Source organism: Arthrobacter sp. CJL-S3 (assembly GCF_056711635.1).
Genome location: NZ_CM160046.1, coordinates 1,020,476 through 1,078,146 on the forward strand (window position 1 = coordinate 1,020,476; position 57,671 = coordinate 1,078,146).

Below are 57,671 nucleotides of genomic sequence, written 5' to 3' on the forward strand. Positions count from 1 at the left end.
TTGACTTCAACTGAAGGCGCAGGGCAATTCCTTGGATCTACTGGGCAGCATGAGCCGCGACGAACTCCGAACCTATTCGTGGGTTGCAGCCATCGTGTTCGCGCTTGGGGCCGCTGTCTGGCGTCCGCGCAGGCTTCATTGGACCGCCTTGGGGTCCGTCCTGCTCTTTGCGGCTCTCAATGCCGGTGCCGGGATCTACGTCCTGAACCATTTCGCTGATTCGCGCTGGTCAGCCGGGGGAGAACCGCCGCTGAGCGCTCCGTCATTTTCCGGAACACCCCTCGTGGGGCAGTTCCTGGGCCCCCTGGACTCCGCCCTGAATGGAGTGGTCGGTGGGGTGAACGAGTTCCTGGCATTCAAGCAGGCGCTCCCCATCGCGCTGGACTTCCTTGCCGTGTCCGGCGGGGCCCTGCTGGTGTCCTTCCCGATTGCCATTCTCGCCGCCGGCATCAGTTTCGCCGTGGCCAGGCGCCGAGCTGCAGAGTTCGACAAATACCGTGCCACGGTTGACCTGCTCAAGGATGAGCTTGAGCAGGTCAAGCGGCAGGTCTCATCAGGGAATTCCGTTGACAAGGCACTCCTCGCTGAGGAGTGAGGCCACTGCTGTTCGGCCCGGGCTCAGGCCTGGTTGAAGCGCCGCGGGCCCCGCGCCCCCAAACGCTTCAGTAAGCCCCGGCCCCGGCCTCGGCGACCTCCTGGTCCTGCTCGATGGTCCCCGTGGACACCCCGATCGCGCCCATGATCCGGCCGTCGCGCACCAGCGGAATGCCGCCGGGGAACACCACCAGCCGGCCGCCGTGCGCGTCGCTCAGCCCGTGGATCGGCCCGTGCGGACGGGTGGCTTCCTGCAGGCCGCCGGTCTCGCACTGGAAGGCGATGGACGTGTACGCCTTGTTGATCGCGATGGTGATGGAGCCGATGTTGGCCCCGTCCATCCGGGCGTGCGCCTTGAGGTTCCCGCCGGCGTCCACCACGGCGATGTCCATCGGCTGGCCGATCTCCGCGGCTTTCTTGGCGGCGGCGTCGATGACTTGCTGGGCTTCCTCGAGGGTGATGCTTTCCAGTACGGTTCCGTCGGCCATGGCGCTGATCCTTTTCGCTGGGGGATAGTGGGCCCACTCAAACACGGGACTGTCCCGCCCGACAGGTGGGGATGACCCCCAACTCCACATACGGGTTTCCCCCCGTACCCGCGGCGGCGAGGCTCCCCTAGCGTGGGAGGCAGCCAACCTAGGAGGTTCCCGTGGGTGTTGTGCCCCTCAAGGACATCGTTGATCCGGCCTTCCGTGACCGCTACGGGGTGCCAGCGATCAACATTTTCAACGACCTGACCATGGAGGGGGTCCTCGCCGCCGCCGAGGAGGCGAACTCCCCGGTCATCCTGCAGACCTCGGTCAAGACGGTCCGTAGCATCGGCTCCCGCCAACTGTTCGACATGTGGCAGTCCCTGACCCGCGGCATCCAGGTCCCGGTCACCCTGCACCTGGACCACTGCCCGGACCGGGACGTAGTGACCGAATGCCTCAAGGCCGGCTGGAACTCCGTGCTCTTTGACGCCTCCAACCTGCCCGTGGCGGAAAACCAGCGCCAGACCATCGAGGTCGTCGCCGAGGCCCGCCAGTACGGCGCCCAGGTGGAAGGCGAGATCGAGGCGATCACCGGCGTCGAGGACGACCACGGCTCGGACACCGTCGCCCCGCAGCAGAGCCTGGAAACGGCCCTGAACTTCATCGACGCCACCGGCATCGACGTCTTCGCTCCCTCGATCGGCAACGCGCACGGCTCCTACAAGGCAGCCCCCGTGCTCGACGTCGGCCGCGTCACCGAAATCGTGCAGGCCCGGAACATCCCCATCGCCCTCCACGGCGGATCCGGCCTGAGCCCGGAGCAGTTCGCGGACCTGATCGCCCGGGGCTGCGCGAAGGTCAACATCTCCACCGCCCTGAAGGAAACCTTCATGAAGTCCTCACTGGCCTTCCTCAAAGGCGCCGAACAGAACAACAAGTGGGACCCGCCGTCGCTGTTCAAACACACCCGAGCGGACGTCATGACCATGGTCAGGGACCTCACCGAGCAGTTCGGCAGCGCCGGCAAGGGCGGCCGCTGATGCCAGCGCTCATCTTCGACTGCGACGGCGTCCTCGCCGACACCGAACAGCACGGCCACCTGCCCGCGTTCAACCAGACCTTCGCCGAATTCAACGTCCCGGTGCAGTGGAGCGTGGAGGAGTACGGGGAGAAGGTCAAGATCGGCGGCGGCAAGGAACGCATGCGCAGCATCCTCACCACGGACCTCACCGCACGCCTCGGCCTCAGGGACGACGCCGCCGTCGACGGGGCCATACTGGCCTGGCACCAGCGCAAGACCGCCATCTACAAGGAACTGGTGGCCTCCGGCGTGATGCCCGCCCGGCCCGGCATCGCCCGGCTCGCCCAGGAAGCGCACGACGCCGGGTGGACCCTTGCGGTGGCCTCCACCTCCGCGGAGCCGGCCGTCCGCGCCGTCCTCACCCACGCCGTCGGCGAGGACCTCGCGAAGCACTTCGCCATGTTCGCCGGCGACATCGTCCCGCAGAAAAAGCCCGCCCCGGACATCTACCTGCTGGCGCTGCGGGAACTGCAGCTGGACCCCGACGACGCGGTGGTGGTCGAGGACAGCGCCAATGGCCTGCGCGCAGCCCTCGCCGCCGGACTCCGCACCCTGGTCACCGTCAGCGGCTACACCCGGGACGAGGATTTTACCGGCGCCTCGCTGGTGGTCAGCTCCCTCGGTGACCCCGGCGAGGCTGCGGAGATCCTCGACAACCCGGCCGGCGTCGACGTCCCCGGCGCCGTCACGCTGGCGACGCTGCAGGAGATCCTGGACCGGCCGCTGCCCCAGCCGACGTCGCAGCCCAGGCCCGGCGCCTCCACCGCCCCTTCGACCCCGACGGAGACCCCATGACCGCCACCGACCTGGCCGACGTCGAGTACGTCGTCCGCACCATTGCGCAGACCGCCGTCGACAAGGAAAAGGAGTTCGGCGACCTGGACGCCGTCGTCGGTGACGGCGACCTCGGCTATTCTTTGGCCCGCGGCTTCGAGAAGGTCCTGCAGGACTGGGACACACTCAAGCGGGACGACGTCGCCACCTTCCTGCAGCAGATCGCCCTGGCCATCTCCTCCCGGATCGGCGGGACCTCCGGCCCGTTGTGGGGCACCGCGTTCCTGCGCGCGTCCGCTGCCGCCAAGACCGTGGATAAGATCGACGGCGCCGCCGCCGTCGCGATGCTGCGTGCCGCCGCCGAGGGCATCATGGCCCGGGGCAACGCCAGCCTGGGGGACAAGACGCTGCTGGACGCGTTGGTCCCGGCCACCGACGAACTGGAACGCCAGCTCGCGGCCGGCGCCGGACCGGCCGAATGCCGCGCCGCGTTCGCCAAGACCGTCCGGGAATGCGCGGATGCCACCAGCACCCTGGAGGCCAGGCGCGGGCGGGCCAGCTACAGCGGGGAACGCAGCATCGGCTCCCCGGACGCGGGCGCCGTCGCGATCGCCATCATCATCGAACGCATCACCGAGGGCTGGGTCCAGCGCCAGCCTTAAGTTGTCCCTGTTCCATTTCAACCTGACCATCACAACGACGTGGAGACCCTTATGAAAAAGTTCGTCAACGACCCCAAGCAGTTCGTCCCCGACATGCTCGAAGGCCTGGCCCTGGCCAACCCGGACACCCTGAAGTACGTCCCGGAATACAACCTGATCATGCGCGCGGACGGCCCGGACCAGAACAAGGTCTCGATCGTCCAGGGTTCCGGCTCCGGCCACGAACCGGCGCACGTCATGATCGTGGGCAAAGGCATGCTCGACGCCGCCTGCCCGGGCGACGTCTTCGCCGCCCCGCCGTTCGACTACGTCTTCGAGACCACCAAGATGATGGCCTCACCCAAGGGTGTCCTGCTGCTGGTGAACAACTACACCGGCGACAAGATGGTCTTCGACATGGCCCAGGAGATGTCCTCCGCCGAGGGCATCAACGTCCGGACCCTCTTCATCAACGACGACGTGTCCGTGGAGGACTCCACCTACACGATCGGCCGCCGCGGCGTGGCCGGGAACTTCTTTGTCATCAAGGCCGTCGCGGCCGCGGCCGAGCGCGGCGCGGACCTGGACGAGGTCATCCGGATCGGCGAGAAGGTCAACTCCGTCACCCGCAGCATGGGCGTCGCGCTGACCGCCTGCACCCCGCCGGCCAAAGGCAGCCCGCTGTTCGAACTCGGCCCGGACGAGATCGAGATCGGCGTCGGCATCCACGGCGAGCCGGGCCGGCGCCGGGCCCAGATGATGAGCGCGGACGAGATCATCGAGGAGATGCTCACCCCAATCGTCGGTGACCTGCCGTTCGGCGACGGCGACCGCGTGGCCCTGATGGTCAACGGCCTCGGCGGCACCCCCATCAGCGAGCTGTACCTGCTCTACGGCCTGGCCCACAAGCGCCTCGCCGGGCAGGGCATCAGCGTGGGCCGCAGCTACGTGGGCGAGTACTGCACGTCCCTGGACATGGCCGGGGCGTCCATCACCCTGGTCAAGCTCGACGACGAGATCGAGTCGCTGCTGATGGACCCGGCCGAGATCCCGATCCGGGTCTTCTAGGCCTGTATACCCGGTTTCCCTGGATTCCCGGGGAGCGCAGTACGACGGCGGAGCCGGTCACCTTTCGGTGGCCGGCTCCGCTGTTCTTGGCTTGCGCACGGGTCAGGGGTGTTCGATCCAGCAGGCCAGGATCGTCGTGGAAAGCTGGTAGGCCAAGGCATTCCGGGTGATGCTTTCCGGTCCCAGCACCGCCGGCAGGTCGGAAGCATCCACCTGAAGTACGAAGTTGTCCTTCAGGAACACTGCCGACCCGTCAGCCGTCTCGTAGGCCGGGAAGCCCAGATTCGCCAGGCCCTCAACGGGTTTGGCGTCCTTCGCCAGGGCCTGCATGGCGTCGAAGTATGTCCGTGCCGACGCCTCGTCCCCAGCCTCCCTGACGGAGATTTCCAGGGCGCCTTCCTCCAGGTGGTACGTGCAGGTGAAGGTGCTGTCGGCCCAGTTATCGACCGTGTGCGGTTTCGAATCCAGATCCAGGATGGAGGTGAGCCTGTCCATGGGCTGGTCCCCGCACACCATCCGGGCAGCGTCGCTGGGGCCCACGGCCTGCGGCGCGCCCGGGGAGGTGGAAGACCCGTGGCCGTGCCCGCCGGCATGCCCTGGTTCGGCGGCAGCGGAGGATGACGAGGGAACGACGGCGGTGCTGCCCGGCCCTGCGGCTCCGGCGGCTGTTGCGCAGCCGGAGAGCAGCAGGGAGGCGGCGGCCAGCGCAGCCAGCGCATGCTTTCGGTGTCTCATTGTCCAGTCCATTCGCGCCTTGTATCACTTCCGTTAGGAACGGCATTTACGTGGGTCAAACTTTGAGTTTCGCGTAAATGACGTAGTTGTCGTCGAAGAGCCCGGTGGCGGGGTCGTAACCGTCGCACGTGATCAGCCGGAGCTCGGCTCCAGGGGTGTTGCCGTAGACCTCGAGGGTGGGGAAGTTGTTTTTGCTGTACTGGGCGCCGCGGTCAACGGTGAATACCGCCGTCGTGCCGTCGGCCCGGGTGACGTTGATCTCGGTGCCCGGGGTCAGTTTGCGAAGGTCAGCGAAGACTCCGCGGCCGCCGCCGAGTGCGTTGACGTGGCCCAGCATGACGGAGGGTCCGCGTTCCCCGGGGGTGGGAGAGTCGTTGTACCAGCTGGCAGGCGCGCTGCTGTCGGTGGGAGGTACCTCCAGGGAGCCGTTCTCCCGGAGTCCAAGTTTCAGGAGGTCGGTCCGCACGCCGACCGCCGGGATTGCCAGGGTCACCGGCTCGGATCGGGGCAGCACCGTGGGTTGTGAGACCGCGGGCGCGGCAGGAGGACTCGATGCCGGACCTGCCTGTGCGGCGGAACCGGGGGCCGTGGTGGTGGCCGCCGCGGAGGGTGCGGCGGAAGCTGACGGCGAGGAGCCGGCGTCGGGCTCACTGCTGGTCCCTGCACCGCAGCCGGTCAGAACCGCCAGGAGCAGAACCCCGGCCGCCGTGGCGGCACGGAGGCCCGCCTGGCGGCCGGGATTCCTGGTTCTCACAGTAGTGATCCGGTCAGCCGGTGCTTAGGCCGCGGCGCTGGCGGTGCGGCGGCGGACAACGTAGGCTCCACCGGCGAGGGCGACCAGGGCGAGGCCACCGCCGACGGCGAGGGCACCGGTGTCGGTGCCGGTTTCCTGGGTGACGCCAGTGTCAGCGCCGCCCACCGGCATATTCATCTGGCTTGCCGCCAGGGTTCCGCACAGTGCGGGGGAGGTGGCGGCCAGCGGAAGGGTGGGTGCCAGGTCGCTCTTGGCGGCCTGCCCTGCCGCACTCAATGTGGCCGGGTCAAGGCCGTGAACGACGACCACTGCGGTGCCCGCGTCCAGGGCGGCCTTGGTCTCGGCATTCAGTTCGAACGTGCGGTCAACGGTGTAAGCCGCGCCCTGGCCGGCGACCTTGAGGTCAAGGCCGGCTGCCGGGCTGGTGTCGCCGCTGGTGGACAAAGTGGTGACGATTCCGCCGTAGGACGGTGCGCCTTCGGTGGTGGAGATGACCTGGTCGCCGTCCTTGTCCGCCGAGAGGACCGGGCAGGTGCCCTGGGCCCCGCCATGGATGTGCTGAACGTGCGGGTACGGGGCGTCCATGAAGGTTGCGGGCATGCCCGAGACCTTCAGGACGACGTGGGCCTGGTTGCCCGTGACGTCGACCGTGACGGTGCCGGAGCCTGCGCTGCCGTTGATCTGGCCGAGAGTGGACTGGTACGAATGGTCCGCTCCGTCGTGGGCCATAGCGGGGGAACCTGAAACGGCCAGGGCGGCCAGGGCGGCCAGAGCCAGGGTGGGGACCGCCATAAGGCGAAGGGACTTCTTCATGTTTGATCTCCTCGTACACGCATGTGATGTTAGCGCCCCAAAGGGGCCATGGGTACTTCGGAGCGTGGCCTGAGAAGGATGGGTAGGGATGTGGCCGGGCCCACATCCCTACCGCCGTCGGACGCGGCCGCCTAGCCGAACATGTACGTCGCCTCGTCGCCGACACCGATTCCTATCGGAACCAAACTGATCCTGGTGCGGGCACCGTCTGGAGCGCTGACGCACTCCAGACGGTGCCCGCCAGGGACAGTTAACGGAAACCTACTCCGAGGTGCGGTTCGTCTGCTCCGCGAGGGTGTCCCAGAACGAGGTGTCGGCTGTGGCGATCGAACCGTCGGCGATGGCCCGTGCCGTGGCGTCCAGGGTGACGACGGTCTGCCTGATCAGGTAACCGTTGCTCTTCTGGCCGAGCACTGCGGATTCCCTGGTGTTGTCCGACATGCCGCGCATTTCGAACAGGATGGTCGAAATGCCGTATTCCACTGCGATGCCGTTGCGGCTGATGGTCTCGGCGTCTCCTCCGACGTACTTGCCAAGGTGGCCCCACCCGGTGGAGTCGACGGCGTCGAACACCACGGCACCCAGGCGCTTGGATCCTTCCAGCACAGCCGGGTCGACGTTGGGGGTAGTGGGGTAGAGGATCGAGCCCGACACCAGCTCCCCGTCCCGTTCGCTCTGCGTTCCCTGGTGATGGAGATCAATCATGTAATCGACGTCGTAGGCACGCATCACGTTCTCGTGCAGCGCCTGCGTCTCGGGCTCGAGCTTGTTCACATGGTCACGGTTGAGGTCCACATTGTTCGCATTGGTCCGCGTCAGGGTCCTGCCGCCGTCGGCGATGTATCCGTCCAGCGGGAAGTCGACGTCACCCATGGCACCGTCGGGATTGAGCATGGGGACCACCAGGATGTTCACGCCGTCGAGCACTCCCTGGGCCTTGGCTGTTCCCAGATGCTTGACGAACTCCAGTGCCCCCTCCGTGGTCAGCTGTTCGTTGCCGTGCTGCTGCGTCAGGTAGAGGATGGTCGGGTTGTCCGGGTTGGTCAGGTACTTGGCCAGGTACAGGTCGCGGCCCTTGACCGACTGTCCGATCACTTCCAGCTCCAGCGCGGACTGGCGGGCGTCCTGCTTCTGCAGTTCAGCGACCACCTCGTCATAGGAGCGCAGGATCGAGGTGTTGATGGTCTCGTTGCCCCCGTAATTGGGGCCCTCACCCACGGCAAAGGCCGGAGCGGCGGCGGTGGCACCGGTCGTCAGCACAACGGCCAGCGAGAGTGCAGCGAATTTCCTGGATGCGTTCAACATGTTCCTCCAAAAAGTAAATATGACAACTTGAGTCAAATGCCACAGCCTGGTTGTGTCAAGCAATTGTTTCGGATGTCATGAAGCGGCGTAGCAGCGACGAGGCTCCCGCCGGCGGGTCCGCCGTCGGACGCGGCCGCCTAGCCGAACAGGTACGTCGCCTCGTCGTACCGGTGCTGCGGCACGGTCTTGAGCTTGCCCACGGCCTCCGCCAGGCTCACCCGGACGATCTCGTCCCCGCGCGTGGCGACCATCTTCCCCCAGGCCCGGTCATGGATCCCGTCGACGGCGGCGAGGCCCAGCCGGGTGGCCAGGACCCGGTCCGTGGCGCTCGGGGCGCCTCCCCGCTGGATGTGACCGAGGGTCGTAGACCGGGTCTCGATGCCGGTCCGCTCCTCGATCACGGGGGCGAGGCGCTCGCCGATCCCGCCGAGCCGCGGCCGGTTGAAGCCGTCCAGGCCGCGTTCGGCGAGCGGTTCGGTCATGCCGGCGGAGATGAAACCCTCGGCCACGACCACCAGCGGGGTGCGGCCGCGCCGGAACGGGCCTTCCACCCACTCGCAGATCTCCTCCAGGCTGGCCGTCTGCTCCGGGATGAGGATGGCATGGGCGCTGGTGGCCATGCCGGCGTAGAGCGCGATCCAGCCCGCGTGCCGGCCCATCACCTCGGCAATCATGCACCGGTGGTGGGACTGCCCGGTGGTTTTGAGCCGGTCGATCGCTTCCGTGGCGATCTCCACGGCGGTGTGGAAGCCGAAGGAGAAGTCGGTCGCGGACAGGTCGTTGTCCACGGTCTTGGGCACCCCGACGATGGGGATGCCGGCGTCGCTGAGGATCTTCGCCGCCGCCATGGTGCCCTCGCCGCCGATCACGATCAGCGCATCCACCCCCTCGGACCTCAGGTTCGCCTGGATCCGGTCGATGCCGCCGCCCTCCCCAAGCGGGCTCACCCGCGACGTGCCGAGGATGGTCCCGCCGAGGTTGGCGATGCCGCGCACGCTCATCCAGTCCAGGTTGATGGTGCTGCCCTCCACGAGGCCGCGCCAGCCGTCCGTGAATCCCACGAACTCGTCCCCGTGGACGCGGATGCCGCGCAGCACACAGGAGCGGATGACGGCGTTCAGGCCGGGGCAGTCGCCGCCGCTGGTCAGGATCCCGATGCGGGCCATGAGTCCCTCCCTGGGGGAACTGGTGCTGGCGTAACCTTCTGTGCTTCCACCCAACCACCGGCCCGACGCGGGCGGTATAAGGACTTCCCCACCTCCGCGGGGCGGGATAACCCGCACCCGCGCGGGGTGTCCGAACGTCCGGTTGTGGTGGTAGATTCCGTGCAGACCGGCATCCCTTGGGGGCTGCGTTTCGTCAAGGAGGACGAACCATGTCAGAAGCCGAGCCGCAATTCGACACGCTGGTCCGGAGCCTGCGCGACGTCGAGGGGGCCCAGCACAAACTCGACTCCGTCGCCGCACTGGCCTTTGACCTCGCCGGGCGGTTCGAGCTGCAGCCGCTGCTGGGCCGGGTCCTGGGCCATGCCACCTCCCTGCTGGGCTGCGAGTCCGGCTCCATTGCCCTGGTCAACGAAACCAACGGCACCTACACGAAGAAAGTGGACATCGGCGTCGGATGCCAGGAGGGCCAGACCTTCTCGTTGAAGGAAGGCTTCACCGGCCAGATCGTGCGCAGCCGCTCCACTGTGATCCTGGACGCCTACAGCGCCATCGAACGCGGGCACATCCCGGCGACGGATCCGCGCTGGAACTGCGCCGTGATAGGGGTTCCCATCCGGTGGGGCGAGCAGATCATCGGGGCCTTCATCGTGTTCAGTCCGGAGGAGGGCAGGGTGTTCACCGCAGAGGAAGCCCGGCTGGCCGAACTCTTCGCCAGCCACGCTGCCATCGCCCTGGCCAACTCCGAACTACATGCCACCGCGTCCATCCGGGAACGCGAGGCCGCTGTCGCCGCCGAACGTGAACGGGCCGTCCGGGATGTCCATGAAACCGTGGGCCGTTCCCTGGCCACCCTGCTGCTGAGCCTCGACGAAGCCGAAAAAGCCAGCCGGCTCGACGGCGGCGAGCACACGGTGACGCCACACCTGCGCAAGGCCCGGACCATGGCCCACGACGCGCTCACCGAGACACGCCGGACGGTCCTGGGCATGGGGCCGGCGGCGCTCGCCGGCCGGACCCTGGATGAGGCGATCGCCGGCGAACTGGCCTGGGTTGAGGCGATGTCCGGCGCCGCGACCCAGTTGACGGTGATCGGGGACGCGCGCCCGCTCGCCCCGGAGATCGCGCACCAGGCGTTCAAAATCGTCCAGGAAGCGCTGAACAACGTGGTGACCCACGCGCGGGCCACGGCGGTGCGCACGGGGCTGATCTACGACGCCGGGACGTTCGCCGTCGTCGTCGAGGACAACGGTCAGGGCTTTGACCTCGCGGCGGCCCACGGCGACCACGCGACCCTGCCCGCGGGCTGCCTGGGACTGCACGGCATGAGCTCCCGGGCCATCCACCTGGGCGGGGAGCTGCACATCGACACGACCCCCGGCTGGGGCACCACGGTCCGCGCCACCCTGCCGGACCGGGCACCGGAGCCGGAGGCGTCCGGGCGGCCGCAGTGGAAGATCCTCATCGCTAATGACCACCCCGTCATCAGCGCCGGCCTGGTTCGGCTGCTCAGCATCGCCGAACCCGCCATCCAGGTGACCGCCGAGGTCCGGTCCGCCGAGCAGCTGTGCGACGCGTTCGAACTGCTGCGCCCCGACGTCGTCCTGGTGGATCTGGACATGGTCCATCAGAACACCACCGGCGTGCTGGCCAGGATCCGGGAGGTGGACCCCGGCGTCGCGATTGTGGTGCTGACCGACAACCCCACCGTGGAGCAGGTGCGTTCGGCGCGGCAGGCCGGGGTGCGCGGCTTTATCAACCGGCGGGCAAGCGGGGACACGATCGCGCGCATCCTGGTCGCGGCCGGCCAGGGCCAGGCCCTCGTGGAGGGCGCCATCTTCGACCACCTCCTGGGCGCCTCCTCCCCGGAGTCCGAGGGTGCGGCCGATGCGTTCACCGCCCGCGAGAAGGAGGTCCACGACATGGTGGTCCGCGGCATGGCGGACAAGCAGATTGCGCGGGAACTCGGCATCTCGGTCAAGACGGTGGAAAAGCACGTCGGTTCGATCCTGCGCAAAACCGGGGCGCGGAACCGGACGATGCTCGCCGGCATGACCGGGGGAGACGCCGTCCCCGCGCACCCCTGGGGCTAGGCGGCCTGGTTGAAGCGGACCATGTTGCCGGACGGGTCGCGGAACGCGCAGTCCCGCGGGCCCCAGGGCTGGGTGATGGGTTCCTGGAGGACCTCCGCGCCGGAGGCCCGGACCGCCTCGAACGTGGCGTCGAGATCGTCGGTGCGGAAGACGAGGATGGGGAGGGCGCCCTTGACGAGCAGCTGCTGGAGGGCGTCGCCGTCGTCCTGGGAGCGGCCGGCGTGCGGTTTGGAGAGGACGAGCTCCAGGTCGGGCTGGGCCTTGCTGCCGAGGGTGACCCAGCGCTGCCCGTCGGAGCCGACGTCGTTGCGGACCTCCAGTCCGAGCACGTCCCGGTAGAAGGCGAGCGACTCGTCGAGGTCGTTGACGGTGATCTGTGCGTACTGCAGTGAAATGTTCATGTCCCTCACGCTATTACTGCGGTCGCGGGGGCGCTTCTTCAATCCTGCTCGGTTTGCGGGCGGGCCGCGTGCGCAGCCGGGCAATGCACGGCGGCATGGCCTGCACCGCGGAGTGCTCCCGGGCCCGGTACGCACTGGGCGTCATGCCGACGATCTCGGTGAACCGCGAGCTGAACGACCCCAACGAGGTACAGCCGACCTCCATGCAGGCATCGGTGACGCTGGCGCCGGCCCGCAGCAGCGCCATGGCGCGTTCGATCCGGCGGGTCATCAGGTAGTTGTAGGGCGTCTCGCCGTAGGCCGCCTTGAACTGACGGGAGAAGTGCGCCGGGGACATCAGGGCACCGGCGGCCATGGTGGGCACATCAAGGGGCTTTGCGTAGTTGCGGTCGATCAGGTCCCGGGCCCGGCGCAGGTGCGCCAGGTTGGCCAACTCCTGCGGTGTCATGCGGCCATTCTAAGTCCGCTGAGGTCCCGGCGGAGGGACGCAAATAGAGGCGCCGGAGGCGCCGCCCCGGCCCCGGTGGTAATCCGCCCGGGATTTCTCCTGTAGTGTTGATCCTGTTGTTGTGTTTATGCAGTTCGTAGTTCAGGCAGTACGCAAGGTTGCAAGACCTTGTTCTTCTGAAGCAGCGGTTTTGAGCACCCCACACAGGAGGACCCGAAAGTCGGGACTTTTCCTCCACCTTCACGAAGGACAAAAAATAATGGCTACTGGTACCGTCAAATGGTTTAACGCTGAAAAGGGCTTCGGCTTCATTTCCCCCGATGACTCCTCACAGGACGTCTTCGCACACTACTCCGCGATCGCCTCTTCCGGCTTCCGCTCCCTCGAAGAGAACCAGAAGGTCTCCTTCGAAACCGAGCAGGGCCCCAAGGGTCCCCAGGCCGTAAACATCCAGGCTCTCTAAGACTTAGCTTCCAGCTAACTCTTCTGAGTCCGGAACCTTACAGGTTTCGAGCAGGGTCCGTCTTTGACGGGCCCTGCTTTTGTTTAACCCGACTGTGCGGTGTCCCAAGTAGCTGGCAGCAGGGGCCGTTCTGAGCCTTCAGGACGGCCCCTGCTGCCAGTCAGTTGGGGCGGGCAAGCGCTCAGCCGGCGGCGCGGTAGTCGAGGAACAGCGTGGCCGGGATAGGCCCCATCAGCATCTCCTTACTCATCCCGTGCACGTTCGCCAGATGCTCTTTGAACCAGATGTCGTAGGGATCCTCCGACGCGGCAAGCGTCTGGTAGGCCCTGGCGAGATCCTCGGCCTCGTGGAAGAGGCAGGTGAAGTCACCCTGCGGAGTCTGCATCAGGCTGGCAACTTCCCGCACCAGGCCCATGCGGGCCCGCGAGGCTTCGTGCTCTTCCCGCCGGGGGCCTGTCAACGCCTCGATGCCAGCCTTCCACTCCTCCAGTTTCCCGGGCAAAATCGGCGCGAACCACGTAATGCATTCCATGACGGATGTCCTTCCACGCAGTGGTGAGCACGGCGGCAATCCCACCGGCACAGCTGCATGGTAGTCCCGCGGACGACGGCGGGACAGGGCTTCCGGAGTCGGCTGCGGGCCTGCTTGACCCGGCGCTAGGCCGCACTGCCGGCGGCGCGGTATTCGAAGAACACCTCGGCCGGGATTGGCCCCTGCAGCATTTCCGCCGTCATCCCGTGCACGCTCTCCAGATGCCCCCGGAACCAGACGGCGACGGGCTCTTGCGACGTCGCGATCGTCTGGAACGCTTTCGCGAGGTCCTCAGACTCATGGAACAGGCAGACGAAATCCCCCTGCGGCGTGTGCATCAGGCTGGCGACCTCCCGGGCGACGCCTGCGCTCTGATATAGACGGTCAATCTCCTCCCGGCGCGGGCCGTTGACCTCCTCCACCATCGCCTGCCACTCCTCCAGTTTCCCGGGCAGGATCGGCGTGAACCACGTGATGCTTTGCATGACAACGTTCCTTCCACACAGCAGGGAGCGCGACGGTAATCCCATCGGCAACTGAATGTTAGTCCTGCGGACGACGGCGGGACAGGGCTTCCGGAATCGACTGCGGACCCGCTCGGCTCCGGACCCGCTCACCCGCGGAACGCTCAGAGGGAGACGCTGTGGCGCCGGGCCAGGAACGCCGTCAGCGCGGGGTTGTCGATCTCCTTCGCCAGCCAGGGCACGGCCTGGGCGGCCGCCTCGTCGCCGAGCGCCGCGCGGTGCGACTGCGCCCGGACCACGAACTCGCGCATGCCGCTCTTACTGGCCAGCGCGGCCAGCCGTTCCACGAACTGTGACGCCCGCGGCGAGCCCGTGGCGATGGTGACTTCCGCCGCGACATCCAGCAGCCGGGCGGTGTACCAGAGGTACCAGGGCTTCGGTTCCAGGCCCCGGTCGATCCAGTGCTCGGCGGCGGCGAGGTCGCCGTGCGCCAGGAACAGCCGGGCCTCGGCGCCGGCGGCCAGCGCCATGTAGCAGTGGTCGCCGGCGAGCTCGGCCATCACCCAGGACCGGTCGATCAGGTCCGCCGCCGCGTCTAGCCGGCCGGCGGCAAGGTAGGTTTCGCCGCGGACTCCGTCGACAAACGGCTCGAACGCCGTCCAGTGCTCCGCCGCCACACCGTCGAGCGCCCGGTCCAGGGCGGCGGCCGCAAGCTCCAGGTCCCCGCGCAGCAGATGCACGCGCCCCAGCAGGGCCTCGCTGAACGCCTGCTGCCGGCGGTTCCGGACCGTCCGGGCCAGTCTCCGGGATTCCGCGAAAGCAGCCACCGCATCCCCGTAATGCGCGGTGTCCGAGGCCAGCATGCCCTGGATCGCGAGAATCCTGGCCTGCTCGTCGGGGATGCCCCGCGCCGCCTGCATCGCCCGCTCCAGCCAGCCGGCCGCGCGGTCCGGGACTCCGCGCTGCACGGACAGGTAGCCCAGCTCGCGGAAGGCGGCGGCGGCAGTGCGGGAGACGCCGTCGGGCGCTTCCGCCGACAGCGCACGGTGCAGGAAATCGGCGACCTCGGCGCCGCGGCCTCCGGCCTGGTGGATCAGCGCCCCGGCCAGTGTCACCAGCGACTCGGCCACCAGGTGGCGGTCAGTGGTGCGCTGGGCCAGGACGACGGCGAGCCGCAGCTGGTCGAGCCCGCGGTCCACGGCCCCCGCCGACAGGGAGGCGCTGCCGGCGTCGAGGTAAGACCGGACCGTGGCCGCGGTGGCGTGGAGCTCGGGGTCGGCGGTTGGCGCCGAATCGGACAGGGCACGCCGGACTTCCGCCGGCAGCGGCAGGCCAAGCTCCCGGTGGTAGAGCTCCGCGCATTTGCTGACCTCCTCCCGGGCCCGCCGGTGCTCGCCCAGGGCCACGAGCGCCTTGACCAGGACGGCGGTGCAGTCCGCGTGGAACGGGTCCCGGCGCAGCGCCAGCGAGGCCAGCTCGACCGCCTCCGCGGGCGTGCCCGCGGCGAGGGCGGCCAGCGACGCCTCGTACAGCAGCGACTGGATGCAGTTCTCCAGCCGGTACCGCTGCTCCGCCAGCCAGGAGTCAAAGACCGGGCTGTCCGCGAAGGAGAGGCCTTCCAGCAGCTGGCCGTCGAACCGCCGCGGGTCCAGCCCGTTGCCGGGGGCCGAGCCGACCAGCTCCAGGGCATCGCAGCGCCAGGACTGCAGGAGGGTCAGCCGCAGCGGGTCCCCGGTGATGGCGACTCCGTCCAGGGTCCGGCGCAGCTCGGAGAGGTTCCAGCGCAGGGCGCCGAGGGGATCCGCGGCGTCCGGGAACAGCAGGGTGGCGGTCCGGGAGCGGCTGACGCCGTCCGGCTGCAGGGCGAGGTAGGCCAGCACAGCCCAGGCTTTGCGGCCCTTGGGCTGTGGGGGAGTGGTGCCTGGCGACTCGATCTTTGGCGGACCGAGGAGGCGGATCCACGTCTCGGCCATAGGAGTAATTTTACGCCGCGGGGCCCTCCGGCGTGCCGGGGAATTCAGTCCCGGGGGCTTCACACGGTTGCTCACACGGCGGCTGCGGACACTGGAGTCATCCAATCCGCCCCACCCCGAGGAATCAAAAATGGAACTGCTCGTAGTCCTGCTGTTTGGACTCGTGATTATTGCCGGAACCGCCACGGTCCGCGCCATGCTCAAGGACGGTCACGGCCACACGCCTGTGGTGCGGTCCACGGAGTCCTGGAGCGCCGGGAGCCTGCCCAGCGAACCCTTCACGTCGGCCCTGGCCTGGTACCTGCCGGGCTCGCGGGTCCAGTAGGCGGTGATCCAGGCAATTTTTAGGCAGTCCACATCGCCGGTGCGGCGAACATGTTGCGGGGCGGTGGGCCGGTGGCCCACCGCCCCGCACTGTGCCGGCTTGTGGAGTTCAGTGCGCGCTCAAAGTGCTTGCCATCTGCTGCCGCTCACCTGTTTGTGGGGCCGCACCCGCGCGTCTGTTCGACCGATCTACATCAGGACCAGCCTTCGAACGCCATGGAGAAGATAGCGTACAAAAACGCCGCGGACGTGACCACCAAAGCGATGGTCCCCGGGATCCTTCCTTGCTTCCCGGTGATCGAGAGGATCCCCAGGAAGACGGCGTACAGGGTCAGAGGAAAGGTGAAGAACGCGTAGAGGCCGGCCAAGGCCAGCCCTTGGGGCCCGTTTCCTACTGCAAGGGACGCGAGGACCGTGACGACGCCGTTCACGATGACCAGGATCAGGGCAAGCAAACCGACCGTGAACTTCCCTTTTCGCGGCGGCGCAGGCTGGATACGGTAGCGGTCTTCCGGTCCTGTCCCCATAAGGGTGACGGTACCTCATGCCCTTCTTATACCCAGCCATTGGAGGACGAATATGCACAACCTGAACCACCCGAATCTGGCAAAACCATACGACAGCACATCGGGTCAGGTGACGGCGGCATCGTGAATGCCTTCCGCACGGTCCCAGTGCTCCCGCAGCAGCCCGCCCAGCCGTTCGGGCTCCACCCGGTGCGGGGGATCGAAGTGGTAGCGGTCCTGGAACACTTCGAGCCGGAAGTCGGGAAAGACCGAGGATAGGCGCTCGCCAATGTCACCGAACAGGTCCGGGTTGCTCCGGCCGCCCAGAACGAACAGCACCGGGGCGTCGAAAGCAGCCAGCCGGCCGCGGTCCAGGTCGTAGCTCCGGAATGTGTGCAGGAAGGCCTCGATGCCGGCCGGGCGCCTGGCCATCCACGGCGGAGGATCCCCGGGAGCCGGCGGCGGAAAGACCACGTCGGGCTTGACCTGCAGCCGCATAAACTCCGGCATGAACTGCCCGGGCGGCAGGGCTGTCAGCCGGTCGAAGGCCTGCCACAGCTCTGCGTGGGCCGGGCTCCAGCCCCAGCTTCCGGCCCAGGCCGGCTCCACTAGGGCCAGGCTCAGCAGGCGCTCCGGGTGTTTGGCGGCAAACGCCAGGGCGGCCGAGCCGCCGCCGGAATACCCGGCGAGATGGAAGAACTCCCAGCCCCGGGCGTCGGCGTCGCGCAGCACCCCGTCAATCTCCGTGTCGAGGCTCCAGCCCGGCGGCGGCTCGTCGCCCGCGTAGAGTTCCAGGTCCTTGGCGACAGCCTGCACATCCGGTCCAAGGGCCTCGATGAGCGAGCTGTACGCCGGCTGCGCGGGAAGAACAGCACCCGGAAGCAGCATGACCCGAATCGGTCCCATGGCAAAACGATACGCGCGGCCGGGCCGGTTTCAAGGGGAGCTTGCCCGCACCCGGCCAGCAACCGCGGACGAACCCGGCCGCCGTCGTCGAACCTGGCGGTTACGGGCCCTTGGGCATGATGACCCACAGCACGATATAAACGAGTTCCCCGACGCCGAACAGCCCGAAGAACACGAAGCCGATGCGGACCAGCGTCCGGGAGATGCCGAAGCGGTCGGCGAGGCCTGCGCACACGCCGGCGATGATCTTGCCATTCCTGGGCCTAACCAAAGATCGTTCCATCCCGCCAACGTAGCAGTGTGGGCGCGTCAGGAGAACAGGCAAATGGGTGCCCATGAGGACTTCACTCCAGCTGCAGCTGCGCCACGCCTGTCGGACGGCGGGGCTCTGGCAGGATAGCCAGCATGGAGTCCGTCCCTTCCCTTCCCGCGTCCGTCCCCGCCTACGACGGCGTCTAACTTCACCCGGGAATTGACTCGGGGCGGGATCAAGAGAGGCCGAGGTCAAGAGGGGCCAAGGACGCTCAGCCGGCACTCGCCACGAGCGCCGCGCTCCGGATCCGGATCTCCGCAAGGCTGTCCGCCAGCCCGCAGAGGACGATGCCGGCGTCGGCCGCCTGCAGCGGGGACTCCGGCGTGGACAGCCCGTCGGCGCGGAGGCTCACCAGGGACTCGACGAGCCGGAAGGCCAGATCCCCGTTCTGGCTGGTGCTGGACCAGCCGTTCCCCGGCAGTTCCGCCCCCAGACGCTGGTATAGCCCCCGGAGTTCCCTGCGCTCCGCCATGAAGCTGTGGAACCGGGCGCTGCGCGCCTCCGGCAGGTTGTAGAGCACCCCGAGGTTCCAGCGGGCGTTGCACAGTTGGGTTCCGTCGTAAAGGGCGACGGCGTGCAGCCGCGCCGCGGCCGCCGTCGGGCTTCCGTCCCCGTCGTTGACTGAAACGACCCGGCGGGCAAAAGCGAGGCCTCCGGCCACCGTGCCCGCCAGGAGAACCTCAAGGATGTCGTCCTTGGTGCTGAAGTGGTGGTAGAGCGAGGACTGGCGGATCCCGACGGCCTCCGCGATGGAACGGGTTGAGGTGTTGGCGTAGCCCTGCGTGGTGAAGAGTTCGGCGGCTGCGTCAAGGATTTCCTCACGGGCCGTGGCCCCCGGTCGGGAGGGTTGTTGCTTGCGGGGGCGCCCCGGGCCGGTTGTCGTCACGGCATCATTCTTGCACCCGGCGGGGCCGTCCGCCGCCGGCCTAAGCCCGGTGAGATCGCGGAAACACGACGGAAATAATCCGTCAATCTACCTTTTACACGGGCGAAACGAGTTCGGGATCTCCAACTGGAAAACTATCAAGTGACCGGTATTCCGAAGTGTTGGGCCCAGCGCTGCATTTGCCGGAAAGCCTCAACCCCCACGCCGTTCCAGCCCCGGAGATTCCGATGACAACCACAGTTCTTCCCTCATCCGCGCAGACGGATGACGCAGACCTCACGTCGCTTGGCTACGAGCCGTCCCTGCACCGCAAACTGGGCCGTTACGCCTCCTTCGCGGCAGGCTTCTCCTTTGTTTCCATCCTGACCACCATCTTCCAGCTCTTCGCATTCGGCTACTCCTTTGCCGGCCCGGCCTTCTTCTGGACCTGGCCGGTGGTGCTGCTCGGCCAGCTGCTGGTGGCCCTGAACTTCGCGGAACTCGCGGCCCGCTACCCGCTCTCCGGGGCGGTCTACCAATGGGCCCGGCGGGTGGGCGGTGAAACGGTTGGCTGGTTCGCCGGCTGGTTCATGGCCCTGGCGCAGGTGGTCACCGCCGCCGCAGCCGCCATCGCCATGCAGGTTGTGCTGCCCCAGCTCTGGGAAGGATTCCAGCTGGTGGGCGGCGACCCGGCGCTGAACACCACCAGCGGCGCCGCGAACGCCGTCGTCCTCGGGGCCATCCTGCTGGTGGTCACCACGGTGATCAACTCCCTGGGCGTCAAGCTGATGGCCCATGTGAACTCGGTCGGGGTGACCTGCGAAATCGTGGGCGTCGTCGCCGTGATCCTGGCGCTTATTACCGCAGCCCAGCGCGGACCCGACGTTGTCATGGACACCACCGTCCTGGCCGGATCCGACCTCGGAGCGGTGGGCGCGTTTATGGTCTCGGGCCTGATGGCCGCCTACGTCATGGTGGGCTTCAACTCCGCCGGTGAGCTCTCCGAAGAGACGATGTCCCCGCGCCGCACGGCACCCCGGACCATCCTGTCGGCCCTGATCATTTCCGGCATCGGCGGGGCGCTGATGATTGTGACGGCGCTGATGGCCGCCCCCAGCCTCGACGACGGCCGGCTCGCCACCGAGGGCCTGCCGTACGTGCTGACCGCGGTCCTGGGCACGTTCTGGGGCAAAGTGCTCCTGGTGGACGTGGCTGTGGCCATTTTTGTCTGCACCCTGGCCATCCAGACGGCCGGGTCACGCCTGGTGTTCTCCATGGCGCGGGACGGCAAACTCCCCGCGTCGGCCCTGCTCTCCTCCGTGCACCCCACCCGCGGCACCCCGATGTGGCCCTCCATCGCCATCGGCGCCCTGGCCGTGGGCGTGCTCGCCATCAACGTCGGCAACGCTGCACTCTTCACCACGCTCTGCAGCGTCTGCATCGTGATGGTGTACTTGGCCTACCTCCTGGTCACCGTGCCGCAGCTCATCAACCGCCTCCGCGGCGACTGGGACCGGGTAGGCCAGACCATGCCTTCCGGGCTCTTCTCGCTGGGACGCTGGGGACTGCCGATCAACATCCTCGCGGTGCTCTATGGCGCCGTGATGGTGGTCAACCTCGCCTGGCCCCGCCCCGAGGTCTACGACCCCTCTGGAGAGAACGGCATCCTGCTCTATTCCGCCCCGCTGATGGTGGGCATCGTACTCCTCCTCGGCATCTGGATCCGGCGCTCCAGCGCCCGCTCGGCGGCCCGCTCCGACGCCCGCACCAGCGCCTGAGCCCCGCCTCAACTGACTCCCACCCGCCCACACGAACGCCGCCCGTGCGCCTCCCACTCCAGGACTGACATGACACAGACCACCGAAACACCAGCCACCGCCACCACCGCCGGAGCCCGCGCGCACGCCCGGGAGCAGCACGGCCGCACCGCCGACACCATGCGGCACGTCCCGGCCTCCGCTGCCCCGTCCCGGTACACCGCCGGCCTGCCGCAGACCCCCAGGGAACGCCTGACCTGGGCCGAATCCGTGGCCTTCGGACGCTACACCGCGCTGCCGCTGGCCCGCGGCACCCGAATCCGGCTTACGGACACCGGCGGCGATGCCTGCGTCCACGTCCTGCTCTACCGGAGCGGGGCACTGCACGAACGGCTCAACGTGGCGGACACCGTCAAGGTTCCGTGGCAGGCCTACCCCACCGCGGGCCACCCCCTGCTGTCCGACGCCGGCCGGCTGATGGGCACGATTGTGGCCGACACCTCCGCCCGCCACGACGCCCTGACCGGCACCACCACGCTGGCCGGGAACACCGCCCGCTACGGCGCCGGAACCGTCCACAGCAGCTCGCCCGCCGGGCGGGAACTGCTGACCCTGGCCGCCCTCAAACAGGGGCTCGGCGCGCGGGACGTGGCGCCGTCGCTCTCCCTGTTCAAGGGCATCCGGGTTGACCCGGACGGCAGCATCCGGTTCACCGGGTCCGCCGGCGCCGGCGCCGCCGTCGAGATCCTCCTGCAGATGGACGCCGTGATGCTCCTGGCCAATACCGCCCACCCGCTGGATCCGCGGCCGGACTTCACCGGAACCGCCGTCGACGTCGTCGCTTGGCACGCCCCGGAGGACCTCGGCCTGCTGGCGGAGGGGCGCCTGACCGGGCCGCTGACCGCCGAACACCGGCAGGCCCTGAACAACACCGAACACGACCTCACGGCAAGGAATGCCCGATGAAGACCGCCACCAAAACCCTGACACCCGCAGCCGCCCTGACACCCGCAGCCGCCACCGCCAGCCAGACAGCGCTCGCGGACGGCGCCGTCATCCTGGACGAATACGTGGAAGCCCGCGGCCCCTGGTCCGCCGTTGTGGCCGCCGGCGACGTGCTGACCATCGTGGACCTGGCCGGGAACCAGGCCGTGGACTGCCTGCTCTACGCCGCCGACGACACGGAGGTGCGCTATTCCGCCGCCGTCACCGTCGCCGCGCAGCGCTCCATCGTGCTGACCACCGGCTCCGTGCTCCGTTCCGACGCGGGCGAGCCGCTGATGACCGTGGTGGCGGACGAGGTGGGCGTCCACGACACCATCGGCGGGGCCTGCTCGCAGGAATCCAATACTCTGCGCTACGGCCAGCACACCCGCGAACAGCACGCCTGCGTGGAGAACTTCCTCATCGAGGGTTCCCGCTGGGGGCTGGGGAAACGTGACCTGGTCTCCAACATCAACTGGTTCATGAACGTCCCGGTGGACCCGGACGGGGCCCTCGGCATCGTGGATGGCCTCTCCGCCCCGGGCAAGCGCGTGGCCCTCCGGGCTGACGTGGACACCCTGGTGCTGGTCTCCAACTGCCCGCAGATCAACAACCCGTGCAACGGCTTCAACCCCACGCCCGTCCGCATGATCGTCACCCGCCCGGAGGCTGCCCTGTGAACCGCTTCGACACGCCACTGTTCGACACACTGCTGGTCGCCAACCGCGGCGAAATCGCCTGCCGCATCATCGAATCCGCCCGGAAAATCGGCCTGCGCACCGTGGCCGTGTTCTCCGAGGCCGACCGGGGCGCCCGCCACGTCAGGCTCGCGGACGAGGCCGTCCTGCTGGGCCCCGCCCCGGCCAAGGACTCCTACCTCAAGGTCGAGGCCCTCCTGGCCGCGGCCGCCGCCACCGGCGCCGGCGCCATCCACCCCGGCTACGGCTTCCTCTCGGAGGACGCCGGCTTCGCTGAGGCCGTGGAGGCCGCCGGGCTGGTCTTCGTCGGGCCCACGCCGGGCCAGCTCCGGATCTTCGGCACCAAGCACACCGCGCGGGACGCCGCACGCGCCGCCGGCGTCCCCATGATCGCCGGATCGGGCCTGCTCCCGGACGTGGACGCGGCCGTGCTCGCCGCCCGGGGCATCGGCTTCCCGCTGATGCTCAAGGCCACCGGCGGCGGCGGTGGCATCGGGATGACCGTGTGCCGTAACGAGGACGAGCTCACCGAGAGCTACCCCCGCGTAGCGCGCCTTGCCGGGGCCAGCTTCAGCACGGCCGGCGTTTTCGCTGAGCGCTACGTGGAGCACGCCCGGCACGTGGAAGTGCAGATCTTCGGCGACGGCGGCGGCAGGGTGGTGAGCCTGGGCGACCGGGACTGCTCGCTGCAGCGCCGCCACCAGAAAGTGGTCGAGGAAGCGCCCGCGCCGGACCTGCCCGACGCGCTCCGGGACGAACTGCACCGCAGCTCCCGGGCCCTCTGCGCATCGCTGGACTACCGCTCGGCCGGGACCGTGGAGTTCGTCTACGACCCGGTCCGGAAGGAAGCGTCCTTCCTCGAGGTCAACGCCCGGCTCCAGGTGGAGCACCCCGTCACCGAGGCCGTCACCGGCGTGGACCTCGTGGAGTGGATGCTCCGGCTGGCCCAGGGCGGGGCCGAGGCAGCCGGCGTGCTGGCCGGACGCCCGGACAGCCTCCCCGTCTCCGGCTACGCCGTCGAAGCCCGGCTCTATGCCGAGGACCCGGCCCGCAACTTCCAGCCCAGCTCCGGGACCGTCACCAACGCCATTTACCCCGGGACTGACGGCGTGCGCGTGGACGCCTGGGTGGAAACCGGCAGCGAGGTCTCCACCAGCTACGATCCGCTGCTGGCCAAGATCATCACCACCGGCACCGACCGGAACCAGGCCTTCGACCGTCTCGGCGCCGCGCTGAAGGCCACCCGGATCGACGGCATCGAGACGAACCTCGGGATGCTCCGGGCCGTGACGGCCCTGGACGTGGTCCGCGCCGCGGCCCACTCCACCGGCACCCTGAACGACCTGGGTGATCCGGAACCCCGGATCACCGTGGAACGGCCCGGGCTGCAGACCTCGGTCCAGGACTGGCCCGGCCGTGCCGGGCTGTGGCAGGTCGGGGTTCCGCCCAGCGGCCCGATGGATGACCTGTCCTTCCGGCTCGGCAACCAGGCTCTGGGCAACGCCGAGGGTGCGCCGGGACTCGAGTTCACCATGACCGGGCCCAGCCTGCACTTCACCCACGCCACCACCGTGTGCGTCGCCGGCGCCTCCACCACCCTTACCGTGAACGGCACGGACGTCCCGGCCTGGGAACCGGTCACGGTGCCGGCCGGAGGCACCCTCGACGTCGGCACCGCCGACGGGTCCGGCCTCCGCGGCTACATCCTGTTCCAGGGCGGACTCGATGTGCCGCAGTACCTGGGCAGCGCGTCCACCTTCACCCTCGGCCAGTTCGGCGGCCACGGCGGCCGCGTCCTTCGGACCGGGGACGTCCTGCGGGCCGTGGCCCCGGACGCTGCCGCGGACTCCGCCACGGGTTCGGCCCCGAATTCCGCCGCGGATTCGACGCCGGCCACCCGGCCGGCGGCTCCGGGACGGGCCGGCCCCGTTCCGCTGGACAGCCGGCCGGTGCTGACGTCCGCGTGGGAGCTGACCGTCGTGGAAGGCCCCCATGGCGCCCCCGAGTTCTTCCAGCGCGAGGACGTCGAGGACCTCTATGCCGCCAGCTACGAAGTGCATTTCAACTCCGCCCGCACCGGCGTGCGCCTCATCGGCCCCAAACCGCGGTGGGCCCGCAGCGACGGCGGCGAGGCGGGACTGCACCCCTCGAACATCCACGACACGGCCTATTCGGTGGGTGCCCTGGACTTCACCGGCGACACGCCCATTCTGCTCGGCCCGGACGGCCCCAGCCTGGGCGGCTTCGTCTGCCCCGTGACCGTGGTGACGGCCGACCGCTGGAAACTGGGACAGCTCCGCCCCGGAGACACCGTCCGTTTCGTGCCGGTCGAAGCCCGGCAGGCGCCGTCCGCCAGGGACCTGGGACCGGGCCGGCAGCTGCTGCTGCCCGGGGACGCGGGCTGGTCCGGTTCTGCCGGCGTGAAGACCGGCGCTACCTCGTTGCCAGGCGCCGGTATCCGCCAGGGAGACGGCGACGACGGCGTGCTGGGCCGGGTGCCCGAAGGCCCGGGACGGCCCGCGGTCACCTACCGCCGCTCCGGCGATGACAACCTGCTGGTGGAGTACGGCGACATGGTGCTGGACCTCAGCCTCCGGGCCCGTGTGCACGCCCTGCACCTCCACCTCGAGGAGCTCCGGATGCCGGGGATCGTGGACCTCACCCCCGGGATCCGGTCCCTGCAGATCAAGATCGACCCCACGGTGCTCCCCGCCCCGCGCCTCCTGGGCCTGGTGCAGGAAATCGAAGCTGCTCTGCCGGCCAGCTCGGAGCTCGTGGTGCCCAGCCGCACCGTCCGCCTGCCGCTGTCCTGGGATGATCCGGCCACCCGCGAAGCCATCCAGCGCTACATGGCCGGCGTCCGGGACGACGCCCCGTGGTGCCCGTGGAACATCGAGTTCATCCGGCGCATCAACGGCCTGGAATCCGTGAACGAGGTCTTCGACACGGTCTTCAACGCCGAATACCTGGTCCTGGGCCTCGGCGACGTGTATCTGGGTGCCCCGGTGGCCACGCCCCTGGATCCCCGCCACCGCCTGGTCACCACCAAGTACAACCCGGCCCGGACCTGGACGCCGGAAAACGCCGTCGGAATCGGCGGGGCCTACATGTGCATCTATGGAATGGAAGGACCCGGCGGCTACCAGTTTGTCGGCCGGACCACCCAGGTGTGGTCCCGCTACGCCGATTCCGCGCCGTTCGAACCGGGCTCGCCCTGGCTGCTGCGGTTCTTCGACCGCATCTCCTGGTACCCGGTCAGCCCGGAGGAGCTGCTGGACCTCCGCGTGGACATGGCCGCCGGCCGGGGACGCGGCGTCGAGATCGAGGACGGCACCTTCTCCCTCGCCGAACATGAGGACTTCCTGGCTGCCAACAGCGAGTCCATTGCGGTGTTCCGCGAGCAGCAGGCGGCGGCCTTCGCCGTTGAACGCCAGGCCTGGGCGGACGCCGGCGAGTTCGACCGCGCGGACGCTGCGGCCGCCGTCGTCCCGGATCCTGAAGAGCTGGTGGTGCCCGACGGCGCCACCCTGGTCGCCGCCCCCTTCGCCGCCAGCGTATGGAAGGTCGACGTCGCCCCGGGGGACCACGTGCTGAAGGGCCAGCCGCTGGTGTCACTGGAGGCGATGAAGATGGAAACCGTGCTGCCCGCCCCGTCCGACGGCGTGGTGCTGCAGGTGCTGCCGGTGGCGGGCTCCCAGGTGGTGGGCGGCGAGGCCCTGGTGGTCCTTGGGCTCCCCGCAGAAACCTCCGCGACGGACCCGTCCGCGCAGGAACCCAGCCTGGACGCCAAGGAACTGGAAGAGGCAGCAGCATGAGCACGACGTTTGCGGGACCGAGCGCCACTGCCCGTGTGCGGGCGGCGCTGGCCGCCATCGAAGGCTCCGGCCGGCCGGAAATCTGGATCACCGTCCGCGCCGCGGACAAACTGCTGGCCGAGGCAGCGGCTGTTGACGCAGCTGTGGCCGCCGGCGGGGACCTGCCCCTCGCCGGGCTGCTCCTGGCGGTGAAGAACAATGTGGACGTTGCCGGGATCGACACCACCGCGGCGTGCCCCGGATTCGCCTACATGCCGGAGCAGGACGCCGCAGCGGTGGCCCGTATCCGGGCAGCGGGTGCGGTGGTCGTGGGCGCCACGAACCTGGACCAGTTCGCCACCGGGCTGGTCGGCACCCGCAGCCCGCACGGGGCGGTCCGTGATGCGCGCCGCCCGGACCGCATTTCCGGCGGCTCCAGCTCCGGCTCCGCCGTAGCCGTGGCCCTGGGGCTGGCGGACATCGCCATCGGCACGGACACCGCCGGATCGGGCCGTGTCCCCGCCGGGCTCCAGGGAATCGTTGGCATCAAAGCCACGCTGAACGTGGTCTCCACCGCCGGAGTCGTGCCGGCGTGCCGTTCCTGGGACGCCGTCACCATTTTCGCGAGGGACATCGGCACGGCTGAGTTGGCCATGGGGACCATGGCCGGCGGGGCGCGCCAGTGGCCCGCCGATGTCCGCCTGGCGGCGCCCGCCCGGCCGCGCGTCGCGTATCCGTCCAGCCTTCCGGAGCTCCCGCAGGCCTGGGCGGATGAGTTCGGCCGCGAGATCGCCAGGCTGCAGGCCTCCGGCGTGGACGCCGAACCGATCGAGTTCGACGTGTTCCTGCAGGCTGCCCGTCTGCTCTACGACGGCGGCCTGGTGGCCGAACGCTACGCGGCCGTCGGGGCCTTCGTCGACGCTGCGGGCGACAGCCCAGCAAACCCAGCAGGGCTGGACCCGACGGTCGCCGGAATCGTTCGCCGCGCCAGCCAGGTAGCGGCCCACCAGTATGTAGCGGACACCGCCCGGCTGGACGTACTGAAGCGGCAGGCGATGGCGCGGCTGGAAGGGTTCGACGCCCTGGTGGTCCCCACGGCACCGTTTCATCCCAGCCTGGCCGAGGTCGCCGCCGACCCCTTGGGCGTGAACTCGCGCATGGGCACCTACACGAACTTCTGCAACCTGTTCGACCTGTGTGCCGTGGCCGTACCCGCGGGCGAGGTGGACGGCTCCCAGTTCGGGCTCACCGTTGTGGGGCGCCCCTTTGACGACGCCGTGGCGGCCGACATCGCCCGCAGGATCGAAACGCCGCCGCGGCCTCCGGCGCTGTTCGCGGACGGGGCGGCTCCCGCACGGCAGCTGCCGGCGGGGGAGCCGTGGCCGGTTCGGGCCGGCGCGTCCTCGGTACCCCTCGTGGTGGTGGGGGCGCACCGCAAGGGCCAGCCGCTGGCCCACCAGCTCGAAACCCTGGGAGCCTGCTGGGCCGGGCCCGTGCGCACGGCGGCCCGCTACCGCATGGTCGCGCTGGATACCCAGCCGCCGAAACCCGGCGTGTACCGCTCGGAGGACGGGGCGGAACTGGTGGCCGAGCGCTGGCTGCTCTCGGCAGCGGCGCTGGGGCACTTCCTGGCGGCTCTGCCCGAACCGATGCTCCTGGGATCCGCGCGCCTGAGTGACGGCTCCAGCGCCGTCGGTTTCGCCTGCGATGCGGTCGCCGCCTCGAGCGGCACGGACATCACCCGGTACGGGGACTGGTTGGCGGCGCTGGCTGCAGCCCCGAGCGGGAAAGAAGGTCCCGGGCAGGACGCGCCTGGAAAGGGAACACCGGGACAGGGTACGGGCGGCACGCTCCGTCAAGCGCTCCTGACCGGATTCACCAGAGGACTGCAGTCGGGTAACAACCGGAAGTAGGGGGAGCTGGCTTCCCGGGGCCCTGGCATGACCGGGAAGCCGGCGAGCACAACTGCTCCAGGCCCGCCGGCTCTCTGGCAGTGGTGTCACCGATCGAAAGGAACAGCAGTGCTGAACATCAGGAAGTGGTGGTCAATGATCAGCTTGACGTCGGGCCCGCGTCGCGCGGGGGAGGCGATGCCGGCGGCTGGCCGCGATACGGAATTGCAGTATTGGTGGCTGCTGCCGGGCGACGTCACTTACTGCCCAGCTCCGTCGACGCAGAACCCCAAGCCGGCGGTGGAATCATGCGACGGCGCGGATAGCTCCCGGCGACGTGAGTCAGACGCGGTGGGTGATGCACCCCACAGGGAGTGTTTCCTGGGCTGAGGGGGTGCGGGGTGGTCCGGGTGGGGTTGGTTTCGGTGTGGTGGCGGGGTTTTTGGGGGTGTGGGGGGTGGTGTGGGGGTGGATTTGTGTGTGCTCGGTGGGGTGTGTAAAGTAGTTCGAGTCGCCGCCGCTGATGCGGAGAGTTTGCGACCGACCCCCTGATAAACAGCCTGGAAAATGGTTCGCAGTTTTGCGTGCCGAGTATGGGTGGGGATCCGGGTTGGTGGAGTTGTGGATCGGTGAAACGCTGGTTTGCAAAGTTCCGCTGGTTCGGGTAAGTTTGGGAAGTTGCTCCGGAGCGATCCACGGCTGAGGTTGTGGTGGTGCCGGGTGTGTCTGTTGTTTGAGAACTCAATAGTGTGCCAAGTTTGTTGATACCAATTTATTGTATTGAATTGGTTGAATTGACCAGGCCTGCCACCCCGTGGTGTGGTCTGGTTTTTACAGCTGGTTTCAAATTTTGTGCATTGTGTGCATCCCGTTTTCCCGGGGGCGCATGGTGTGTCTGTTTTACTTCAACGGAGAGTTTGATCCTGGCTCAGGATGAACGCTGGCGGCGTGCTTAACACATGCAAGTCGAACGATGATCCCAGCTTGCTGGGGGATTAGTGGCGAACGGGTGAGTAACACGTGAGTAACCTGCCCTTAACTCTGGGATAAGCCTGGGAAACTGGGTCTAATACCGGATATGACTCCTCATCGCATGGTGGGGGGTGGAAAGCTTTATTGTGGTTTTGGATGGACTCGCGGCCTATCAGCTTGTTGGTGAGGTAATGGCTCACCAAGGCGACGACGGGTAGCCGGCCTGAGAGGGTGACCGGCCACACTGGGACTGAGACACGGCCCAGACTCCTACGGGAGGCAGCAGTGGGGAATATTGCACAATGGGCGAAAGCCTGATGCAGCGACGCCGCGTGAGGGATGACGGCCTTCGGGTTGTAAACCTCTTTCAGTAGGGAAGAAGCGAAAGTGACGGTACCTGCAGAAGAAGCGCCGGCTAACTACGTGCCAGCAGCCGCGGTAATACGTAGGGCGCAAGCGTTATCCGGAATTATTGGGCGTAAAGAGCTCGTAGGCGGTTTGTCGCGTCTGCCGTGAAAGTCCGGGGCTCAACTCCGGATCTGCGGTGGGTACGGGCAGACTAGAGTGATGTAGGGGAGACTGGAATTCCTGGTGTAGCGGTGAAATGCGCAGATATCAGGAGGAACACCGATGGCGAAGGCAGGTCTCTGGGCATTAACTGACGCTGAGGAGCGAAAGCATGGGGAGCGAACAGGATTAGATACCCTGGTAGTCCATGCCGTAAACGTTGGGCACTAGGTGTGGGGGACATTCCACGTTTTCCGCGCCGTAGCTAACGCATTAAGTGCCCCGCCTGGGGAGTACGGCCGCAAGGCTAAAACTCAAAGGAATTGACGGGGGCCCGCACAAGCGGCGGAGCATGCGGATTAATTCGATGCAACGCGAAGAACCTTACCAAGGCTTGACATGAACCGGAAACACCTGGAAACAGGTGCCCCGCTTGCGGTCGGTTTACAGGTGGTGCATGGTTGTCGTCAGCTCGTGTCGTGAGATGTTGGGTTAAGTCCCGCAACGAGCGCAACCCTCGTTCTATGTTGCCAGCGCGTTATGGCGGGGACTCATAGGAGACTGCCGGGGTCAACTCGGAGGAAGGTGGGGACGACGTCAAATCATCATGCCCCTTATGTCTTGGGCTTCACGCATGCTACAATGGCCGGTACAAAGGGTTGCGATACTGTGAGGTGGAGCTAATCCCAAAAAGCCGGTCTCAGTTCGGATTGGGGTCTGCAACTCGACCCCATGAAGTCGGAGTCGCTAGTAATCGCAGATCAGCAACGCTGCGGTGAATACGTTCCCGGGCCTTGTACACACCGCCCGTCAAGTCACGAAAGTTGGTAACACCCGAAGCCGGTGGCCTAACCCCTTGTGGGAGGGAGCTGTCGAAGGTGGGACTGGCGATTGGGACTAAGTCGTAACAAGGTAGCCGTACCGGAAGGTGCGGCTGGATCACCTCCTTTCTAAGGAGCACCTACAACCATCTTGCCCCGTGTATGCGGGTGTGGAGGGGTTGTCAGGAGTACGCCCGTTACGCAGACGATAGTTCTGCGGCGGGTGCTCACGGGTGGAATATCAGCAAATAGCGGCCGCCGGTTTTTCCCCGGCACCCAGTACGGATACACGCCCCTTTGCGGGTGGTGGTCCTGGAACGGTGCCAGGGAGAGTAACGGGCGGTTTAGTGTTTGGCACACTGTTGGGTCCTGAGACAACAGGACCACGGCACGCAGCTCTCTGTGGCGGGTTCCCTTACGGGGGAGTCCGGCGCGGGGGCGGCGTGGTGTGGGACTTGTGTTTCTGGTTTCCTGGCTGCACCGAGCACACACGAATGCGTGTGTGGGGTGTGTGGTACGGGGTTGTTGTTTGAGAACTACATAGTGGACGCGAGCATCTTTTATAAGAAGCAATTTCCAAGATATATGAACCTGGATCTGTTGTCTCATCCTTAGGGGTGGGGTGATGGTTTTCATGGTTCTCTCGAAAGAATAGCGTTTTATTGATCTTTTGTGGTCAAGTTTTTAAGAGCACACGGTGGATGCCTTGGCATTAGGAGCCGAAGAAGGACGTAGGAATCTGCGATAAGCCTGGGGGAGTCGATAACCGGACTGTGATCCCAGGGTGTCCGAATGGGGAAACCCCGCCAGGGGCGCGAGCTGCCTGGTGACCCGCATCTGAACACATAGGGTGCGTGGAGGGAACGCGGGGAAGTGAAACATCTCAGTACCCGCAGGAAGAGAAAACAATAGTGATTCCGTCAGTAGTGGCGAGCGAACGCGGATCAGGCTAAACCGTTCCATGTGTGATAGCCGGCGGGCGTTGCATGGTCGGGGTTGTGGGACTTCCCATTCTGTCTCTGCCGGGACAGTGGGGTGTGTAGTACAGGCATAGGTGAACGGTCTTGAAAGGCCGGCCAGAGAGGGTGTGAGCCCCGTAACCGAAATGTTGTGTACCGCCCGGGGAGTATCCCAAGTAGCACGGGGCCCGAGAAATCCCGTGTGAATCTGTCAGGACCACCTGATAAGCCTAAATACTCCCTAATGACCGATAGCGGACCAGTACCGTGAGGGAAAGGTGAAAAGTACCCCGGGAGGGGAGTGAAACAGTACCTGAAACCGTGTGCTTACAATCCGTCGGAGCCAGTCTGATTCTGGTGACGGCGTGCCTTTTGAAGAATGAGCCTGCGAGTTAGTGTTACGTCGCGAGGTTAACCCGTGTGGGGAAGCCGTAGCGAAAGCGAGTCTGAATAGGGCGTTGCAGTGGCGTGATCTAGACCCGAAGCGAAGTGATCTACCCATGGCCAGGTTGAAGCGACGGTAAGACGTCGTGGAGGACCGAACCCACTTCAGTTGAAAATGGAGGGGATGAGCTGTGGGTAGGGGTGAAAGGCCAATCAAACTTCGTGATAGCTGGTTCTCCCCGAAATGCATTTAGGTGCAGCGTTGCGTGTTTCTTACCGGAGGTAGAGCTACTGGATGGCTAATGGGCCCTACAAGGTTACTGACGTCAGCCAAACTCCGAATGCCGGTAAGTGAGAGCGCAGCAGTGAGACTGTGGGGGATAAGCTTCATAGTCGAGAGGGAAACAGCCCAGACCACCAACTAAGGCCCCTAAGCGTGTGCTAAGTGGGAAAGGATGTGGAGTTGCGAAGACAACCAGGAGGTTGGCTTAGAAGCAGCCATCCTTAAAAGAGTGCGTAATAGCTCACTGGTCAAGTGATTCCGCGCCGACAATGTAGCGGGGCTCAAGTACACCGCCGAAGTTGTGGATTTCAGATATTAGCTAAGCCGCCCCTTGTGGGTTGGTTCAGGCGTCTGGAGTGGTAGGGGAGCGTCGTGTGGGCAGTGAAGTCGCGGTGTAAACCAGCGGTGGAGCCTACACGAGTGAGAATGCAGGCATGAGTAGCGAAAGACGGGTGAGAAACCCGTCCGCCGAATGATCAAGGGTTCCAGGGTCAAGCTAATCTGCCCTGGGTAAGTCGGGACCTAAGGCGAGGCCGACAGGCGTAGTCGATGGACAACGGGTTGATATTCCCGTACCGGCGAAAAACCGCCCATGCTGAACAGGGGATACTAACCGCCCGAAACCTGCCCGGCCGCCCTTGTGGCGACCCGGGTTTTGGTGGAGCGCGGGACCTGATCCTGGGAGGCAAGCGTATTAACAGGTGTGACGCAGGAAGGTAGCCGAGCCGGGCGATGGTTGTCCCGGTCTAAGGATGTAGGGCGAACGGTAGGCAAATCCGCCGTTCATGATGCCTGAGACCCGATGGGACTCCCGTAAGGGGGGATTCGGTGATCCTATGCTGCCTAGAAAAGCATCGACGCGAGGTTTTAGCCGCCCGTACCCCAAACCGACACAGGTGATCAGGTAGAGAATACTAAGGCGATCGAGAGAATTATGGTTAAGGAACTCGGCAAAATGCCCCCGTAACTTCGGGAGAAGGGGGGCCCCCATCGTGATGGACACAAGCTGTCCGGAGCGTGCAGGGGCCGCAGAGACCAGGGGGAAGCGACTGTTTACTAAAAACACAGGTCCGTGCGAAGTCGCAAGACGATGTATACGGACTGACTCCTGCCCGGTGCTGGAAGGTTAAGAGGACCGGTTAGCCGCAAGGCGAAGCTGAGAATTCAAGCCCCAGTAAACGGCGGTGGTAACTATAACCATCCTAAGGTAGCGAAATTCCTTGTCGGGTAAGTTCCGACCTGCACGAATGGAGTAACGACTTCCCCGCTGTCTCAACCATAAACTCGGCGAAATTGCAGTACGAGTAAAGATGCTCGTTACGCGCAGCAGGACGGAAAGACCCCGAGACCTTTACTATAGTTTGGTATTGGTGTTCGGAGTGGCTTGTGTAGGATAGGTGGGAGACGTTGAAGCCCGGACGCCAGTTCGGGTGGAGTCATCGTTGAAATACCACTCTGGTCACTTTGGACATCTAACTTCGGCCCGTAATCCGGGTCAGGGACAGTGCCTGATGGGTAGTTTAACTGGGGCGGTTGCCTCCTAAAAAGTAACGGAGGCGCCCAAAGGTTCCCTCAGCCTGGTTGGCAATCAGGTGTCGAGTGTAAGTGCACAAGGGAGCTTGACTGTGAGAGAGACATCTCGAGCAGGGACGAAAGTCGGGACTAGTGATCCGGCGGTACATTGTGGAATGGCCGTCGCTCAACGGATAAAAGGTACCTCGGGGATAACAGGCTGATCTTGCCCAAGAGTCCATATCGACGGCATGGTTTGGCACCTCGATGTCGGCTCGTCGCATCCTGGGGCTGGAGTAGGTCCCAAGGGTTGGGCTGTTCGCCCATTAAAGCGGTACGCGAGCTGGGTTTAGAACGTCGTGAGACAGTTCGGTCCCTATCCGCTGCGCGCGCAGGAAATTTGAGAAGGGCTGTCCTTAGTACGAGAGGACCGGGACGGACGAACCTCTGGTGTGTCAGTTGTACTGCCAAGTGCACCGCTGATTAGCTACGTTCGGATGGGATAACCGCTGAAAGCATCTAAGCGGGAAGCTCGCTTCGAGATGAGATTTCCATACACCTTGTGTGTGAGAGGCCCCCAGCCAGACCACTGGGTTGATAGGCCGGATGTGGAAGCGAGGACTAACGACTCGTGAAGCTGACCGGTACTAATAGGCCGATAACTTACACCACACACTCCCTTCGTGAACGGATTCAAAAGACGTTCACACCATGAAGAGAGTACAAAGATAACAAGACTGCTTGCGTCCACTATGTGGTTCCCAAACAACAAACCCGTTGCTTGAGGAACAAAACCACAACCAAATAAACAACACCACAGTTGTAACACCACAGATTTCCCACCCGCCACACCCCCCAGGGGCCGTGACGGGAACGGGAGCAAGGGTTACGGCGGTCATAGCGTGGGGGAAACGCCCGGTCCCATTCCGAACCCGGAAGCTAAGACCCACAGCGCCGATGGTACTGCACCCGGGAGGGTGTGGGAGAGTAGGTCACCGCCGGAACATCATTAAACGGTCGAGAGCCCCAACCACACGGTTGGGGCTCTCCCGCATTTAACGGCCAAACACCTCCTAGAGAATCGCCGTCATCGTGCTCCAGCCGCCGCCCAGGTCGATGCGGGTGAGCCAGTCGCCGGCACCGTTGTTCGGGTAGAGCCAGAGCCGCCCTGCAAGGTCGCGGGCGATCACGTCAGGCCTGGCATCGGAGTTCATGTCCCCGGGGGCGGTAATGGCGTTCAGGGTGTTCCAGCCAGACCCGAGACTTGCCCGCGTGAACCATTCGTTCTGCCCGTTGCCCGGGTAGAGCCACAGCCGGCCACTGGTGTCTCGGGCAATCAGGTCCACGTTGTTGTCGGCGTTGAAGTCGCCGGGAGCGACGATGGAGCTCATGATGTTCCACCCGCCGCCGAGGTCAACGCGCTTGAGCCAGTCCCCGGCGCCGTTGTTCGGGTACAGCCACAGTTCACCGCTGCTGTCCCGGGCGATCAGGTCGCGCCGGTTGTCGCCGTTGAAGTCCCCCGGGGCGACGATGGAGGTCATCACGTTCCAGCCGCCTCCCAGGTTCTGGCGCTGGAGCCAGTCGCCGGTCCCGTTGCCCCGGTAGAGCCACAGCTCACCGTTGGTGTCCCGGGCGATCACGTCCGCGTCGCCGTCGCCGTTGAAATCTCCGGCGCTGACGATCGACGTCATCACGTTCCAGCCTCCGCCGAGACTCTGCCGGGTGAGCCAGTCACCGGTCCCCGTGCCGGGGTAGAGCCACAGCTGCCCGGAGGCGTCGCGGGAGATAACATCCGTCTCGCCGTCACGGTTGAAATCCTTCAGGCCTGCAGCGTCCGGCTCTCCGGTGGTGTCGCCAAGGTCCTGGTGGGAGAACCAGTAGCGCTTGGTCACGTTGTTGCTGGCGAGCACGACGAGCCCGGTTGTGCTGTTGACGCTCTGCTTGCTGGTGGTGACGTCGTTCATGTTGTCGGACGCGCCGTCCTGGATGATCGGGGTGCCGCGTCCCTCCTCGAACACCGGGTCGTCCATGTCGGCGGTCTTCTCATAGATGGCGCCGGGGGTGCCGGAGAAAACGCAGCCGCTGACGTCGGTGCCGGGCGCCGTATGGAAGGCATGCACCGTGTTGTTCTCTGTATCCAGGACGATCTGCGGCCGGGACACGCAGTCCCCGATGGTGGCGATCGTGGACACCGAGAAGGAACCGGTTCCGGGCTTGAAGACCAGCAGCTCCACCTGCGCCAGGCTCCGGTCGGTTTCGTTGTCGTTCAGGCCGGTCTTGATGGCGGCGAACACGCGGCCCGAGTCGTCGGACTGCAGCGTCTTCACGTTCAGGTGGTCGTCGGCGTATTTGGTGCCTTTGACCGCGTCCTGGACTTTCCACGATGAGGTCGCAGTGGGGTTGGTCCCGTCGGTGCGGGTTGCCCAGCGCACGGAGCCGGTGAGCTGGTCGCTCCACATGACCCCGATCTTGTTGCTGTCGTAAGCCACGATGGCCGAAATGTCATCCGGCGCAAGGTTGGGGTTGCTGACCGGGAGGACGAACGGGGAATTCCAGCTGGTCCCGCCGGGTGCGGAGCGGTTGACGTAGACGGTGTTGGTGAAGTTGCCTGCACTGCCCGCGACCTGCGTCCAGGTCGCCCAGATGGCCCCCGTGCTGTCCTGGTCGATCGTCATGGACTCGCTGCTGTTGTTCATGATCGTGGTCGGGAAACCGCTGTCCAGGGTGAATTCGCCCCCGGAGTAGCTGTAGCGGTACAGCTTGGCCTGCTGGCCCGAAACCGACGGCACCGCCGTCGTGTCCCCGGTCACAGTGACGACGTGCGAGGCGATGTAGAGGTGTGTGCCGTCCCAGAGGGTGTCCGCCAGCGTGTTGGCGCGGGTGTCGTTCGTGAGGTCGGTGCTCACCCAGGTTTTGGTGTCGACGTCCAGCTGGTAGATCTGCCAGCCGGTGCCGGAGGTCCACATGTCGGCCCACCAGGATCCGTCGTGCCACCAGAGTTTGCTCTGCGGTTTGTCCGAGGTGGGCGGATTGCTCACGCCCGTATAGCTGTGGCCTTCATAGCCGTAGTCGTCTGCCGCGGAAGCGCTGGTGGAAATTCCCAGCAACCCCCCGGCCGCAACTAGGGCTAGTACGGTAATTCTGCTCAGCCAGCTGGCGGTACGTTTCATGTTCATCGCCGTTCTTTCATGCGTTTGATCGCCGTTTCCATGGTGGTCCTGCTCGTGTCTTCCGAATAACGTGAAAATGGCCACTTTTACCGGAAGCGAAAAAGGATCCTTTTCTTTTCAGTTGTTTTCAGTTGTCTTTCATGGCGGAGAAAGAACTGTCATGGAATACGCGATATCCCCCCGGGCGCCACCTGAACTGCACCCACAATCCCGTTCCCCCCGAACCCCCAGCCACATACGGAAACTCCGATGTGCCTGCAGCGCACGCTGACTCTGGACATCGCCCCAGCACCAGCGCACGCGTCCAGTATCATGACAAAAGCGCTGAAACTCAACGAAAAATGGCCGTTTAAGCGCTGACCGAGTACACCGTTCCGGAATGTCTCGGGGTTCCCGAGTAGGCCCTCCCCGGGAGCCAAGTAGACGCACCGGGACAGGCCAGTGAAGGACCAAAGAAACCAAGTATTAGCCATCCGTGACGCAATTTTCGGTGGCTGGCACCGACTATTCTGATGGCGACCGCCGAATTCGTACGCTCCTGCGGAGTCGACGATGTTGAATTAGGTAGGCTCGATGCAGACCAGCCCCGTTCCCGCTTTCGCTCAAAGGATTTCCCCATGACCGCTCGGACCATTGTCATCACCGGAGCCAGCGACGGCATCGGCGCCTCCGCCGCCCGGACGCTGAGCAAACGGGGGGAGCGGGTGGTCGTCGTCGGGCGCTCTGCGGAGAAGACCGGGCGCATCGCCCAGGAGATCGGCGCGGACCACTTCGTCTGCGACTTCGCGGAGCTGGCACAGGTGCGCCAACTCGCCGCGCAGCTGAAGGAGACATACCCGCGGATCGACGTCCTGGCCAACAACGCCGGCGGGATCATGGGCCAGCGCGGGCTCACCGTCGACGGGCACGAGAAGACCTTCCAGATCAACCACCTGGCCCCGTTCCTGCTCACCACCGGGCTCATGGACGTGCTGACCGCCAGCCACGCCTCCGTCATCAACACCTCCAGCGCGGCGAATTCGCTGTACGGCAAGCTGGACCTCGACGACCTCGGGACGGCCAACAAATACTCCGCCAACCTCGCCTACGGCAATGCCAAGCTGGCGAACATCCTCTTCACCGCGGAGCTGAACAACCGCTACCAGGCCGCAGGGATCTCGACGGCGGCCTTCCACCCCGGCGTCGTGGCCACCAACTTCGCCGCCGACACCACCAGCCCGTTCCGGTTCCTCTACCGGAGCTTCCTCAATAGGTTCATGCTGAGCCCCGAACAGGGCGCGGACACTCTCGTGTGGCTCGCCACGGCCACGCCGGGACAGGACTGGATCTCCGGCGCGTATTACGCCAAGCGAGCGCTGGCGAAGGCCAACAAGCTGGCGTACGACCCGGAGCTGGCACGGGAGCTGTGGGAGCGCAGCGGGGCGCTGGTGGGCGCGGACCTCGACGAGCTCGACCGCAGGCAGTAGGCGCGGGGCAGTAGCTACTGGCGGTAGCCTTTGGCAGTAACCGCCGGCACCCGCCGGGAGTGGGGCCCGCAGGCGGTTTCTGCCGCGCCGGGCTGCCGCGCCGGGCTACCGCGCGTCGTTGACCTCGCCGATGGCCGTCAGCGCGTTCCCCACGGCCCCGGCCAGCCCGCCGGCCGGGGCCGGCCTGGCGAACAAATAGCCCTGCAGACAGTCGCAGCCGCGGTCCATCAGATAGTTCGCCTGTTCCGCTGTCTCGACTCCCTCGGCGGTGACCTGCAGGCCCAGGGCGTGCGCGGCGTCGATCATGGTGCCCAGCTGCGGCAGCTGCTCCTGGCCGGTCGTGATCATCGCTACCAGGGAGCGGTCGATCTTGACCTCATCCAGCGGCAGCCCGGCGAGCCCGTCCGGGGACAGGTAGCCCGTGCCGAAGTCATCCATCGCGACCCGCACGCCGGCCGTCCGCAACGCGCGCAGCTGGCGCCGCACCGCCGAGTCCGGCTCGAAGAACACACTCTCGGTCAGTTCCAGCCTGAGCTGGCGCGGATCCACCCCGGCGGACGCCAGGATCGCGAGCACCTCCGCGGCGAAATCCCGGTTCTGGAACTGCAGGCCGGAGACATTCACCGACACGCTGCACGCGGTATCCCCGGCAAGCCAGGGCCGGATCTCGGCGCAGGCCCGGCGCATGACCTCGTCGCCGATCTCCCGGATCAGGCCGCTCTGCTCGGCCACGGGCAGGAACCGGTTCGGCGGGACGAGCCGGCCGTGCCGTTCCCAGCGCGCAAAGGCCTCGAACTGCACCACCGCACCGAGCCCCGGGGACACCACGGGCTGGTAGTGGACCGAGACCTCGCCCAGCTCCACCGCCTGCCGGAGCCCGGCCTGGCCGTCGGGCCAGGTGGATGGGTCGGCCCCGGTGGACATGTCCGCACCGGCGGATACGTCGGCCGCGGTGTCCAGCATCTCCGGCCGGAACCGCAGCCAGCCGACCCTGCCGCCGTTCCTCGCGGCCGACTTCGCCGCCGTCAGGGCCGTGTCGGCCCGCCGGAGCAGCTCCGCGCCGTCGAGCGTCGGGGACGTCCGGGAGGCCAGGCCCATGCTCACGCCCGGCCGGAGCAGCGACCCGCCGACATGCAGCGGCCCGGACAGTGACCCGGCGATCCGCGCGGCCACCGAGTCCGCGTTCTGGCATTCGGTCAGCAGCACCGCGAACTCGTCGCCGCCGAGCCGGGCCACGGTGTCATGCGGGCGGACGCAGTTGCGCAGAAGGCTCGCGACCTCCACCAGCAGTTCGTCCGCGGCGGAGCGGCCCAGCAGGCCGGTGGGGTTTGTGGAGTCATCCAGGCTCAGCAGCAGCACGTCCACCGGGTCCGGGCGGCGCAGCGCGGCGGCGAGCCGCTCGTTGAACAGGGTGCCGTTGGGCAGCGACGTCAGCGGATCACGCAGCACCCCGGCCCGCACCCGGTCATCGTGGCCGGCAAAGGCGGCGGGAGCGGCCGTCGACGCAGCCAGCGTCCGACGGCGGTGCGCGGCCCCGGCCGCTGTCCCGCCGCCGTCGTCCGGGTGCTTAGGGTGCGGCTCCGTCCGGTGCCCGGCGCCGCGGACCGACAGCGCGACGGACGGCGCGGCCGAGCCGGCCGCGGCGCCGGCGGGCAGCAGGGAGCACGTGATTTCGACCGGGATTTCGGTGCCGTCAGCGCGGCGGCCGGGGCCGGCGATGGGCTCACCGGCGCGGGGCGCCGGTCTGGCCAGACCGGCGAGGAGCGCGCGGAACTCCGCGCGGAAGCCCGCGGCCAGGAGCAGGCCGGCGTCGGTGCCCAGCAGCTGTGACCGGGAGTAGCCGAAGAGCTCTTCGGCGGCGGTGTTCAGGTAGGAGATCGACCCGTCCGGAGCGAGCAGCAGCAGCGGATCGGGGCCGTGTTCGAGCAGCAGGTCTGCGAGTCCAGCTTCCATGTGTTTTGCCTGCCCCAAGCCGATGGATACGGATGGCAGCCGCTCCTGCGGAGAGCAAGGCGGGCTGCGCTCCCTGAAGCATATGCGCAGTTGCCGGTTGCGGGGCGCTGCGCATCATGCCGCGCCCAAGAATGCCGGGCAGGTTATCCCCGACGGGCTCCCTCGGCCAAGGCCGCAACAGCCGCGGCCGTGTTGCGGATACCCAGCTCCCGGCGGTCCTCCGGCTCCGGCCGGGAGAAGAGGAAGCCCTGGAGGGCATCGCAGCCCTGCGCCATGAGGTAGCGGGCCTGTTCCGGGGTTTCGATGCCCTCGGCCGTGACCTTCAGGCCCAGGCTGCGGGCCATGTGGATCATCGAGGTCAGGATCGGCAGCTTCTCCGCCCCGGTGTGCAGCATGGAGACGAAGGACTTGTCGATCTTGACGATGTCCACGGGGAGCTCCTGCAGACGGCCAAGGGAGGAGTAGCCGGTGCCGAAATCGTCCAGGGCCACCCGGATGCCGGCCCCGCGCAGGCTTTCGAGCTGGGCGATGACGTGGGTCCGGGGATCGAAGAAGACACTCTCCGTCACCTCCAGCACCAGCTGGTGTGGGTCCACGTCGGCCCACGCTGCAATATCCAGGACGCGTTCGGCGAAGTCCCGGTGCAGCAGCTGCACGCCGGAGACGTTCACCGCCAGGGACCGGGACGGGTCCTCCGCCAGCCAGGGCTGCAGTTCGGCGCAGCTGCGCCGGAGCACCTCAGCCCCGATGTCCCGGATCAGGCCGCTGCGTTCGGCGGTCCTGATGAACTCGTCCGGGGGCATTAGCTTCCCCTCGAACTGCCAGCGGGCCAGCGCCTCGAACTGCACGACCTCCAGCAGCTCGGTGGACACCACGGGCTGGTAGTGCACGATGATCTGCCCCAGCTCCACGGCCCGCCTCAGCCCGGCGGTCAGCTGGGTCCGTGCCAGCAGCTCGGTCAGCATCGCCGGCTGGAAATGCAGGTAGCAGTTCTTGCCGGCTTCCTTGGCGGCGTACATGGCCAGGTCCGCCTGCCGCAGCAGCTCCGAGGACGTCATGGCCCCGGCGCCCCGCGAGGCGACCCCCAGGCTGAGGGCCGGCCGCATCAGGGTCCCCTCGATGGAGAACGGGGCGTTCAGGGTCGCCACGATCCGCTGCGCCACGGCGTCGGAATCGTTGCAGCCGATCAGCAGGACCACAAACTCGTCCCCGCCGAGGCGCGCCACGGTGCCGTGCGGCCCGACGCACTGCTGCAGCCGGCCCGCGATTTTCACCAGCATCTCATCCCCGGCGTGGTGGCCCAGGATGTCGTTCACTTCCTTGAAGTCATCCAGGTCCAGCAGCAGCACATGCACCGGGTCGCGGGTCAGCAGCGCGGCCGCGACGCGTTCGGTGAAGAGTGTCCGGTTGGCCAGGCCCGTCAGCGGGTCCTGGAACGCGAGTTCCTTGAGTTTGTCCGCCTGATCGGCGAGTTCCGCCAGGGCGCGGCGGGCCTGATCCTGGGCGCGCTGGGTGGAGGTGATGTCGCGGAAGTTCCAGATCCGCCCCACGATCTCTTCCGCGACTTTCTGCGGCCGGGAGTAAAGCTCCACGGTGCGGCCGTCCTTGAAATCCAGCACGTCGTGGCTCTGTTTGACCCGGTCGGCGTAGAGTTCCGAGACTTTCTGCAGGAAGTAGTCCGGATCGCGCAGTTGCCGGGAGATAAAGGTGACCAGCGCCCCCGGGTCCTCCGCCGTGAGCAGCTCCGGCGGCATGCCCCACAGTTTCAGGTACTGGTCGTTGATGCCGGTGATGAGTCCCTCGTTGGAGATGACCACAATCCCGTCGGCGGTGGACTCCAGCGTGGCGTCGAGCAGCGAGACCGCCAGCCGGCGCCCGGAATCGGTGTCTTCCCGGTGGCTGCCGTCCCGGACGGCAACCGCCATGGCCGGGCCGTCGTCGAGCGTCACCAGCGAGCAGGTGATCTCCAGGGACAGCTCGCGGCCGTCACGACGGCGGCCTGCCGCCGCGAACGGCCGGCTGCCGGACTGGCTGCCGCGGCCCAGCCGGCCCAGGACCCGCAGGAAGCCGCCGCGCTCGTCCTCGGAGAGCAGGACGGTGTGCTGGGCTCCGAGCAGCTGCTCGCGCGGGTAGCCGAAGAGGCGCTCGGCGGCCGCGTTCACGAAGGCGATGGTCCCGTCCGCTGTCAGCAGCAAGACAGCATCGGGACCCTGCTCCAGCAGGGCTTCTTCAATCCCAGTTCCCACGGCGATACCGGCCCCCCGAAGCGACGGTTAATGTGCTGATGGCTGATCCGGCGGCGGTGCCGCGGACAATGCGTTCCTGAATCATAGGGGCCGCTGGTCCCTTGTCCAGTACCCGGCCGCGGAACGGGCCCGGGTCACCGGGGGTTGGAGACCCTTTCCCCCCGAAGGGCGGCGAACGCGTCGTTGGACCGGGCAATGGCGGGCTGCAGGCCCGGGCCGCCGGTGGGGCGGGAGAACAGGAAGCCCTGCAGCGAATCGCAGTCCAGCTTCATCAGGTATTCGGCCTGCGCTGCCGTCTCGACACCTTCGGCGGTCACGGTCAGGCCCAGGCCGTGCGCCATGGCGATCATGCAGGAGAGGATCGGCAGTTTTTCGTCGCCGGTGTGGATCATGGACGTGAAGGACTGGTCGATTTTCAGGGTGTCCACGGGCAGCCCCTGGAGCCGTCCCAGCGAGGAGAAGCCGGTGCCGAAGTCATCCAGCGCCACCCGCACGCCGGCGTTCCGGAGCGCGGTGAGCTGCTGGATCACGTGGCAGTCGTCGTGGAAGAAGACACTTTCGGTGACTTCCACGACCAGCTGCCGCGGCTTCACACCGGTGTTCCTGGCGACGGCCACCAGCAGTTCGGCGAAGTCCCCGTGCTGCAGCTGCACCCCGGAGACGTTGACGGCGAGGGCCCGCGCGGAGTCCTCCGCGAGCCAGGGTCCAAGCTCGGTGCAGCCCTTCAGCAGCACCTCCGTGCCGATCTCGACAATCAGGCCGCTGCGTTCCGCCGCCGGGATGAACTGCGCCGGGGGGACGATGCCGCCGTCGCGCTCCCACCGGGCCAGCGCCTCAACTTTCACCACGACGCCGCTCCGGGCCGAGACGATGGGCTGGTAGTGCACGGCGATCTCGCCGGCATCCACCGCCAGCCGCAGCCCCGCCTCCAGCTCGGTGCGCTCCACGAGGGACTTCATCATCTCCGGGCGGAACCGCAGGTACCGGTTCTTGCCGGCGGCTTTCGCCGCGTACATCGCGATGTCGGCCCGGCGCAGCAGCTCGGAGGCGTCCACGGCATCCTCACTGATCGACGCGAGGCCCATGCTGAGGCTCGGGCGCAGCATGGTTCCGTCGATCCAGAGCGGCACCCGCAGGGACGCGACGATCCGGTCCGCCACCGCGTCGGGGTCCAGCGAACCGACCAGCTGCACCACGAATTCGTCACCACCCAGGCGTGCTACAACGTCTGTCGGGCGGACACACTCCCGCAGGCGCCGGCCGACCTCGATCAGCAGCTGGTCCCCGGCGTGGTGGCCCAGGATGTCGTTGACTTCCTTGAAATCGTCCAGGTCCAGGAGCAGGACGTCGACGGCGGTGCCGCACGGCCCGCGCAGGGCGGCCTCGAGGTGGTCGTTGAACAGCTGCCGGTTGGACAGCCCGGTCAGCGGGTCCTGGAACGCGAGGGCTTTCAGCTGGGCGGCCTGCTCGGCGAGATCGGCCATGGCCTGGGTGATCAGGTCCTGCGCGTCCCGGGCCGGGGTCACGTCGCGGAAGCTCCACACCCGGCCGACGACCCGGTCCGCGACCTTCTGCGGGCGGGAATAGCGTTCGAAGGTGCGGCCGTCCAGGAAGTCCAGGACGTCGTGGCTTTCGGAGTCCGGATCGGCGTAGAGCGCAGCGATCTTCTCGACGAACTGCTCGGGGTCCACCAGCTGGTCCAGGACGAAGCCCATCACGGCGTCGTCGTCCTGGGTGGCCAGCAGCTCGCGCGGGACGCCCCACATGGAGACAAACTGGTTGTTGACGCTGGCGATCCGGCCGTCGCCGCCGACGACGAGGATGCCGTCGGCCGTGGATTCCAGCGTGGCGCTGAGCAGGGACAGCGCTTCACGGAGCCCGGCGTCCGCGGCGCGCCGGTGCGAGGTGTCGCGGACGGCGACGGCCATGCTCAGGGGCGCGCCGTCGGTGTCCTGGACCAGCAGCGAGCAGGCCACTTCGCCCTGGAACTCGGTGCCGTCGCGCCGCACACCGTAGGCCTCGACCGGCGGGAGGCCGGCGGTGGCGGTCGTTGTGGGGGCGGTGCCGGCGGCGGCGTTGTGTGGGGCAGTGTCCGGCGCGGTGTCGGCGGGGGCATCGGGGGCGGTGGCGTCCGGCGCGGCTGCGGGGCCGGGCCCGCTGACGGCGGCGCGGCCGGCGTCGGCGTCCTTGCGGAGGGCGAAGAACAGCCGGTGGAAGCCGCTGCGGAACCCTTCGGCGAGGAGCATTCGGTGGTCCTGGCCCACGAGCTCCCCGCGGGTGTAGCCAAACATGCGCTCCGCGGCGGCGTTGACCAGGCGGATCGTGCCGTCTTCCGCGATCACCAGGAGGGCGTCGGGGCTGGACTCCAGCACCGACTCGACGCCGGGCGGCGGATGCGAGGAAGCCGTCACGGTGCCACCGCCGTACATATCTGAGACCACCGGTAGTTCATATAGAGTCCCTCCCCTCAGGAAATCATAGGGGCCTCACGGCCGGGCGCCGACCACGTGCGCCCGGCGTTTCAGCGCATCGACTTTCAGCCCGTGCTTCGGCGGCGGCGTGTCGGAGGGTCCGTCGGCGGGTCCTGTCAGCGGGTCCTCAATGGATCCTAACGTTGGGTGGTGCCGGCGGGTCCGGTCAGCGGGACGTGCCAGTGATGGTCGTACTGGCGGGGACCAGCGGGCGGCGCGCGGCTGCGCTCGGGTCGCTCGCGCAGCCCCGGCCAAGGCCCCGGCCCAGGCCGCGGACCGTCCAGCCTTCCGCTTCCCAGGCCGCAGCGTCGACGGCGTTCCGGGCGTCCAGCAGGGTGCGGCGCCGGACCAGCGCCCCGGCGACGGCAGGCTCGAGCGAGGCGTACTCGTCCCACTCGGTCAGCAGCAGCACAAGCTCCGCCCCTTCCAGGGCCGCGGTCGTGGACGGCTCGAAGCGCAGCTGCGGGTAGCGGAGCCACGCGTTGTTGATCGCGGCAGGGTCGGTCACCGTGACATGGGCGCCGGCCGACGCCAGCTGGAGGGCAACGGCCAGGGCGGGGGAGTCCCGGATATCGTCCGTGTCCGGTTTGAAGGCCGCGCCGAGCACGGTGACCCGGCGGCCGGCCAGCTCGCCGCCGCACAGGTCCCGGGCCAGCCCGACAGTGCGGGAACGCTGGTCCTGGTTGATCGAATCCACCACCGCCATCCACTGATCCACCGAATCCACGCCCAGGCCCGCCGCCTGGACCCGGAGGGAGCGGATGTCCTTGGGCAGGCAGCCGCCGCCGAAGCCCAGGCCGGCATGGAGATACCGGCTGCCGATGCGCGGATCGAAGCCCATCGCCGCGCCGAGCTGTTTCACGTCGGCGCCCGTCGCGTCGCAGAGTTCGGCCATGGCGTTGATGAAACTGAGCTTCGTGGCAAGGTACGCGTTCGACGCCGACTTGATCAGTTCCGCCGTCGCGAAGTTGCAGACCAGGCGCGGAATCCCGGCGGCGAGCAGGGGCTCGTAGACGGCATCGAGGGATGCGGTAACCGCGGCGCCGCGGCCAGGTGCGCCGGTGTCCCTTTCGCCGGTAGTGCCGTCCCCGGGGACGCCGTAGACCAGGCGGTCCGGGACCAGCGAGTCCTTGACCGCGGTGCCCTGGCGCAGGAATTCAGGGTTCCAGCCCAGCAGCACGTCCGGCCGCGCCGACAGCACACCGCGGAGCATGTCCACCGTGCCGACCGGGACCGTGGACTTGCCCACGACGGCGGACCGTGCGGCCAGGTGGGGGAGCAGCGCCTCCGTGGCGGCGACAAGGTAACTGAGGTCGGCGCCGTCGGAGGTCTTGGACTGCGGCGTGCCCACGCAGAGGAAATGCAGCTGGGCGCGGGCGGCGTCGGCGAAGTCGGTGGAGAAGCTGAGCCGGCCGGTGGTGACGCCGTCGCGCAGGAGTTCATCCAGCCCCGGTTCGAAGAATGGTGCCGCGCCGCGGCTCAGCTGCTCCACTTTGGCGGCGTCGACGTCGATCCCCACCACGCTGTGGCCCATCGAGGCGAGGGTGGCCGCGTGCACGGCCCCCAAGTAGCCGCAGCCGATCACGGAAATTCTCACAGGGCGACTCCTAGGGGTGTGGTGGCGGGGATGCGGGCGGGGAGGACGGCCTGGTAATGCCGGACCAGTTCGTCACCGAGGGCGGACCACGTCCGGCCCTGGACCGAAGCGTGGGCCGCCGCGGCGAACGCGCGGCGCTTGGCGTCGTCGCCCATCAGGTCCACCACGTGGGAACGCAGCGCGGCCAGGTTCCCCGGCTCGTACAGCCACCCGGTGCGGGAGTTCTCGACGAGGTCCAGCGGGCCGCCGCGGCCGGTGGCGACAACGGGCACACCGGAGGCCATCGCCTCCTGGATGGTCTGGCAGAAGGTCTCGAACTCGCCGGGGTGGACGAAGAGATCGAAGGATGCCACGGCGCGGGCCAGCGCCCCGCCGCCGAGGAACCCGGTGAAAACGGCGTCAGGCAGGGCATTCTCGAGGGTTTGCCGCTGGGGTCCGTCACCCACGATCACCAGCCGGGTGCCGGGGACATCGGCGAGCACGGCGAGGTCCTGCACCTGTTTTTCGACCGCGAGCCGGCCCACGTAGCCGATGATGCGCTCGCCGGCCGGGGCGACGGCGGCCCGCCAGCCGGCGTCGCGCCTGCCCGGGGAGAACCGGTCCGTGTCCACGCCGCGCCGCCACATCTCGACCCGCGGAATGCCGCGGCCGCGCAGCTGGTTGAGCGCGAAGCTGGAGGGGGCGAGGGTCCGGGAGGCCAGCAGGTGGATGTTCTCCACACGGTTCCACGCCCAGTTCTCCAGGAACGGAACGCCGTAGCGCCCGGCGTAGCCCGGGACCTCGGTCTGGTAGACGGCGATGGTGGGGATCCCCAGCTGGTGGGCGGCCTGCGCCGCGCGCCAGCCGAGCACGAACGGCGAGGCCAGGTGGACCACGTCGGGGGCATACCCGGCAAGGATTCGCTTGACCCGAGAGACACCGCCCATCGCCACCCGGACATTCGCGTAGCCGGCCAGCGGCACCGAGGGCAGCCGGTGGACATGCGCCCCGTAGACCTCGTCGGGGGTGCCCGTGACCTGCGTGGACGGCGCGATCACGAGCACCTCGTCTCCGCGCTCCTGTAGATGCTCCAGGACCCGCAGGATCGAGTGGGTGACCCCGTTCATCAGCGGCAGGAATGACTCAGCAACAATTGCGATCCTCACCCCTCCACAGTGCGGGGGCCGGCTGTCGGCGCGGGGGTGGGCGAATGGCGGGGGAGGGAAGAGTGGGTTAACGGGGTGTGGTCCGGGGCAGGGATCGTGCGGCCCCCGGGCCACTGGGCATGCCCTCCGTGTGCGCCCGGGGCTGAACATAATCCCCATATGCCTTGTCGCGGCCGCGAAAAATGAGCATGTCCACTTGTGATGTGCTCCGCTCATTGCGGCCAGCCCACGTCGCCCGCTGGACATGCGTTCCGTGCGGGTCATTGGCTGGACTATGTGCCGACGGGCCGCTGGACATGCGCTTTGTGCGGGCCAAGGGCTGGACATAATGCCCATATGCCCGCTCATTACGGCGAAAAATGGGCATGTCCACCCCGTGTGGCGGTCATTTGTGGCAAACGGCCGGGCCTACTGCGGTCCCAGGAGCTCGCGGGCCTGCCGCTGGGCCTCGAGCTGTTCGTCGGTGACCGTGGATCCGCGGAGGAATCCGGCGTCGGCGATGATCCGGCGCAGCTCGGCGACGGTCCGCGGCGTGCCCACCCCGACGTGTGCCATCGCGTGGCAGTTGGCGCAGAGCGGGATGAGGTCCGTGAGCGGGTCCAGCTCGTAGCCGCTGCCCAGTTGGGACACCGGGACGATGTGGTGGACCGGAATGAAGTCCAGGCCGATTTCTCCGTACCTCTGCTCGAAGGAGAACCCGCAGGCCGCACAACTGCTGCCGTGGAGCGCAATGCAGGCCCTCCGCGCGTCGGGGTCCTGTTCGTAGCGGTTCACCAGGACCCGGGTGACCGCGTCCGGCGGGTAGGTGCCGGGACCGGGCCGGGTGGGGTCCGGGCCGGGACGCGGCCCGAGGTCCCGCCACAGGGCCCGGATCGCCGCTTCCTCGGCCGGCTCAACGCTCAGCCCGGCGGCATCATCATTGTCCCAGGGGACGCCGGGCAGCGCCTCCGTGAGGACGTCGACGGCGATCTGCTCGCCGGCCGGAAGCAGGGAGTCGAAGGCAACCTGCACAGACACCGTGGCCAGGTCCGGCGCGGCCCCGGCTGAAACGATCGTGTGCGGCCCGGCGTCGGGCCGATCCGAGACCACGACGCCATGGCCGATAAGTCCCCGGCCGTGGTCACCCTGCAGGAGCAGCCAGGCGTCCGTGCCCGCGGCGATGCTCCCCGGGCCCACACTCCAGCGCTCAAGGTGCAGCCCGGTCGCGGCCACGCGGTCGACGGCGGCGGCGTAGTTCCAGTCATTCCAGCGGTCCGGGTTCCAGCCCAGGATGATGGCGGTCATCTGGCCATTCTCGCAGGCGCGGACCGCAGTAAAATTGATGTTAGAGGTGTTGGTCATGACCGGGTCCATTGTGGTTCTGCTGATTATCCTGGCTGCGGTTTCCCTGTTCGCCATTGTTGGCACGGTGGTGCTGGTGGTCCGCGACGGCCGCGGGCTCATACCGCTGGAAAAATCGGACCGCCCCTGGACGGCGGGGAACCTGCCGAGCCTGCCGTACTCCCAGATCCGCTTCTAGCCGCTGCCCTCAACCGGGCGATTGGACGCAAACGGCCGCTAAGCAAGGATGCTTAGCGGCCGCTTGTGGCTGATGGGTGAGCTTCGCCAGCGGCGTGGCGTCCAGCGCGCGGAAGTCTGGCGCCGCCGTCGTAAATCAGGGCAGGCCCGCGGCATGCACGCGGCGATCTGACGCAAGTGGCGGCTGTTCGGAGGGTCATAGCCGCCATTCGTGGCGACTGGATGGGGTCGCCCGGCTCGTGGCCGCCATTTGTGGCGAATGGGCGAGGGGCGCCCGGCTCATGCCCGCCATTCGTGGCGAATGGGTGGGCCTGGGGCACGCCCCGCACGCGCCGGCGGCGTCCGCCGCAAACCCCCGCCGCACCACCAAGCCCCAACAGCCCCCGCACACAAATAAAGCTGGTGCAGTCGCTGCGTTTCCGCGAGGCGACTGCACCAGCAGGTAGTACGAATTTTCAGATTGCTATGAAACGTTACTCATTCGCGGCTCCCTTTGTCCCGGTTGTTGCTTACCGGGTTTGTGCGTCGTCAGCCAGGTGCCTCGACAACAGCCAGCCGGCGACTACCATTGCTACGCCCAAGATCATGAAGCCCCATGCACCCATGACGTTCATCGACAGGAAGTTGGCCACCGACCCCACGCCGACAATGAGCGAATAGACGCTAAGGACGATGTACAGCAGCCCAAAGCCCATGAGGAAGTTCCGGGCGCCCATGGGGTTGTTCCGGGACATGACCACGCCGATGGTGCCGATGAGGGCCTGAATGATGTTCAGCAGTATCGATACCTGGAACAGGCCCAGGAACAGGGCCGTGGAATTCGGTCCAACGATCGCCAATGAGTCGTACTGCGTGGTGATGCCCGGGATGAATCCCAGGATGCCCACGACTATCAAGACGATACCTACACCCATGCCGACGTTTTGGACATCTGTCCGTCCGAAGTGAACGCCGTGTGCATGTGGAGATGCGGTAGTCATTTTCTGCCTCCAACCACTGATTGCGGACATTCCAATTTTACGGCGGAGTACGGAAAAAAGCGCCTGCAGGGCGGGTAGTTGAATTCAGTCCCGAACGCCGGGAATCCGGGAAAATCCGTGCCGAATCGGCCCATCCAGCCTGTCGGAACAGGCAGGTACCTCCGCACATGGCACCATGGAACACGATGAAACTGCGCGCTGATCAGACCGGGGAACGTGGACTTCCGATGCCCTTGTGGCTGCAGGGGGCCTTGGAGTCCGCGCAGGCAGCCATAATTTCCGCCCTGGTGGTGGCCGCCCCGATCCTCGCCGTGTGGGCCACCGCCGGTTTCCTGAACACCGAACCCGACGCCCTGGCCCGCCTCGCCGGGCAGGCCTGGCTGCTGATACACGGCGTCCCGCTGCTGCTGGAGACGGTCGGGACGGGCTCCGCGGCCGCCCATCAGTCCGGCGTCCTCTCGCTCACCCCGCTGGGGCTGACCCTGATTCCGTTCCTGCTGGCCTGGCGTGCCGGCCGGCGGCTGGCCCGGGCCTCCTACACGGACCAGCTCTGGCAGGCGCTGCTCGGCTCCTGGCTGATGTACGCCGCGTTCGGCCTGACCACCGGCTTTGTCTGCCGCACGGACGACGTCGGCGTGGGCCTCTGGTCCGCCGCGCTCGTCCCACTGATCCCGTTCGGGCTCGGCATGGTGATCGGCGCCCGCCGTGAGGCCGGCTCCTGGAGCCGCCTGATCGGCGTCGACGCCGTGGCCTGGCTTTCCCGCACCAGCCAGCATTCACGCTGGGCCGGCTCCTACCTGGGGTCCGCGGTCAAAGCCGGCTTCGTGGCGCTGATGGCGAGCCTGGCGATGTCGTGCGTGCTGCTCGCCGCCACCTTCTTCATCCACTGGAATCTTGTGGTTGCGGTCTATGAAGCGCTCGACGCCGGAGCGACCGGAGGCGCCATGCTCACCATCGCGCAGCTCGGCTTCCTGCCCAACCTCGTCGTGTTCGCACTCGCCTGGATCTCCGGTGCCGGCGTTGCCCTGGGTGTCGGCTCCCAGGCCGGGGCGCTGGGCACCGCCGTCGGGCCGATCCCCTCGATCCCGGTGTTCGCGGCCCTGCCGGCCGGCCCGCTGGATTTCGCGGTGGCCGCGCTGGTGGTGCCGATCCTCGCCGGAACCCTCGCCGGCTGGTGGTTCCTGCGCGAAGGGGAAAACCACTTCGACGAATGGCTCTCGATCAAGATCCGCGCCCGCTGGTTCACGGCCACGGTCTCCACCCTGGCGCTTGGCGTGATGGTCGGCAGCGTCGCCGGGCTGCTGACCGCGGCCCTGGCCTGGCTGGCCCGCGGCTCCGCCGGGATCGGACGGCTCACCGAGATCGGACCGGACCCGCTCCGGACGGCACTGTTCGTGGCCGCGGAGGTGGGGATCGGCGTCGTGATCGGTTACGCCGCGGGACCGTGGCTGGAACGCCAACAGAAGCTGCGCGAAGCGGATCTGGAGACGGCGTCCCTGTGACGCAGGCCCGCGATTAGCGGAACTGCGGCAGCGACTGTTCCAGCTGGGTCTGGCACTTGGAGGCCGCCTGCTGGGTGAGGGCCTGGCGGCTGCACTGCTGGTAGTCGCGGACCTGGTTGAAGAACAGCGCCGAGGTCAGGAGCAGCAGCACCTGCACGGCCAGGACCACCAGCCCGGAGATCGTCCCGAACAGCACCAGCTTGGATTCCTTGAACTTGGCGTACCGGACCAGCACCATGATGCCCAGGACGATGCCGGCCACCGTCAGGATCGCGCTGAGCCAGAGGTAATTGATGTCCAGCTGGTAGACGAAGAACGAGCCCAGCACCGCCACAATGAAGCTGCGGAACAGATTGTGGGTCTTGGCCTGCGAGGCCTTGGCCGCGTCGCTCAGCGGGTGCTGGCCCTGCGGCTGCCCGCCCTTGCTGCCGGCGGAGTCGTTCGGGGGATTCATGGTTTCCAGCCTACGCGAGCGGCCCCATAAGCTAGGACAATGCGCATCGTAGTCCTCGTCTCCGGCACCGGCTCCAACCTCCAGGCCGTCATCGACGCCGTGACAGAGGGCCGGCTCGACGTCGAGATCGCCGCCGTGGGCGCGGACCGGCCCGGCACGTACGGGGTGGAACGCTCGGCCGCCGCCGGCATCCCGACGTTCGTGGTGGACTTCAAGGCCTACCCGGACCGGGCTGCCTGGAATGCCGCGCTCACCGAGGCCGTGGCCGCATACGCTCCCGACGTCGTCGTGTCCTCAGGGTTCATGCGGATCGTCAGCGCGGACTTCATCGACGCGTTCGGCGGCAAATACCTCAACACCCACCCGGCGCTGCTGCCCTCGTTCCCGGGCGCGCACGGGGTCCGCGACGCACTGGCCTACGGCGTGAAGGTCACCGGCTGCACGGTGCACTGGGCCGACGCCGGCGTGGACACGGGCCCGATCATCGCGCAGGAAGCCGTGGCCATCGCGGACGGGGAGACGGAGGAGTCCCTGCACGAACGGATCAAGGTGGTCGAACGCCGGCTCCTGGTCTCGACCCTGGCGTCCCTGGCCGCGGCGACCCCCGCTTCACACACCACGCCCGCCACCAAGTAGCTCACCTGCGCCTATCCCATTCCGCGCCTGAACACCCCGTTGCGCTATCACTTTTGGTGCTTCTGAACTCCCAGAAGCACCAAAAGTGACAGGGCATCCGCCCGGCGGGGCGGGGCGGATCCGTGCGTGACAGGGCGGGGCTTAGGAGAGGTGGCGCTGCTTGGTCTCGGGGGCGAAGAACGCCATCCACAGCACACTGAGCAGCACCAGCACCCCGGCGATGGCGAACGAGGTCGCGAGGCCCAGCTCCGGCCAGAGGAACGCCGCGAAGACCAGCGGGCCGAAGCCCGCGCCGAGCCGGGAGAACGTCGAGGCCCAGCCGAAGCCCGAGCCGCGCAGCTCCGTCGGATACAGCTCCGAGACATAGGCGTAGAGCACGGGAATGGCCACCTGCACCACGAAGCCGAACACCAGCAGCCAGAACACGGCCGCCGTCGGGATGTCCACCACAATCGCCACGATGACCAGGGTCAGGGCGGACAGCGGGCCGGTGATCGCCAGGATCCACTTCCGGCCCACGCGCTCCACCAGCAGCGCGGCAACCACCACGCCCAGGAGTCCGACGGCGGCCATGGAGGCGGTGGTGAGGAAGGCCTTGTACTCCTCGAAGCCGGCGCCGATCAGGATCCGCGGCATCCAGGTCAGGGACAGGTAGTAGACCAGCAGGATGCTGAAGAACAGCGACCAGGCCGCCGTCGTGATCTTCCAGTCGTACTGCCAGAGCAGGCGCAGCTGGGTCCAGGCGCTGCCGGCGGAGAGCCGCGGGGCGTCCTGCGCCTCGGGCAGGCTGTAGACGCGGGGCTCGGCCCCGGTGGCCGCGACGAGGTCATCGATCACCTTGGCGGCCTCGTCCCGGCGGCCCTTGCGGATGAGGAACAGAGGGGATTCGGGGACGCTGCGGCGGACCCAGAACACCAGCAGCGCCGGCAGCACCATCACCATCATGGTCAGCCGCCAGTCCCCGTACAGGGCCACGAGCCCGGCGGACACGAACCCGCACAGCGCGGCGCCGATCGGCCACCAGCCGTCCATCGCGGTGAGGACCTTGCCGCGCTGCTTGCGGGGCGTGAACTCGCCCACCAGCGCGTAGTCCACCGGGATGCAGCCGCCCAGGCCGAAGCCGGCCATAAAGCGGAACGCGACGAACCAGAGGAAATCAGGGGAGAAGGCGCCCAGCACGGTGAAGATGGAGAAGATCAGCAGGGTGGCGGTGAAGGCCTTCTTGCGCCCGATGGTGTCCGCGATGGTGCCCCAGACGAAGGCGCCCAGGGCCATGCCGATCAGGTTCGAGGCCCCGATCCAGGCGGCCTCGCCCGGGGTGAGGGACCAGTGCTTGGACAGCAGCGGAATCAGGATGCCGTTGAGCGTGACGTCCCAGGCGTCGAACATAAAGCCCAGGCCGCCGATCAGGAAGATCCGGCCCTGCACCTTCCAACGCCACGGCAGTTCCTGGACCACCTGTTCGCCGCTGGGCACAGTGGTGTACGTATTCATCTCAGCCTCCTGGGAAAACTCTACGTGGCCGCGCGCGCCGGTGCGGTCCGCTTCATACTCCGGCGCGCGGAAAGGCCCGGCGCGCTGACGCGATAAACTGGCCGCATCCCCACCACCCGCGGCCCCGCCGCGATATAAGACGGAGACTTTTGTGAGCTTCACGCAGCTTGACCGTGTATCCATCGACCGTGTCCCCATCCGCCGGGCCCTGATTTCGGTCTACGACAAGACCGGTCTGGAGGAGCTCGCGCGGGGCCTGCACGAGGCCGGCGTCAAGCTCGTCTCCACCGGCTCCACCGCCAAGAGGATCGCCGCCGCCGGCATCCCGGTGCAGGAAGTCGAAGAAGTCACCGGCTCCCCGGAAATGCTCGACGGCCGCGTCAAGACCCTGCACCCGCGCGTCCACGGCGGCATCCTCGCCGACCGCCGCGTCCCGGCCCACATGGACACGCTCGCGTCGATGGACATCGAACCGTTCGACCTCGTGGTGGTGAACCTGTACCCGTTCGTGGAGACCGTGAAGTCGGGCGCCGCGCAGGACGACGTCGTCGAGCAGATCGACATCGGCGGCCCCGCCATGGTGCGCTCCGCCGCGAAGAACCACGCCGCCGTCGCCATTGTGGTGGACCCGTCCTCGTACCACGACGTCGTGGCCGCCGCCGCTTCCGGCGGCTTTGACCTGAAGACCCGACGCCGGCTGGCCGCCAAGGCCTTCGCGCACACCGCCACCTACGACACCGCCGTGGCCAGCTGGACCGCGAGCCAGTTCCTCGACGAGGACGGCGACGGCGTCATCGACTGGCCGGCCTACGCCGGCCTGGCGCTGGAGCGCTCCGAGGTGCTCCGCTACGGCGAAAACCCCCACCAGCAGGCCGCCCTCTACGTGGACCGGGCCGCCCCGGCCGGCATCGCCCAGGCCGACCAGCTGCACGGCAAGGCCATGAGCTACAACAACTTCGTCGACGCCGACGCCGCCCTCCGCGCCGCGTTCGACTTCGCCGAGCCCGCCGTCGCGATCATCAAGCACGCCAACCCCTGCGGCGTGGCCGTGGGCTCGGCCTTCGCGGCGGATCCGATCGCCGACGCGCACGCCAAGGCGCACGCCTGCGACCCGGTCTCCGCGTTCGGCGGGGTGATCGCGGCCAACCGCACGGTCACCGCCGGCATGGCCAGGACCGTGGCGGGGATCTTCACGGAGGTGGTGATCGCCCCGGGCTTCGAGGACGAGGCCGTGGAGATCCTGTCCAAGAAGAAGAACATCCGCCTCCTGGCCCTGCCTGAGGGCTACGGCCGCTACCCGACCGAATTCCGCCAGGTCTCCGGCGGCATGCTGGTGCAGGCCACGGACAAGGTCGACGCCGAGGGGGACAACCCCGCCAACTGGACCCTGGCCGCCGGTGACGCCGCCGACGCCGCGACCCTGGCCGACCTCGCGTTCGCCTGGACCGCGTGCCGCGCGGCCAAGTCCAACGCCATCCTGCTCGCGGACAACGGTGCCGCCGTCGGCATCGGCATGGGCCAGGTCAACCGGCTCGATTCCTGCAAGCTCGCCGTCGAGAGGGCCAACTCGCTGGGCTTGAGCGTGGAGTCCGAAGTCGACGGCGCCGGCGGTGCCTCCAACGCCGACGCGTCCGGCGCCCCGGAGCGTGCCCGCGGCGCCGTGGCCGCGTCGGACGCGTTCTTCCCGTTCGCCGACGGCCTGCAGATCCTGATCGACGCCGGCGTCCGCGCCGTCGTCCAGCCCGGCGGCTCGGTCCGCGACGAGGAAGTCATCGCCGCAGCCAACGCCGCGGGCATCACGATGTACTTCACCGGCGCCCGGCACTTCTTCCACTAGGTCCCGCTCAGCCGGGCGCGGGGTTCTCCGTGCCCGGTCTCACCACGAATGGACATGCCCTCCCTTTCCCGGAGGGCATGTCCATTTTTCGTGGCTAGGGGTGGGCGCATGGGGAATATGTCCAAGCGCGGAGACTCTCGGGGGACATGTCCGGTGCAGCGGGCGAGGACCAGGCCCGGGGAGGAATACGGGCCGGGGGACATGCTCATTCTTGGAGCCGGGGCTGGGCACATGGGGACTATGTCCAGGCATGGAGAGTCTCGGGGGACATGTCCCGTGCAGCGGGCGAGGACCAGACCCGGTAAGCAGTGGCGGCCGGGGGACATGCTCATTCTTGGAGCCAGGAGCTGGGCATATGGGGGTCCTGTACACGCAGGGAGCTTTGCGGGGAACATGTCCAGCGAGGCCCGGAGCCGCCCCCGGGGCACACGTCAACGCGGGGCCACCTGGGCCCATCCCCACTGCTGGAGATGGGCCTCGAGTGACCCCGCGCTGGTATCGGTGTTGCCGGGTGTTGCCTTAGGAAGCGGCGGCGGTGGTGTAGGCCTGCTGGATGACCGAGCCCCAGTACGGGCCGTACATCGTGGTGGACTTGCTGCCGTAGCCGTAGCTGTTGACCGAGTTCTGGTAGCCGGTGGAGCTGGTTCCGATGAACCACGGGCCGCCCGAGGATCCGCCGGTCATGTTGCAGGGGATGCCCTGGGAGTTGAACTGCGGGTTGTAGGGATCGTTCGTGGCGGTGCCGCTGCAGCTCTTCAGGGATTCACCGTTGAAGGGCCGTGCCGCGGGGTAGCCGAACGCCTTGTAGGTGAGGCCGCGGGCGGCGTTGAACTGCAGGCCCGAGGCCCCCACGACATCCGAGAGCGTCTGGCCGTTGAGCGGGTTCATGACGGCGAAGCCGGTGTCGTACGTCATGTCGCCGCCGGAGCTCCACTGGGTCGGGGCGTGGAGGGACTTGGCCGTCCACATGCCGTACGGGGCGGCGCCGTCGAGGTAGGCCGGGACGAAGGTGAACTTGGTGGCGAAGGCGCCGGGGCCCTCGTTGAGGCAGTGCCCGGCTGTGGAGACGGTGCTCTTGTTCGTGGAGGAGACCGAGTTGCCGGAGCAGACATAGTTGGAGCCGCCCAGGGTGAAGAAGACCTTGCCGATGTGCTTGACCGGGGTCTCGCTCGCGTTCGCCTTGCTCTGGACTTCCTTCGCCTGCAGGTTCGGAGCCTGGGACTCGACGGTGCTGGGCGCCCCCGTTTCCGCCGGACGGTTCACGGCGGCCTTGGAGTTGGCGCTCTTCTGCATGGCCCTCTCGGCCAGCACGTCGCCGGGGATGGCGCTGCGCATCCGCTCTTCCGTCCAGTATTCCGCACCTCCGGTCTCGACGACGGTGTGGCTGCTGACCCCCGACGTTTCCATCGGCGCGTTGCCGGGTGCCGGGGCGGCGCTCGCTGCGCCCGCGGCGCTCAAAGCCAACAGTGCCGCCGCCGAGAGGCTGAGGAGGCTGGTGGCCAGAGTCTTGGGTGTTCTCATGGTTGTCCTAACCGGTGGAATGCGGTGCGGCCTCCGGTGGTGGCCGCTGTGATGGGAATGAAACTACGGTACTTTGACGGAGGTGTAAAGCATCTTGTCAATTCTTGTCACAGCATGTTGCCGGCGTCACGGAGTCTGGGGCGTACGACGCCGGTAGGCGGCAACCCTACTCCCTCGGGTAAGTTAGGGGTGTTGAATTGGCACAAAAATTTCCGGAAATACCCAGACCTTCAGGGAGACGCCCGAGCAATGGCAAAGATTATCTATACCCACACCGACGAAGCGCCGATGCTGGCAACCTATTCGTTCTTGCCGATTGTTGAAGCATTCGCTTCGACGGCCGGTGTGGAAGTGGAGACCCGCGACATCTCGCTGGCCGGCCGTATCATCGCCGCGTTCGGCGACTACCTCACCGAAGAGCAGCGCGTC

45 protein-coding genes and 3 rRNA genes (1 of these 48 cut by a window edge) are annotated in these 57,671 nt (G+C 67.3%); 22 read left to right on the forward strand and 26 right to left on the reverse strand.

Features of this window, described 5'->3' with window-relative positions; genetic code table 11:
• Positions 1-49: 49 nt before the first annotated feature.
• Positions 50-595, forward strand: a complete 546-nt coding sequence (locus AC06G6_RS04705) for a hypothetical protein (RefSeq protein ID WP_479826848.1) — start codon at positions 50-52, stop codon at positions 593-595.
• Between the two features lie 67 nt (positions 596-662).
• Here AC06G6_RS04705 and AC06G6_RS04710 read toward each other — a convergent pair whose 3' ends face one another.
• Complete coding sequence (locus AC06G6_RS04710; RefSeq protein WP_479826850.1) at positions 663-1,082, reverse strand: GlcG/HbpS family heme-binding protein; 420 nt, start codon at positions 1,080-1,082, stop codon at positions 663-665.
• A gap of 161 nt (positions 1,083-1,243) precedes the next feature.
• Here AC06G6_RS04710 and AC06G6_RS04715 point away from each other — a divergent pair, with 161 nt between their 5' ends.
• Genes AC06G6_RS04715 through dhaK form a run of 4 tightly spaced genes read left to right on the forward strand, consistent with a single transcriptional unit; the run spans position 1,244 to position 4,631 of the window.
• Positions 1,244-2,107, forward strand: coding sequence for a class II fructose-bisphosphate aldolase (locus AC06G6_RS04715; protein WP_479826852.1), 864 nt, complete (start codon positions 1,244-1,246; stop codon positions 2,105-2,107).
• Positions 2,107-2,943, forward strand: coding sequence for an HAD-IA family hydrolase (locus AC06G6_RS04720; RefSeq protein WP_479826854.1), 837 nt, complete (start codon positions 2,107-2,109; stop codon positions 2,941-2,943). Before AC06G6_RS04715 ends, AC06G6_RS04720 begins: the two co-directional genes overlap by 1 nt.
• A complete protein-coding gene (dhaL, locus tag AC06G6_RS04725; protein ID WP_479826856.1) occupies positions 2,940-3,584 on the forward strand; it encodes a dihydroxyacetone kinase subunit DhaL in 645 nt (214 codons plus the stop codon). The genes AC06G6_RS04720 and dhaL overlap by 4 nt, the downstream gene beginning before the upstream one ends.
• Before the next feature lie 51 nt (positions 3,585-3,635).
• Entirely contained in the window at positions 3,636-4,631 is a 996-nt protein-coding gene (gene dhaK, locus AC06G6_RS04730) for a dihydroxyacetone kinase subunit DhaK (RefSeq protein ID WP_479826858.1), read from the forward strand.
• Positions 4,632-4,733: 102 nt separating this feature from the next.
• On the opposite strand, the gene AC06G6_RS04735 is transcribed toward dhaK, so the two are convergent.
• The 5 genes from AC06G6_RS04735 to AC06G6_RS04755 all read right to left on the reverse strand — a co-directional run bounded on the left by AC06G6_RS04735 (position 4,734) and on the right by AC06G6_RS04755 (position 9,404).
• Positions 4,734-5,366 carry a hypothetical protein gene (locus tag AC06G6_RS04735; protein WP_479826860.1) on the reverse strand — a complete coding sequence of 211 codons (633 nt, stop codon included), beginning with the start codon at positions 5,364-5,366 and terminating at the stop codon, positions 4,734-4,736.
• A 55-nt stretch (positions 5,367-5,421) separates the two neighbouring features.
• On the reverse strand, positions 5,422-6,120 hold the full coding sequence (locus tag AC06G6_RS04740) for a class F sortase (protein WP_479826864.1): 699 nt from the start codon (positions 6,118-6,120) through the stop codon (positions 5,422-5,424).
• Positions 6,121-6,144: 24 nt separating this feature from the next.
• Complete coding sequence (locus AC06G6_RS04745; protein ID WP_479826866.1) at positions 6,145-6,933, reverse strand: hypothetical protein; 789 nt, start codon at positions 6,931-6,933, stop codon at positions 6,145-6,147.
• A gap of 261 nt (positions 6,934-7,194) precedes the next feature.
• The gene (locus AC06G6_RS04750) at positions 7,195-8,238 is read right to left on the reverse strand and encodes a M14 family zinc carboxypeptidase (RefSeq protein ID WP_479826868.1); all 1,044 of its coding nucleotides are present in this window, start codon (positions 8,236-8,238) and stop codon (positions 7,195-7,197) included.
• A 137-nt stretch (positions 8,239-8,375) separates the two neighbouring features.
• Positions 8,376-9,404, reverse strand: coding sequence for an ATP-dependent 6-phosphofructokinase (locus AC06G6_RS04755; protein ID WP_479826870.1), 1,029 nt, complete (start codon positions 9,402-9,404; stop codon positions 8,376-8,378).
• A gap of 209 nt (positions 9,405-9,613) precedes the next feature.
• On the opposite strand from AC06G6_RS04755, the gene AC06G6_RS04760 reads away from it, so the two are divergent.
• Complete coding sequence (locus tag AC06G6_RS04760) at positions 9,614-11,494, forward strand: GAF domain-containing protein (protein ID WP_479826872.1); 1,881 nt, start codon at positions 9,614-9,616, stop codon at positions 11,492-11,494.
• Here AC06G6_RS04760 and AC06G6_RS04765 read toward each other — a convergent pair.
• Positions 11,491-11,895, reverse strand: coding sequence for a VOC family protein (locus AC06G6_RS04765; RefSeq protein WP_479826874.1), 405 nt, complete (start codon positions 11,893-11,895; stop codon positions 11,491-11,493). The genes AC06G6_RS04760 and AC06G6_RS04765 overlap by 4 nt on opposite strands.
• A gap of 13 nt (positions 11,896-11,908) precedes the next feature.
• Positions 11,909-12,343 (reverse strand): helix-turn-helix transcriptional regulator, encoded by a 435-nt coding sequence (locus AC06G6_RS04770; RefSeq protein WP_479826876.1) that lies wholly within the window; start codon positions 12,341-12,343, stop codon positions 11,909-11,911.
• Between the two features lie 259 nt (positions 12,344-12,602).
• Here AC06G6_RS04770 and AC06G6_RS04775 point away from each other — a divergent pair, with 259 nt between their 5' ends.
• Positions 12,603-12,806, forward strand: a complete 204-nt coding sequence (locus AC06G6_RS04775) for a cold-shock protein (protein WP_024365339.1) — start codon at positions 12,603-12,605, stop codon at positions 12,804-12,806.
• A gap of 181 nt (positions 12,807-12,987) precedes the next feature.
• Here the strand turns inward: AC06G6_RS04775 and AC06G6_RS04780 are convergent, their stop codons facing one another.
• The 3 genes from AC06G6_RS04780 to AC06G6_RS04790 form a co-directional block, all read right to left on the reverse strand.
• Positions 12,988-13,338, reverse strand: a complete 351-nt coding sequence (locus AC06G6_RS04780) for a DUF6176 family protein (RefSeq protein ID WP_479826878.1) — start codon at positions 13,336-13,338, stop codon at positions 12,988-12,990.
• A 125-nt stretch (positions 13,339-13,463) separates the two neighbouring features.
• Positions 13,464-13,823: a hypothetical protein gene (locus tag AC06G6_RS04785; protein ID WP_479826880.1), complete on the reverse strand. Its 360-nt coding sequence runs from the start codon at positions 13,821-13,823 to the stop codon at positions 13,464-13,466.
• Between the two features lie 143 nt (positions 13,824-13,966).
• Positions 13,967-15,775: an AfsR/SARP family transcriptional regulator gene (locus tag AC06G6_RS04790; RefSeq protein WP_479826882.1), complete on the reverse strand. Its 1,809-nt coding sequence runs from the start codon at positions 15,773-15,775 to the stop codon at positions 13,967-13,969.
• Between the two features lie 130 nt (positions 15,776-15,905).
• Between AC06G6_RS04790 and AC06G6_RS04795 the strand changes: the two genes are divergently transcribed.
• Positions 15,906-16,100, forward strand: coding sequence for a hypothetical protein (locus tag AC06G6_RS04795; RefSeq protein WP_479826884.1), 195 nt, complete (start codon positions 15,906-15,908; stop codon positions 16,098-16,100).
• A gap of 193 nt (positions 16,101-16,293) precedes the next feature.
• Here the strand turns inward: AC06G6_RS04795 and AC06G6_RS04800 are convergent, their stop codons facing one another.
• From AC06G6_RS04800 to AC06G6_RS04815, 4 genes are all read right to left on the reverse strand, one after another.
• On the reverse strand, positions 16,294-16,626 hold the full coding sequence (locus AC06G6_RS04800) for a hypothetical protein (protein WP_479826886.1): 333 nt from the start codon (positions 16,624-16,626) through the stop codon (positions 16,294-16,296).
• 105 nt (positions 16,627-16,731) lie between these two features.
• The gene (locus AC06G6_RS04805; RefSeq protein WP_479826888.1) at positions 16,732-17,511 is read right to left on the reverse strand and encodes an alpha/beta fold hydrolase; all 780 of its coding nucleotides are present in this window, start codon (positions 17,509-17,511) and stop codon (positions 16,732-16,734) included.
• Positions 17,512-17,611: 100 nt separating this feature from the next.
• Positions 17,612-17,794, reverse strand: coding sequence for a PspC domain-containing protein (locus AC06G6_RS04810; RefSeq protein ID WP_479826890.1), 183 nt, complete (start codon positions 17,792-17,794; stop codon positions 17,612-17,614).
• Between the two features lie 241 nt (positions 17,795-18,035).
• Positions 18,036-18,710 carry a TetR/AcrR family transcriptional regulator gene (locus AC06G6_RS04815; protein ID WP_479826892.1) on the reverse strand — a complete coding sequence of 225 codons (675 nt, stop codon included), beginning with the start codon at positions 18,708-18,710 and terminating at the stop codon, positions 18,036-18,038.
• 227 nt (positions 18,711-18,937) lie between these two features.
• Here AC06G6_RS04815 and AC06G6_RS04820 point away from each other — a divergent pair, with 227 nt between their 5' ends.
• The 8 genes from AC06G6_RS04820 to rrf all read left to right on the forward strand — a co-directional run bounded on the left by AC06G6_RS04820 (position 18,938) and on the right by rrf (position 34,256).
• The gene (locus tag AC06G6_RS04820) at positions 18,938-20,467 is read left to right on the forward strand and encodes an amino acid permease (protein ID WP_479826894.1); all 1,530 of its coding nucleotides are present in this window, start codon (positions 18,938-18,940) and stop codon (positions 20,465-20,467) included.
• Positions 20,468-20,536: 69 nt separating this feature from the next.
• Positions 20,537-21,412: an urea amidolyase associated protein UAAP1 gene (locus AC06G6_RS04825; protein WP_479826896.1), complete on the forward strand. Its 876-nt coding sequence runs from the start codon at positions 20,537-20,539 to the stop codon at positions 21,410-21,412.
• Entirely contained in the window at positions 21,409-22,110 is a 702-nt protein-coding gene (locus AC06G6_RS04830) for an urea amidolyase associated protein UAAP2 (RefSeq protein ID WP_479826898.1), read from the forward strand. Before AC06G6_RS04825 ends, AC06G6_RS04830 begins: the two co-directional genes overlap by 4 nt.
• Positions 22,107-25,943: an urea carboxylase gene (gene uca / locus AC06G6_RS04835; protein ID WP_479826900.1), complete on the forward strand. Its 3,837-nt coding sequence runs from the start codon at positions 22,107-22,109 to the stop codon at positions 25,941-25,943. The genes AC06G6_RS04830 and uca overlap by 4 nt, the downstream gene beginning before the upstream one ends.
• Positions 25,940-27,835: an allophanate hydrolase gene (gene atzF / locus AC06G6_RS04840; RefSeq protein WP_479826902.1), complete on the forward strand. Its 1,896-nt coding sequence runs from the start codon at positions 25,940-25,942 to the stop codon at positions 27,833-27,835. The genes uca and atzF overlap by 4 nt, the downstream gene beginning before the upstream one ends.
• Before the next feature lie 884 nt (positions 27,836-28,719).
• Positions 28,720-30,243 (forward strand): 16S ribosomal RNA (locus AC06G6_RS04845).
• A gap of 545 nt (positions 30,244-30,788) precedes the next feature.
• Positions 30,789-33,924 (forward strand): 23S ribosomal RNA (locus AC06G6_RS04850).
• 215 nt (positions 33,925-34,139) lie between these two features.
• Positions 34,140-34,256: ribosomal RNA gene (gene rrf, locus AC06G6_RS04855) — 5S ribosomal RNA — on the forward strand.
• Together the 16S, 23S and 5S rRNA genes form the textbook arrangement of a ribosomal RNA operon.
• 69 nt (positions 34,257-34,325) lie before the next feature.
• On the opposite strand, the gene AC06G6_RS04860 is transcribed toward rrf, so the two are convergent.
• The gene (locus AC06G6_RS04860; protein WP_479826904.1) at positions 34,326-36,290 is read right to left on the reverse strand and encodes an FG-GAP-like repeat-containing protein; all 1,965 of its coding nucleotides are present in this window, start codon (positions 36,288-36,290) and stop codon (positions 34,326-34,328) included.
• Between the two features lie 749 nt (positions 36,291-37,039).
• Between AC06G6_RS04860 and AC06G6_RS04865 the strand changes: the two genes are divergently transcribed.
• Positions 37,040-37,888 carry an SDR family NAD(P)-dependent oxidoreductase gene (locus AC06G6_RS04865; RefSeq protein WP_479826906.1) on the forward strand — a complete coding sequence of 283 codons (849 nt, stop codon included), beginning with the start codon at positions 37,040-37,042 and terminating at the stop codon, positions 37,886-37,888.
• 105 nt (positions 37,889-37,993) lie between these two features.
• Here AC06G6_RS04865 and AC06G6_RS04870 read toward each other — a convergent pair whose 3' ends face one another.
• The 6 genes from AC06G6_RS04870 to AC06G6_RS04895 all read right to left on the reverse strand — a co-directional run bounded on the left by AC06G6_RS04870 (position 37,994) and on the right by AC06G6_RS04895 (position 48,641).
• On the reverse strand, positions 37,994-39,841 hold the full coding sequence (locus AC06G6_RS04870) for a putative bifunctional diguanylate cyclase/phosphodiesterase (protein WP_479826908.1): 1,848 nt from the start codon (positions 39,839-39,841) through the stop codon (positions 37,994-37,996).
• A gap of 143 nt (positions 39,842-39,984) precedes the next feature.
• Positions 39,985-42,087 (reverse strand): putative bifunctional diguanylate cyclase/phosphodiesterase, encoded by a 2,103-nt coding sequence (locus AC06G6_RS04875; protein ID WP_479826910.1) that lies wholly within the window; start codon positions 42,085-42,087, stop codon positions 39,985-39,987.
• A gap of 134 nt (positions 42,088-42,221) precedes the next feature.
• Complete coding sequence (locus AC06G6_RS04880) at positions 42,222-44,516, reverse strand: sensor domain-containing protein (RefSeq protein ID WP_479828536.1); 2,295 nt, start codon at positions 44,514-44,516, stop codon at positions 42,222-42,224.
• 208 nt (positions 44,517-44,724) lie between these two features.
• Entirely contained in the window at positions 44,725-46,155 is a 1,431-nt protein-coding gene (locus tag AC06G6_RS04885) for a UDP-glucose dehydrogenase family protein (protein WP_479826914.1), read from the reverse strand.
• On the reverse strand, positions 46,152-47,300 hold the full coding sequence (locus tag AC06G6_RS04890; protein WP_479826916.1) for a glycosyltransferase family 4 protein: 1,149 nt from the start codon (positions 47,298-47,300) through the stop codon (positions 46,152-46,154). The genes AC06G6_RS04885 and AC06G6_RS04890 overlap by 4 nt, the downstream gene beginning before the upstream one ends.
• A gap of 408 nt (positions 47,301-47,708) precedes the next feature.
• On the reverse strand, positions 47,709-48,641 hold the full coding sequence (locus AC06G6_RS04895) for an HNH endonuclease (RefSeq protein ID WP_479826917.1): 933 nt from the start codon (positions 48,639-48,641) through the stop codon (positions 47,709-47,711).
• Between AC06G6_RS04895 and AC06G6_RS04900 the strand changes: the two genes are divergently transcribed.
• A complete protein-coding gene (locus tag AC06G6_RS04900; protein WP_479826919.1) occupies positions 48,640-48,819 on the forward strand; it encodes a hypothetical protein in 180 nt (59 codons plus the stop codon). The genes AC06G6_RS04895 and AC06G6_RS04900 overlap by 2 nt on opposite strands.
• Positions 48,820-49,327: 508 nt before the next feature.
• On the opposite strand, the gene AC06G6_RS04905 is transcribed toward AC06G6_RS04900, so the two are convergent.
• Positions 49,328-49,732, reverse strand: coding sequence for a DUF4383 domain-containing protein (locus tag AC06G6_RS04905; RefSeq protein WP_307459331.1), 405 nt, complete (start codon positions 49,730-49,732; stop codon positions 49,328-49,330).
• A gap of 251 nt (positions 49,733-49,983) precedes the next feature.
• On the opposite strand from AC06G6_RS04905, the gene AC06G6_RS04910 reads away from it, so the two are divergent.
• A complete protein-coding gene (locus tag AC06G6_RS04910) occupies positions 49,984-51,300 on the forward strand; it encodes a cell division protein PerM (RefSeq protein ID WP_479826921.1) in 1,317 nt (438 codons plus the stop codon).
• A gap of 13 nt (positions 51,301-51,313) precedes the next feature.
• On the opposite strand, the gene AC06G6_RS04915 is transcribed toward AC06G6_RS04910, so the two are convergent.
• A complete protein-coding gene (locus tag AC06G6_RS04915) occupies positions 51,314-51,754 on the reverse strand; it encodes a hypothetical protein (RefSeq protein ID WP_479826923.1) in 441 nt (146 codons plus the stop codon).
• Between the two features lie 39 nt (positions 51,755-51,793).
• On the opposite strand from AC06G6_RS04915, the gene purN reads away from it, so the two are divergent.
• Positions 51,794-52,390, forward strand: a complete 597-nt coding sequence (gene purN, locus AC06G6_RS04920) for a phosphoribosylglycinamide formyltransferase (RefSeq protein ID WP_479826925.1) — start codon at positions 51,794-51,796, stop codon at positions 52,388-52,390.
• A gap of 141 nt (positions 52,391-52,531) precedes the next feature.
• On the opposite strand, the gene AC06G6_RS04925 is transcribed toward purN, so the two are convergent.
• Entirely contained in the window at positions 52,532-53,884 is a 1,353-nt protein-coding gene (locus tag AC06G6_RS04925) for an MFS transporter (protein WP_479826928.1), read from the reverse strand.
• Between the two features lie 151 nt (positions 53,885-54,035).
• Here AC06G6_RS04925 and purH point away from each other — a divergent pair, with 151 nt between their 5' ends.
• On the forward strand, positions 54,036-55,721 hold the full coding sequence (gene purH / locus AC06G6_RS04930; RefSeq protein WP_479826931.1) for a bifunctional phosphoribosylaminoimidazolecarboxamide formyltransferase/IMP cyclohydrolase: 1,686 nt from the start codon (positions 54,036-54,038) through the stop codon (positions 55,719-55,721).
• Between the two features lie 519 nt (positions 55,722-56,240).
• On the opposite strand, the gene AC06G6_RS04935 is transcribed toward purH, so the two are convergent.
• Entirely contained in the window at positions 56,241-57,242 is a 1,002-nt protein-coding gene (locus AC06G6_RS04935; RefSeq protein WP_479826933.1) for a trypsin-like serine peptidase, read from the reverse strand.
• Positions 57,243-57,491: 249 nt separating this feature from the next.
• Between AC06G6_RS04935 and AC06G6_RS04940 the strand changes: the two genes are divergently transcribed.
• A protein-coding gene (locus tag AC06G6_RS04940; protein ID WP_479826935.1) for an NADP-dependent isocitrate dehydrogenase crosses the window boundary here: on the forward strand, positions 57,492-57,671 show its 5' end (the start). Its footprint extends 2,040 nt past the window's final position; only the first 180 of its 2,220 coding nucleotides appear in the window; the start codon lies at positions 57,492-57,494; the stop codon falls past the right edge of the window.

Excerpts from the sequence above, each read along its gene's own strand:
- AC06G6_RS04760 (WP_479826872.1), top strand. The coding sequence starts at position 9,614 with ATGTCAGAAGCCGAGCCGCAATTCGACACGCTGGTCCGGAGCCTGCGC.
- AC06G6_RS04805 (WP_479826888.1), bottom strand. The coding sequence starts at position 17,511 with ATGGGACCGATTCGGGTCATGCTGCTTCCGGGTGCTGTTCTTCCCGCG.
- AC06G6_RS04775 (WP_024365339.1), top strand. The coding sequence starts at position 12,603 with ATGGCTACTGGTACCGTCAAATGGTTTAACGCTGAAAAGGGCTTCGGC.
- AC06G6_RS04780 (WP_479826878.1), bottom strand. The coding sequence starts at position 13,338 with ATGGAATGCATTACGTGGTTCGCGCCGATTTTGCCCGGGAAACTGGAG.
- AC06G6_RS04830 (WP_479826898.1), top strand. The coding sequence starts at position 21,409 with ATGAAGACCGCCACCAAAACCCTGACACCCGCAGCCGCCCTGACACCC.
- purN (WP_479826925.1), top strand. The coding sequence starts at position 51,794 with ATGCGCATCGTAGTCCTCGTCTCCGGCACCGGCTCCAACCTCCAGGCC.
- AC06G6_RS04820 (WP_479826894.1), top strand. The coding sequence starts at position 18,938 with ATGACAACCACAGTTCTTCCCTCATCCGCGCAGACGGATGACGCAGAC.
- AC06G6_RS04720 (WP_479826854.1), top strand. The coding sequence starts at position 2,107 with ATGCCAGCGCTCATCTTCGACTGCGACGGCGTCCTCGCCGACACCGAA.
- AC06G6_RS04865 (WP_479826906.1), top strand. The coding sequence starts at position 37,040 with ATGACCGCTCGGACCATTGTCATCACCGGAGCCAGCGACGGCATCGGC.
- AC06G6_RS04785 (WP_479826880.1), bottom strand. The coding sequence starts at position 13,823 with ATGCAAAGCATCACGTGGTTCACGCCGATCCTGCCCGGGAAACTGGAG.
- dhaK (WP_479826858.1), top strand. The coding sequence starts at position 3,636 with ATGAAAAAGTTCGTCAACGACCCCAAGCAGTTCGTCCCCGACATGCTC.
- AC06G6_RS04795 (WP_479826884.1), top strand. The coding sequence starts at position 15,906 with ATGGAACTGCTCGTAGTCCTGCTGTTTGGACTCGTGATTATTGCCGGA.
- AC06G6_RS04735 (WP_479826860.1), bottom strand. The coding sequence starts at position 5,366 with ATGAGACACCGAAAGCATGCGCTGGCTGCGCTGGCCGCCGCCTCCCTG.
- AC06G6_RS04765 (WP_479826874.1), bottom strand. The coding sequence starts at position 11,895 with ATGAACATTTCACTGCAGTACGCACAGATCACCGTCAACGACCTCGAC.
- AC06G6_RS04755 (WP_479826870.1), bottom strand. The coding sequence starts at position 9,404 with ATGGCCCGCATCGGGATCCTGACCAGCGGCGGCGACTGCCCCGGCCTG.
- AC06G6_RS04710 (WP_479826850.1), bottom strand. The coding sequence starts at position 1,082 with ATGGCCGACGGAACCGTACTGGAAAGCATCACCCTCGAGGAAGCCCAG.
- AC06G6_RS04790 (WP_479826882.1), bottom strand. The coding sequence starts at position 15,775 with ATGGCCGAGACGTGGATCCGCCTCCTCGGTCCGCCAAAGATCGAGTCG.
- AC06G6_RS04745 (WP_479826866.1), bottom strand. The coding sequence starts at position 6,933 with ATGAAGAAGTCCCTTCGCCTTATGGCGGTCCCCACCCTGGCTCTGGCC.
- AC06G6_RS04870 (WP_479826908.1), bottom strand. The coding sequence starts at position 39,841 with ATGGAAGCTGGACTCGCAGACCTGCTGCTCGAACACGGCCCCGATCCG.
- AC06G6_RS04935 (WP_479826933.1), bottom strand. The coding sequence starts at position 57,242 with ATGAGAACACCCAAGACTCTGGCCACCAGCCTCCTCAGCCTCTCGGCG.
- AC06G6_RS04905 (WP_307459331.1), bottom strand. The coding sequence starts at position 49,732 with ATGGGTGTAGGTATCGTCTTGATAGTCGTGGGCATCCTGGGATTCATC.
- AC06G6_RS04810 (WP_479826890.1), bottom strand. The coding sequence starts at position 17,794 with ATGGAACGATCTTTGGTTAGGCCCAGGAATGGCAAGATCATCGCCGGC.
- AC06G6_RS04880 (WP_479828536.1), bottom strand. The coding sequence starts at position 44,516 with ATGTACGGCGGTGGCACCGTGACGGCTTCCTCGCATCCGCCGCCCGGC.
- AC06G6_RS04770 (WP_479826876.1), bottom strand. The coding sequence starts at position 12,343 with ATGACACCGCAGGAGTTGGCCAACCTGGCGCACCTGCGCCGGGCCCGG.
- dhaL (WP_479826856.1), top strand. The coding sequence starts at position 2,940 with ATGACCGCCACCGACCTGGCCGACGTCGAGTACGTCGTCCGCACCATT.
- AC06G6_RS04800 (WP_479826886.1), bottom strand. The coding sequence starts at position 16,626 with ATGGGGACAGGACCGGAAGACCGCTACCGTATCCAGCCTGCGCCGCCG.
- AC06G6_RS04910 (WP_479826921.1), top strand. The coding sequence starts at position 49,984 with ATGAAACTGCGCGCTGATCAGACCGGGGAACGTGGACTTCCGATGCCC.
- AC06G6_RS04895 (WP_479826917.1), bottom strand. The coding sequence starts at position 48,641 with ATGACCAACACCTCTAACATCAATTTTACTGCGGTCCGCGCCTGCGAG.
- AC06G6_RS04750 (WP_479826868.1), bottom strand. The coding sequence starts at position 8,238 with ATGTTGAACGCATCCAGGAAATTCGCTGCACTCTCGCTGGCCGTTGTG.
- atzF (WP_479826902.1), top strand. The coding sequence starts at position 25,940 with ATGAGCACGACGTTTGCGGGACCGAGCGCCACTGCCCGTGTGCGGGCG.
- AC06G6_RS04900 (WP_479826919.1), top strand. The coding sequence starts at position 48,640 with ATGACCGGGTCCATTGTGGTTCTGCTGATTATCCTGGCTGCGGTTTCC.
- AC06G6_RS04825 (WP_479826896.1), top strand. The coding sequence starts at position 20,537 with ATGACACAGACCACCGAAACACCAGCCACCGCCACCACCGCCGGAGCC.
- AC06G6_RS04705 (WP_479826848.1), top strand. The coding sequence starts at position 50 with ATGAGCCGCGACGAACTCCGAACCTATTCGTGGGTTGCAGCCATCGTG.
- AC06G6_RS04925 (WP_479826928.1), bottom strand. The coding sequence starts at position 53,884 with ATGAATACGTACACCACTGTGCCCAGCGGCGAACAGGTGGTCCAGGAA.
- AC06G6_RS04915 (WP_479826923.1), bottom strand. The coding sequence starts at position 51,754 with ATGAATCCCCCGAACGACTCCGCCGGCAGCAAGGGCGGGCAGCCGCAG.